We start from the raw sequence: 56,135 nt of genomic DNA on the forward strand, positions 1-56,135 counted from the left end.
TCCTCAATATGCCAGCTCTGGCGCAATAGGGAATAGTCTCAAAAAAAGGGCTACTATAATTGGTAGTAATATTTGCGTAAAGTTTAAAAAAACCGTTATGACGAAGAGCGTCATATCGGAATTTTTTATTATTGCCTGATTGTTTCTTCTTTCAAAAAATTTTAACCACCCCTTCCAATAGTTAGATATAAACATGAGCTAGCAGCGTAGATTAAATTATCCGTTGCATTCATCGTGTTGCAAATTCTGATGACACCTGATAACTCAGTGCTGAATATGGAGGCATGGGTGATAACTTCGTTGAAGCGATCAAACAACAGCATGACGATACCTGGATGGAAAAGGATAGGCTGGTAAAAAAATAGACAGAGGAGGATAACATCAAGAAAATCTGGAGCGGGCGAAGGGAATCGAACCCTCGTATAGAGCTTGGGAAGCTCTCGTTCTACCATTGAACTACGCCCGCTTTGAGGTGCGTAAGGCATTATAGACCTTACGCACCTTCATACAAGCCTCTTCACAACTAACCGGCGATTAAATAATCACTTAGCACTTCGGTTTGCTGCCGGGCGCAGGAAGATAGCGCTGCGGATCGATGGCCGTCGCCTTATAGCGAATCTGGAAGTGCAGCTTCACTGAATCCGTACCGGTACTGCCCATGGTGGCAATCTTCTGCCCGGCTTTGACATTCTGCCCGTTGTTGACCAGCATCGTATCGTTGTGCGCATAGGCCGTGATGTAGTCTTCGCCATGCTTAATCATGATCAGGTTACCGTAGCCGCGCAGCTGGTTACCCACGTAAACCACCTTCCCGGCTCCGGAGGCATAAACCGGCGTACCGCGCGCAGCGGCGATATCAATACCCTTGTTGCCACCTTCAGAGAGTGAGTAAGGGGCGACCACTTTACCGCTGGCAGGCCAAATCCAGCAGCGCTGTCCAACCGGCGGCCATGACGATTGTGGCACCTGATAGGACGGCGTCACTTTGGCGGTTTTGCCTTTCGAAGAGAACTTTTTACCCGAGGACGATCCGCCGCTAACCTTCAGCTGCTGCCCCACCTCGATGGTGTAGGGCGGAGAAAGGTTATTCAGCCGCGCCAGATCCTTCACGCTGGTCCCCGTTGCGCGCGAAATCCGGTACAGGGTGTCCCCGCGTTTGACGGTGTAGACCGAACCGGAATAGCTTCCCGTATCCGAAGATTTGCTCCCTGAACAACCCGCCAGTAATAGCGTCAGCGTCAGGCAAAAAATAGCGGTAAGGGGTTTTCTCGTCAGGCTTCCTGCAAACAAAACAGATCCTCGGTCAGCGTGAATGGCGCACTATGATAACAGCCAAAACGAACAGGGGTCATGCCCTTTTCCGCTCTACGAGCCAAACCGTTCGTATAAGAATGCAGTATAATGCTTCGGCTGATGGTGCTGAACCACTCGGCAATTTGGCACTGGAGCATCAATGAGTATTCAAGAACACGTTATTTTGGTAAACGACCAGGGAATGGTGATTGGCACTCAGGAAAAATATGCCGCGCACACGTTACATACCCCGCTGCATCTGGCGTTCTCTTCCTGGCTTTTTAACGCAAAAGGCGAATGTCTGATCACCCGACGCGCCTTAAGCAAAAAAGCCTGGCCCGGCGTCTGGACCAACTCCGTCTGCGGCCACCCGCAGTCGGGCGAAGAGACAGTCCAGGCGATAATCCGCCGCTGCCGCTTCGAAGTGGGCGCAGAACTGACCGATATCACCGCCGTCGCCCCTGAATTTCGCTATCGGGAAACCGACCCGTCCGGGATCGTGGAAAATGAAATTTGCCCGGTATTCGCCGCCCGCATCACCAATGACGTGACGATAAACGAAGATGAAGTGATGGACTATCAGTGGGTTGAGCTGGACGCGCTATTCCGCGCGCTGGACGCGACGCCCTGGGCCTTTAGCCCGTGGATGGTCATGGAAGCGACGACCGCCCGCGAAAAACTCATAGCCTTCGCGGCGCAATAAAAAAGCCCCTTTCGGGGCTTTTTTTACATCTTAACGTCTTACTTGACCGGGCGCATCGCCGGGAACAGGATCACGTCACGGATGGTGTGGCTGTTGGTAAACAGCATCACCATACGGTCGATACCAATTCCCAGACCCGCCGTTGGTGGCAGACCGTGCTCCAGCGCGGTCACGTAGTCTTCGTCGAAGAACATCGCTTCGTCGTCGCCTGCCGCCTTCGCGTCAACCTGATCCTGGAAGCGCTGAGCCTGGTCTTCCGCATCGTTCAGCTCGCTAAAGCCGTTGCCGATTTCACGGCCGCCGATGAAGAATTCGAAGCGGTCAGTGATTTCAGGGTTCTGGTCATTACGACGCGCCAGCGGAGAGACTTCAGCCGGGTACTCGGTAATGAAGGTCGGCTGAATCAGGTGCGCTTCGGCCACTTCTTCGAAGATCTCGGTCACGATACGGCCCAGACCCCAGCTCTTCTCAACCTTGATACCGATGCTTTCGGCGATCGCTTTCGCAGAATCGAAGTTATCCAGATCGGCCATATTGGTTTCCGGACGGTACTTCTTGATCGCTTCGCGCATGGTCAGTTTTTCGAACGGCTTGCCGAAGTCGAAGACTTCTTCACCGTAAGGGACCTGCGTGGTGCCCAGAATATCCTGCGCCAGCGTACGGAACAGGGATTCGGTCAGCTCGATCAGATCTTTGTAATCCGCATACGCCATATAGAGTTCCATCATGGTGAACTCTGGGTTATGACGAACGGAGATCCCTTCGTTACGGAAGTTACGGTTGATCTCGAACACGCGGTCAAAACCACCAACCACCAGACGCTTCAGGTACAGTTCCGGCGCGATACGCAGGTACATGTCCAGGTCCAGCGCGTTGTGATGGGTGATGAACGGACGCGCAGACGCGCCGCCAGGGATCACCTGCATCATTGGGGTTTCCACTTCCATAAAGTCGCGGTTCACCATGAACTGGCGGATACCGGCCATGATCTGGGAGCGAATTTTGAAGGTCTTGCGGGATTCATCGTTAGAGATGAGATCCAGATAACGCTGACGATAGCGCGCTTCCTGATCCTGCAGGCCGTGGAATTTGTCCGGCAGCGGGCGCAGGGCTTTGGTCAGCAGACGCAGCTCGGTGCAGTGGATAGACAGTTCACCGGTTTTGGTTTTGAACAGTTTACCTTTCGCGCCCAGAATATCGCCCAGGTCCCACTTCTTGAACTGCTCGTTGTAGATGCCTTCCGGCAGATCGTCACGGGACACGTACAGCTGAATGCGGCCGCCAACGTCCTGCAGGGTCACGAAGGAGGCTTTACCCATGATACGACGGGTCATCATGCGGCCCGCAACGGCCACTTCAACGTTCAGCGCTTCCAGCTCTTCGTTCTCTTTCGCGTCGAAGTCAGCGTGCAGTTGGTCTGAGGTGTGGTCACGACGAAAATCGTTCGGGAACGGCACGCCCTGCTCGCGCAGCGCTGCCAGCTTCTCGCGGCGGGTTTTCAGTTCGTTGTTAAGATCGACTACCGCGTCAGCGCCCTGTGCTTGTTGTTCAGACATGTTGGTTCCTCATAACCCTGCTTTCAAACTTGCTTCGATAAATTGGTCCAGGCTGCCGTCCAGCACCGCCTGCGTGTTGCGGGTTTCAACCCCGGTACGCAGGTCTTTGATGCGGGAGTCATCAAGGACGTAAGAACGGATCTGGCTGCCCCAGCCGATGTCAGACTTGTTGTCTTCCATCGCCTGTTTCTCAGCATTTTTCTTCTGCATCTCCAGCTCATAAAGCTTCGCTTTCATCTGCTTCATGGCCTGGTCTTTGTTCTTATGCTGGGAACGGTCGTTCTGGCACTGTGTTACCAGCCCGGTTGGAATGTGGGTAATACGCACCGCCGATTCCGTACGGTTAACGTGCTGGCCGCCCGCGCCGGATGCGCGATAAACGTCGATACGCAGGTCCGCCGGGTTAATTTCGATATCGATATCTTCGTCAACTTCCGGGTACACGAACGCGGAGCTGAAGGAAGTATGACGACGGCCGCCGGAGTCGAACGGGCTCTTACGCACCAGGCGGTGAACGCCGGTTTCAGTGCGCAGCCAGCCGTAGGCATAATCACCGATGATCTTGATGGTGACGGATTTAATACCGGCCACTTCACCTTCAGACTCTTCGATAATTTCGGTTTTGAAGCCGCGCGCTTCTGCCCAACGCAGGTACATGCGCATCAGCATGCTGGCCCAGTCCTGCGCTTCGGTACCGCCAGAACCTGCCTGAATATCGAGATAGCAGTCAGCGCTGTCGTATTCGCCGGAGAACATGCGACGGAATTCAAGCTGCGCCAGCTTCTCTTCCAGCACGTCGAGTTCTGCTACGGCTTCGTTAAAGGTTTCTTCGTCGTCGGCTTCGACGGCCAGCTCCAGCAAACCGGAAACATCTTCCAGCCCCTGGGCCATTTGATCCAGCGTATCTACGATAGCTTCGAGAGAGGAACGCTCTTTACCCAGCGCCTGTGCGCGTTCAGGTTCGTTCCAGACGTCCGGCTGTTCCAGCTCGGCGTTTACTTCTTCAAGACGCTCTTTCTTGGCATCGTAGTCAAAGATACCCCCTAAGAACGTCAGAGCGCTCCGTGAGGTCCTGAATACGGTTTTTTACCGGATTAATTTCAAACATGGTCTGTTTTCTTTTATGGACTTGTCAAAATGCGGTGATAAGAGCGGGATTGTACCGAATCCACGCCCTTTTTTATAGAGATTACTGCCGCTAAATTGGCCAGATATTGTCGATGATGATCTGAAGGGTGCGGTTACCGCGAAACTCGTTGATGTCCAGTTTGTACGCCAGCTCGACCTCACGTACGCCGTTGTCCGGCCATACCGCTGTGTCAACGTTAAAGGCAATACCGTCCAGCAGCGGGCCGCCGCCGACCGGTTCAACCATCACCTTCAGATGACGTTCGCCGACGATGCGCTGCTGCAGCAGGCGGAAACGGCCGTCGAACAGCGGCTCCGGGAACATCTGCCCCCATGGACCGGCATCGCGGAGCATTTGCGCCACGTCCATCGTCATCTCAAGCGGTGAAAGCTCGCCATCGGACACCACTTCACCCTGCAGCAGGGCCGGGTCAATCCAGTCGGTGACCAGCTCGCCGAACAGGCGCTGAAACTCGTCGAATTTCGCCTCTTCCAGCGACAGGCCAGCCGCCATCGCATGGCCGCCGAACTTGATCATCAGGCCCGGATACAGCGTATCGAGCCGTTCCAGCGCGTCGCGCATATGTAGGCCCTGAATCGAGCGGCCAGAGCCTTTCAGCGTGCCGTCGCCCGCGGGGGCGAACGCAATCACCGGGCGGTGGAAGCGCTCTTTAATGCGCGACGCCAGAATGCCGACCACGCCCTGATGCCACTCGGGATGGTACATCGCCAGGCCACCCGGCAGCGTGTCGCCGCTGCGCTCCAGTTTTTCGCACAGGGTCAGCGCTTCGGCCTGCATTCCCTGCTCAATCTCTTTACGGGTCTGGTTCAGGGCGTCCAGCTCGTTGGCCAGCACGCGCGCCTCACCGATGTTGTCGCACAGCAGCAGCGCGACGCCAACGGACATATCGTCCAGTCTTCCGGCCGCGTTCAGGCGCGGCCCGAGCGCAAAGCCCAAATCGCTTGCCGCCAGCTTGAGCGGGTCGCGGTTGGCAATTTCCAGCAGCGCCTTGATCCCCGGACGGCACTTGCCCGCCCGGATACGGCTCAAGCCCTGCCAGGTCAAAATACGGTTATTGGTATCGAGCGGCACCACGTCCGCGACGGTACCCAGCGCCACCAGATCGAGATATTCGGCCAGGTTTGGTACGGCAATACCGCGGGATTCGAACCAGCCCTTGTCGCGTAACAGGGTACGCAGCGCCAGCATCAGATAAAACGCCACGCCTACGCCCGCGAGGGATTTCGACGGAAAATCACAGTCGCGCAGGTTGGGGTTAATAATCGCGTCGGCGGCAGGCAGCGTTTCACCGGGGAGATGGTGATCGGTAACCAGCACCGGGATCCCCAGCGCGTGGGCATGATCGACCCCCGCATGGGAAGAGATCCCGTTATCGACGGTCATGATCATCTGCGCACCGCGGGCGTGGGCCTGATCGACCACTTCCGGGCTGAGTCCGTAGCCGTCTTCAAAACGGTTCGGCACCAGATACGTGACGTTATCGCAGCCCAGCGCGCGCAGGCTGAGCACGCTCAGCGCGGTGCTTGTTGCGCCGTCGGCATCGAAATCCCCTACTACCACAATACGCATGTTCTCACGCAGGGCGTTGTAGAGCATTTCAGTGGCTTTTTCGATGCCGTTCAGCTGCTGCCAGGGCAGCATCCCTTTTACGCTGCGTTCAAGATCCTCAGCACGACGCACGCCGCGGCTGGCGTAGAGGCGCTTCAGCAGCGGCGGGAGATCGTCCGGCAAATCAATCGGTTCAACCGCCTCGCGGCGGCGCAATTTTATCGGGGCTTTCACGCGGATTATTTACCACTAACCTGTTTCTGGTGCGCGTCGAGGAACTCTTTCATCTCTTTTGGTCCCTGATAGCCCGGAACGACGTACCCGTTGCTCAGGACAATCGCTGGCGTACCGCTCACGCCAAACTGCACGCCCAGCGCGTAGTGGTTAGCGATATCAATGTCGCAGGAGGCCGGCTTAACGCCTTTGCCGTTCATCGCGTCGTCAAACGCTTTATTGCGGTCTTTTGCACACCAGATGGCCTTCATGTCCTGCTCCGGCTGGCTCTGCACGCCCGCGCGCGGGAAGGCCAGGTAACGCACGGTAATACCCAGCGCGTTGTAGTCTTTCATCTCTTCATGCAGCTTGTGGCAGTAGCCGCAGGTGATATCGGTGAAGACGGTAATAACGTGTTTTTCCTGCGCCGCCTTATAGACGATCATCTCTTTTTCGAGCGCGTTCAGGTTTTTCATCAGCAGCTGGTTGGTCACGTTGACCGGCTGCGCGCCGCTCACGTCGTACATTGGCCCCTGAATAATGTGTTTGCCGTCTTCGGTGACGTACAGCACGCCGCTGTTGGTCAGTACCGTTTTCATCCCGGCGACCGGTGCTGGCTGAATATCGCTGCCGGTGACGCCAAGCTTAGCGAGCGACTGTTTGATAGCGGCGTCGTCAGCATGGGCGAAACCGGTAAAGGAGGCTGCCAGCAGGGTGAACAGCGCGAAACTCTTTTTCATAGTTGATCCTGTTACAATTCGTCGGCACTCACGCACGAGGGTGGTGCTGTTGGTGTAGCTGCCGCAGGCGTTCCGTCGCGACATGGGTGTAAATTTGCGTCGTGGAAAGATCGCTATGTCCCAGCAGCATCTGCACCACGCGTAAATCCGCGCCGTGGTTGAGCAGATGCGTCGCGAAGGCATGACGCAATACGTGCGGCGATAGCTTTTCACTGTCGATACCGGCCAGTGTGGCGTAATGCTTGATGCGATGCCAGAACGTTTGCCGCGTCATCTGCTGTGCGCGCTGGCTCGGAAACAGAACGTCGATAGACGCGCCGTTGAGCAGCCACGGGCGACCGTGCTCCAGATACGTTTCCAGCCAGTAAACCGCCTCTTCGCCCAGCGGAACCAGCCTTTCCTTGTTTCCTTTACCGATGACGCGCACCACGCCCTGACGCAGGCTGATGTCGCTCATCGTCAAGCCAACCAGCTCCGAAACGCGCAGGCCGGTAGCATACAATAGCTCAAGCATCGCTTTATCGCGTAACTCCAGCGGCAGGTCAACAGCCGGTGACTGTAATAATCTCTCAACTTGTGCTTCGCTGAGATCTTTCGGCAGCCGCTGCGGGAGCTTAGGGGATGCCAGCAGCGCGCTGGGATCGTCTTCGCGGATCTTCTCACGGTAGAGATGCTGGAACAGCCGACGCATGGCGCTGAGCAAGCGTGCAGAGCTGGTGGCTTTGTATCCCCCTTCTACACGTTCACCGAGCAGCGCCTGCAGGTCGTCGCTTTGCGCACTCGCCAGCGAGAGCTGCCGACGGGCCAGCCACTCCACCAGCATGGTAAGATCGCGCCGGTAGGCGCTGAGCGTATTCTCGGCCAGATTTTTTTCCAGCCACAGCGCGTCGAGAAACTGTTCAACGAGTGCGAGATCCTTTTCCACATCAGCCCCTTTGATTCTGCAGTCAGGCCATTATGCCTGATTGTGACCGGTTTCTGGTACACTACGCGCAAAGTCAAAGCATGAATTGAGATAGTTACGCGATGAATATTGGTCTGTTCTATGGTTCCAGCACCTGCTACACCGAAATGGCGGCAGAGAAAATTCGCGACATCATTGGCCCGGAACTGGTGACGTTGCATAACCTGAAAGATGACGCGGTCGCGCTGATGGAACAGTACGATGTACTGATCCTGGGCATCCCAACCTGGGATTTTGGTGAGATACAGGAAGACTGGGAAGCCATCTGGGATCAACTCGACTCAGTCAATCTCGACGGCAAGATCATTGCCATGTACGGCATGGGAGATCAGCTGGGTTACGGGGAATGGTTCCTGGACGCACTCGGCATGCTGCACGACAAGCTGGCGCCGAAAGGGGTGTCGTTCATCGGCTACTGGCCAACCGAAGGTTACGAGTTCACCAGTAAAAAGCCGATTATTGCCGACGGCGAGCTGTTTGTTGGGCTCGCGCTGGATGAAACCAATCAGTACGATCTCAGCGATGAGCGCCTGCAAAGCTGGTGCGAGCAGATCCTGGGTGAAATGGCAGAAAAGTTTAGCTAACGCGCGCTACCCCTGCGTCGTCTGTTGCAACAGCATCCGGCGCAGGTCTCGCCATTCGGCAGCATCCATACTGTCAGCCGCCAGCCACAGATGCTGGCAACGCCCGCCGTCCGCCTTGCGTAACCGTAACATCATGCCGCAGTTGAGCATCCAGGGCATACCGAGAATATCCCACTCTTTACCCTGCCAGCGCAGGCGGGAATCCATCAGTAATTTAATCTCTCCCTGACGGGCATTAATGCGACGCTGGCTGCGTACGCTGTCAAAAACGACAAACGAAAGTAGCAGCAGCCACAGCGGCGTATAGCTCAGCGGCCACGGCATCAGTAACACAAAGGCCGCAACCAGGCCGTGGAGCAATAAAGACATCCACTGCGAGCGCCACGAGACGCGAAGATCAGATTGCCACAGGACCACGTTCCCGATTCCGTGTTTGAATTAATTGCACCATCCGTTGCAACTCGGTGTCGGCGGGTTTGCCGTGGTTCATCAGCCAGTTGAATAAATCCGGATCGTCAGACTCAAGCAGGCGGACAAACAGACGCTTATCGTCGTCGCTTAAGGTGTCATACTCATATTCGAAGAAAGGCATGATGGAAATATCAAGTTCACGCATGCCGCGACGGCACGCCCAGTGAATACGGGCCTTGTTGTTAATATCCATGTTCAGTTTCCTGCATTACGTTTGGCACAGTCGGTACCCCATTCGGTGTTCTTTATTTCTCTACGGGGACACCAGCTAGTGTAACGTGTTTTTGACCGTTTCATTACTGGAATATTGCGATCAACGAGCAGGCTTCCAGAATAATCCCTACAAACACAGCGGATTACACTATTTTGCGTGGCGCTACGCAGAACCGGTTTATGGCACAAATGGCCTGTTGAAAGCGCTTGCATTGCCTGCAGGCTCTTTTACCATTAGGCATTATCGAAGCGTTAAGCAATTCAGGATATCGTTATGGCCTTTACACCATTTTCTCCTCGCCAGCCCGCCGCCTCTGCGCGTCTGCCGCTGACGCTTATTTCTCTTGATGACTGGGCGCTGGCAACGCTCACCGGTGCCGACGCCGAAAAATATCTGCAGGGCCAGGTGACCGCCGACGTCAGCCAGATGACCGAACACCAGCACCTGCTGGCCGCCCATTGCGACCCAAAAGGCAAAATGTGGAGCAACCTGCGTCTGTTCCGCCGTCAGGACGGCTTTGCCTTTATTGAGCGCCGCAGCCTGCGAGACGCCCAGCTCAAAGAGCTGAAAAAATACGCGGTCTTTTCCAAAGTCACCATTGCCGCAGACGACGAACATGTCCTGCTGGGTGTGGCCGGCTTCCAGGCGCGTGCGGCGCTGAAAAACCTGTTCAGCGAACTGCCGGATGCCGAAAAGCAGCTCGTCAGCGAAGGCGCCACCTCAATCCTGTGGTTTGAACACCCGGCGGAGCGTTTCCTGTTAGTCACGGATGCGGCAACTGCCGAACGCGTGACCGAAGCGCTGCGCGGCGAAGCGCAGCTTAACAACAGCCAGCAGTGGCTGGCGCTGAACATCGAAGCGGGTCAGCCGATCATTGACGCTGCAAACAGCGCGCAGTTTATTCCTCAGGCAACGAACTTACAGGCGCTGGGCGGCATCAGCTTTAAAAAAGGCTGCTACACCGGTCAGGAGATGGTCGCGCGTGCGAAATTCCGCGGGGCAAACAAACGCGCGCTGTGGACGCTGGCGGGACATGCCAGCCGCGTCCCTGAAGCGGGTGAAGATTTAGAGCTGAAGATGGGTGAAAACTGGCGCCGTACCGGCACCGTATTAGCCGCCGTACAGCTGGATGATGGACGTCTTCTGGTGCAGGCCGTTATGAATAACGACATGGAAGCTGACAGCGTGTTCCGCGTGCGTGACGATGCGAACACGCTGAGCATCGAGCCGCTGCCGTATTCTCTGGAAGAGTGATGCTGTATCGCCCGGTGGCGCTGCGCTTACCGGGCCTACTTATCCCGTAGGTCGGGTAAGGCGAAGCCGCCACCCGACGAAAAACTACACCTGCCCCACGTACAAATAAATCGCCAAAAAGTGGCACACGCTGCCGCCCAGCACGAAGCCGTGCCAGATAGCATGGTTGTACGGAATGCGCTTGCAGACGTAGAAAATGACGCCGAGCGAATACACCACGCCGCCTAAGGCCAGAAGCGTTACGCCCCCTATCGACAGTTTGATTGCCAGCTGGTACACCACGATCAGCGACAGCCAGCCCATGGTCAGATAGGTGACCAGCGACAGCACCTTAAACCGGTGCGCAATGGTGAGCTTAAACAGGATCCCGAGCAGCGCCAGGCTCCAGATAACGATCATCAGCCCGCGCGACAGCGGTGAGTTGAGCCCCACCAGCAGAAACGGCGTATAGGTACCTGCAATGAGAAGATAGATAGCGCAGTGGTCAAACTTCTTGAGCCATATCTTGGCCCGCTGATGCGGGATCGCGTGATACAGCGTCGAGGCCAGAAACAGCAGGATCATGCTCCCGCCATAGAGGCTGTAGCTGGTAATGGCCATCGCGCTGGCATTGGCGTCTACCGCCTGCACCAGCAATAACACTAAACCGACAATCCCAAACACCAGGCCAATGCCGTGGCTGATGCTGTTGGCTATTTCCTCAGCCAGCGAATATCCCTGTGCGATTAATGGTCTGCTCACCATACAAAACTCCGGGAAAACAAAAGATGATTATTCATCGCATCACTATGCTAACTGAGAATGATTCCAGTGAACACCTGTTAGCTAAAATAATTTCACATCAGAATTTATGACTATAAATCATAGGCATAAATAAATTTTTCACCTAACATTTGTTCACATTAAAATTTAACCATTAAGAATCAAGAGCATAAAAATGGATCCTGTCGTCAGGCCCCATGTTATGATGAATACATCAGGTCTGAATAAGAGTTATGCCACTGTGAGTATGTTCACCCACTCCGCCATTGCCAGTCTCAATAACCTGGAGATGATGGTCTACAACTATGTCATTAAAAACCGTGACAAAGTCATGTACATGACCATCCGCGAGCTGGCGGATGCGGCGGGTGTCTCGACGACCACTATCCTGCGCTTTTGCCGCAAGCTTAACTGCGAAGGCTACTCGGAGTTTCGCGTTCGCTTTAAGCTTTATCTTGAACAAAACGAGCCCCAGCAGGCGAATTTCGGCGCCAGCGAAATAATCAGCTTCTTTAAAAGCGTAAATAATGAAGAGTTCGACGCGTTATTAGATAGTGCGGTCGATATTATTTTATCGTCGGAACGCATTATATTTGTCGGCGCAGGAACGTCAGGCTCGCTGGCAAAATATGGCGCACGTTTCTTTTCTAATATCGGAAAATTCAGTAACCATATTGATGACCCTTATTTCCCGGTCACCAATGACATGGCGAAAAATGCGCTGGCGATTGTGCTCTCCGTCTCGGGTGAGACCGAGGAGATCCTGCGCTTCGCCAGCCAGTTTAGCCTGCATCACTGCAAGGTGCTCTCCATTACCAGCCACGAGCACTCGCGTCTCGCAAAACTGGCGGACTTTAATCTCTCCTGGCACGTTCCCCAGACGCGTATTGCAGGCGTCTACGATATCACCACGCAAATTCCCGTCATCTATATTCTGGAATCTCTCGGCCGTAAGCTGGCGAAGAAACTTGCAGAATAAAACATCCTGTTTTTTTGATGTGACAAATCACATTATGCCCAATTTGTTATATCGTGACATTTAATTTCGCTTTGCTAGACTCGATGCCAATAAGCCATTTATTGAGAATAGCAGCGATGAAAAAATTGACCTTACCAAAAGATTTTTTATGGGGTGGCGCGGTTGCCGCTCACCAGGTTGAAGGCGGCTGGAACAAAGGCGGCAAAGGGCCAAGCATTTGCGACGTATTGACGGGCGGCGCACACGGCGTGCCGCGCGAAATCACGCAGGACGTGGTGCCGGGAAAATACTATCCCAACCATGAGGCGATTGATTTCCACGGCCATTACAAAGAAGACATCAAGCTGTTTGCCGAGATGGGCTTCAAGTGTTTCCGCACCTCGATTGCCTGGACGCGTATCTTCCCGAACGGTGACGAAACGCAGCCAAACGAAGAAGGGCTGAAGTTTTACGACGACATGTTCGATGAGCTGCTGAAATACAACATCGAACCGGTGATCACCCTCTCCCACTTCGAAATGCCGCTGCACCTGGTGAAGGAGTACGGCAGCTGGACCAACCGTAAAGTGGTCGATTTCTTTGTGCGCTTCGCGGAAGTGGTCTTCGAACGCTACAAAAACAAGGTCAAATACTGGATGACCTTCAACGAAATCAACAACCAGCGCAACTGGCGCGCCCCGCTGTTCGGCTACTGCTGCTCGGGCGTGGTCTATACGGAACATGAAAATCCGGAAGAGACCATGTACCAGGTCCTGCACCACCAGTTTGTGGCCAGCGCCCTGGCGGTGAAAGCCGCGCGCCGCATCAACCCGGAGATGAAAGTCGGCTGCATGCTGGCGATGGTGGCGCTCTATCCGTTCTCCTGCAAACCGAAAGACGTGATGTTCGCCCAGGAATCGATGCGCGAGCGCTACGTCTTTACCGACGTCCAGCTGCGCGGCTACTACCCGTCCTACGTGCTGAACGAATGGGAGCGTCGTGGCTTCTCCATCAAAATGGAAGCGGGTGACGAGCAGATCCTGCGCGAAGGCACCTGCGACTACCTGGGCTTCAGCTACTACATGACCAACGCGGTGAAGGCGGAAGGCGGTACCGGCGATGCCATTTCCGGTTTCGAAGGCAGCGTGCCGAACCCGCACGTGAAGGCCTCCGACTGGGGCTGGCAGATTGACCCGGTGGGCCTGCGCTATTCTCTGTGCGAACTGTACGAGCGTTACCAGAAGCCGCTGTTTATCGTTGAAAACGGCTTCGGTGCCTACGACAAGGTGGAAGAAGACGGCAGCATCAACGATGACTATCGCATCGACTACCTGCGTGCCCACGTGGAGGAGATGATCAAAGCCGTCACCCACGATGGCGTCGATCTGATGGGCTATACGCCATGGGGCTGTATCGACTGCGTGTCGTTCACCACCGGCCAGTACAGCAAGCGCTACGGCTTTATCTACGTGAACAAGCACGACGACGGCACGGGCGACATGTCGCGTTCCCGCAAGAAGAGCTTCGAGTGGTATAAAGGCGTGATTGCCAGCAACGGCGAGGCGCTGTGATTTTTTGCCCGGTGGCACTGCGCTTACCGGGCCTACACGAATAGGAGGCCGGGCCGCCACCCGGCTTATTTCCCGCCCGCTAACTCAATAAAACTCCCCGTCACGTACGACGCCTTTTCGCTCAGCAGCCAGACAATCGCCTGGGCGACCTCTTCCGGCTGGCCGCCGCGCTGCATCGGCAGTAACGCTTTCACGCGGTCCACTCGCCCCGGTTCTCCGCCCGAAGCATGAATATCGGTATAGATCAGGCCCGGACGGACGCAGTTGACGCGAATGCCCTGCGCCGCCACCTCCAGCGACAGCCCCGTTGTCAGCGAATCCACCGCCCCCTTGGACGCGGCGTAATCCACATATTCACCCGGTGCGCCCAGGCGGGACGCCGCGGAAGAGACATTCACTATCGCCCCGCCCTTGCCGCCATGTTTGAAGGACATGCGTTTTACCGCTTCCCGGCAGCAGAGGAAGTAGCCCGTAACGTTGGTCGCCAGGACGCGGTTAATACGCTCAGCGGAGAGATTCTCAATGGTGGATTGCTCAAACAGAATCCCCGCATTATTGACCAGCGCGGTCAGCGGCTCGCCTTCACGATCGATGCTTTCAAACATCGCCAGCACCTGAGCTTCATCACTGATGTCTGCCCGAACGGCAAAGGCTTTACCGCCCGCCTCAACAATCTGGTTGATCACGTCCGTTGCGGCCTTAATGTTGTGATGATAGTTCACCGCCACGGTGTAGCCTTCGCGGGCCAGCTGCAGCGCAGTGGCCTTCCCTATGCCCCGGCTGGCGCCGGTCACAAGTGCAATGCCCATTTTCTTCTCCCAATAAAAAAGCCGGGTGGCGGCTTCGCCTTACCCGGCCTACGTTACTACATCAGCAATGTTACTGGTATTCGCTCATCGGCACGCAGGAGCAGAACAGGTTACGGTCGCCGTAGACATCATCAAGACGCTTCACGGTCGGCCAGTATTTGTTCGCCACGCCTGCCGGGAAGACGGCCAGCTCGCGGGAATAGCCGTGGTTCCACTCGGCCACCAGCTCGTGCTGGGTGTGCGGAGCGTTGACCAGCGGGTTATCTTCCAGCGTCCACTCGCCGTCCTGCACGCGGTCAATTTCCATGCGGATGGCCAGCATCGCGTCGATAAAGCGGTCCAGCTCGGCTTTACTTTCGGACTCCGTTGGCTCCACCATCAGCGTGCCCGCAACCGGGAACGACATGGTAGGCGCGTGGAAGCCGTAGTCGATCAGACGCTTAGCAATGTCCAGCTCGCTAATGCCGGTCTGCTCTTTCAGCGGACGGATATCGAGGATGCACTCGTGCGCCACGCGACCGTCGCGGCCGGTATAGAGCACCGGGAAGGCAGACTTCAGGCGCGTCGCAATGTAGTTGGCGTTCAGAATGGCCACCTGGCTCGCCTGCTTCAGCCCTTCCGCGCCCATCATGCGGATGTACATCCAGCTGATTGGCAGGATAGAGGCGCTACCGAACGGTGCCGCAGAGACCGCGCCCTGACGGGTCAGCATGCCTTCGATCTGCACCACGCTGTGGCCTGGGACAAACGGTGCCAGGTGCGCCTTCACGCCGATTGGGCCCATGCCCGGGCCGCCACCGCCGTGCGGGATGCAGAAGGTTTTGTGCAGGTTAAGGTGCGACACGTCCGCACCGATAAAGCCCGGAGAGGTAATGCCCACCTGCGCGTTCATGTTCGCGCCGTCGAGGTATACCTGACCGCCGAACTGGTGCACCACTTCGCACACTTCACGGATGGTCTCTTCATACACGCCGTGGGTGGACGGATAGGTCACCATGATGCAGGAGAGCTTGTCGCCCGCCTGTTCGGCTTTCGCGCGCAGGTCAGCCAGGTCGATGTTGCCGTTCTTATCGCACGCGACCACCACGACTTCCATGCCCGCCATCTGGGCTGAGGCCGGGTTGGTGCCGTGGGCGGAGCTTGGAATCAGGCAGATATCGCGATGGCCTTCGTTACGGCTTTCGTGATAGTGACGGATCGCCAGCAGGCCGGCATATTCACCCTGCGCGCCGGAGTTCGGCTGCATGCAGAGCGCGTCGTAACCGGTCAGCTTCACCAGCCAGTCGGAAAGCTGGTTAATCATCACGTGATAACCTTCCGCCTGCTCCGGCGGGCAGAACGGGTGCAGCTCGGAGAATTCAGGCCAGGTGATCGGGATCATCTCTGCCGCGGCGTTCAGCTTCATGGTGCAGGATCCCAGCGGGATCATCGCCTGGTTCAGCGCCAGATCCTTGCGCTCCAGAGAGTGCATGTAACGCATCATCTCGGTCTCGCTGTGGTAGCGATTGAAGACCGGGTGCGTCAGGATGGCGTCGTTACGCAGCATGCTGTCCTGAATGGAGCGGCTGTCGAGCGCAACGTCTTTGTCGAGCGCATCAATGTCCAGACCGTGCGCGTCACCCAGCAGCACGCTGAACAGGTTCAGGATATCGTCGCGGGTGGTGCTTTCATCCAGCGTAATGCCGACGGCGTTGTGGATGTCGCTGCGCAGGTTGATCTTTGCCGCGTCCGCGCGGGCCAGCACGGCGGCTTTGTCCGCCACGTCCACGCACAGGGTATCGAAGTAGTGGGCATGGCGCAGCTTAAGACCTTTTTGCTGCAGGCCGCAGGCCAGGATATCGGCCAGGCGGTGAATGCGGCTGGCAATGCGTTTCAGACCAGCCGGACCGTGGAACACGGCGTACAGGCTGGCGATGTTAGCCAGCAGCACCTGTGAGGTACAGATGTTGGAGTTCGCTTTCTCGCGGCGGATATGCTGCTCGCGGGTCTGCATCGCCATGCGCAGCGCGGTATTACCGGCAGCGTCTTTGGAGACGCCGATAATACGGCCAGGCATGGAACGTTTGAATTCATCTTTCGCGCCGAAGAACGCCGCGTGCGGGCCGCCGTAGCCCATCGGTACGCCGAAGCGCTGCGCAGAGCCGAATACGATATCCGCGCCCTGTTTGCCCGGCGCCGTCAGCAGCACCAGCGCCATAAAATCGGCGGCAACGCTCACAACCACCTTGCGGGATTTCAGCTCGGCAATCAGCGCGCCGTAGTCGTGAACTTCACCGGTGGTGCCCACCTGCTGCAGCAGCACGCCGAAGACGTCCTGGTGATCCAGCACTTTGTCAGCGTCATCGACGATCACGTCAAAGCCGAAGGTTTCCGCACGTGTGCGCACCACGTCCAGCGTCTGCGGATGCACGTCCGCCGCCACGAAGAAGCGGTTGGCATTTTTCAGCTTGCTCACGCGCTTCGCCATCGCCATCGCTTCGGCGGCGGCGGTCGCTTCATCGAGCAGAGACGCGGAGGCGATATCCATACCGGTCAGATCCAGCGTTACCTGCTGGAAGTTCAGCAGCGCTTCCAGACGACCCTGGGACACTTCTGGCTGATACGGCGTATAGGCGGTGTACCAGCCCGGGTTTTCCAGCATGTTGCGCAGGATCACCGGCGGCAACTGCACGTTGGTGTAGCCCATGCCAATGTAAGACTTATAGCGCTTGTTCAGGCCGGCGATAGCCTTCAGCTCCGCCAGCGCGGCGAACTCCGTGGTGGCTTCCCCCACCTGAGGCGGCGTGGCAAGCTGGATGTCTTTTGGCACAATCTGGCCGATCAGTGCGTTTAATGAATCCGCGCCAACCGTCTTCAGCATCTCCTGCTGTTGCTGAGCATCCGGCCCAATGTGACGTTCAATGAAGGCGCCACGGTTTTCAAGCTGGCTTAAAGTCTGTGTCATGAGCGATGGTTCCTGAAACGTGCAGTGAATCGTAGTTATCTGTAACGCTGTTGCCCGGTGGCGCTAACGCTTACCGGGCCTACGTTGATCTCCAGGCCGGATAAGCGCAGCGCCATCCGGCACAACGTTATTCGTCTTCCAGTAGTGCTTCGTATGCGGTCGCATCCAGCAGCGCGGCAACCTGGGATTCGTCGCTGGCTTTGATCTTGAAGATCCAGCCGCCTTCATAAGGCTCGCTGTTGACCAGCTCAGGGGAGTCGCTCAGCGCGTCGTTGACCGCAACAATCTCACCGCTTACCGGTGCGTAGATGTCTGATGCCGCTTTTACGGACTCCGCCACGGCGCAGTCGTCGCCCGCGCTCACGGTCGTGCCCACGTCAGGCAGGTCAACAAACACCATGTCGCCCAGCAGCTCCTGCGCGTGCTCGGTGATCCCGACGGTGTAAGTGCCGTCCGCCTCTTTACGCAGCCACTCGTGTTCTTTGCTGTATTTCAGTTCTGCTGGCACATTGCTCATTGAAGTTCTCCTGATAAAAATAGTTAGGCGACCGGCTTACCGGCGCGAACAAAAATCGGTTTGGTCACGTTGACCGGCATTTCGCGGTTGCGGATTTGCACCACCGCCGTTTCGCCAATGCCCGCCGGCACGCGTGCCAGTGCAATACTGTAGCCCAGCGTCGGTGAGAAGGTTCCGCTGGTGATCACGCCTTCGCGAGGATTGCCGTCAGCATCGGTAAAACGTACAGGCAGCTCGCCGCGCAGTACGCCTTTTTCCTTCATCACCAGGCCAACCAGCTGTTCAGTGCCCTTCTCACGCTGCATCTCCAGCGCTTCACGGCCAATAAAGTCACGGTCAGCCGGTTCCCACGCGATGGTCCAGCCCATGTTGGCGGCCAGCGGAGAGACGCCTTCGTCCATCTCCTGACCGTAGAGGTTCATGCCCGCTTCCAGACGCAGCGTATCGCGCGCGCCCAGGCCCGCAGGCTTCACGCCCGCCTCCACCAGCGCACGCCAGAAATCAGCGGCCTTTTCGTTCGGCATCGCAATTTCGTAGCCCGCTTCACCGGTGTAGCCGGTGGTGGCGATAAACAGATCCCCCGCCTGCACGCCGAAGAACGGCTTCATGCCTTCGGTGGCTTTACGTTGCTCATCGTTGAACAGAGACGCGGCTTTCGCCTGCGCGTTAGGCCCCTGCACGGCGATCAGCGACAGGTCATCACGGACGGTGATGTCGATGGCATACGGTTCGGCGTGTTGGGTGATCCAGGAGAGGTCTTTTTCGCGGGTGGCGGAGTTTACAACGAGGCGGAAGAAATCTTCGGTGAAGTAGTAGACGATAAGGTCATCAATCACGCCGCCCGAGGCATTCAGCATGCCGGTATAGAGCGCTTTACCCGGCGTCTTCAGTTTGGCGACGTCGTTTGCCAGCAGATAACGCAAAAACTCCCGGGTGCGGCTACCGCGCAGATCGACAATCGTCATATGGGACACGTCGAACATACCGGCATCGGTGCGCACCGCGTGGTGCTCATCAATCTGCGAGCCGTAGTGCAGCGGCATCATCCAGCCGTGGAAGTCCACCATGCGGGCGCCGCACAACACGTGTTGTTCGTACAAAGGAGTCTGTTGAGCCATCTTGTCCTCGTTGAAAAATTCACCGTGAAACCCGGTATCGGCCCCGCGTTCGGGCACCGACGCAAACGTTCTCTTTTACCTGAACTTACCACCGAAACCGGCGGTTAACCATAAGGCAAAACAGGTCATCACATTAGCTTATGACCAAAAAACGCTGAAAAGCCTACAGAGTTATCCACTGGAAAAATGCGATTAACCCCGCACAAAATTAACAATGGTCTAACAGGATTTAGCACATGGTGATATTTCGTGCGGAAAAACGGGCCGAATTTCCGTAACGAGAAAAACACGACATTAGATTATCTAATGCGAAAAATGACGTGAAATTAGAATATTTCAAACGAGGGAATTTCCCCGGCGCAGAGGCCGGGAAAAGAAAGTGTGACAGGGGTCTACATTAACGCAGCCAGTCCGGGAGGTCGTTCAGACCCATCGCCTGACGGAGGAGTTGAGGTTTAACACCCGGAAGGGTGTCAGCAAGCTTAAGGCCGATGTCGCGCAGCAATTTCTTCGCCGGATTTGACCCGGCAAACAGCTCGCGGAAGCCCTGCATGCCCGCCAGCATCATCGCCGCGCTGTGCTTGCGGCTGCGCTCGTAGCGACGCAGGTAGAGATGCTGGCCGATATCTTTGCCTTCACGATGCAGGCGACGCAGCTCTTCTACCAGCTCCGCCGCGTCCATAAAGCCAAGGTTGACGCCCTGCCCGGCCAGCGGATGGATGGTATGCGCCGCATCCCCCACCAGCGCCAGACGGTGCGCCGCAAACTGGCGCGCGTAGCGGCCGGTTAACGGGAATACCTGACGCTCGCTTTCAAGCGTGCACAGGCCAAGGCGGTTATCAAAGGCCACGCACAGCGCCTGGTTAAAGGCCTCCGGCGTCGCCTCATGCATCTGCTGGGCTTTTTCCGGCACCAGGGACCAGACAATTGAGCACAGGTGCGGATCGGCAAGCGGCAGGAACGCCAGTATGCCATCGTTGTGGAAAATCTGGCGCGCCACGCCTCCGTGCGCCTCTTCGGTACGGATCGTCGCGACCAGAGCATGATGGCGGTAATCCCAGTACGTCAGCGGGATATCGGCTTTATTACGCAGCCAGGAGTTGGCACCGTCAGCACCGACCACCAGACGCGCGGTCAGCATGTCGCCACTCTGCAGGGTGATAAACGCCTCGTTTTCGCCCCACGCCACCTGCTGGATCTGCGCAGGCGCAATCAGCGTCACGTCGCCGCACTGCTGTGCTTTCTGCCAGAGCGCGTGGTGGATCACCGCGTTTTCAACGATGTGCCCCAGATGGCTATAGCCCATGCTTTCATCGTCAAAAGCAATATGACCAAAGCTGTCTTTATCCCACACTTCCATGCCGTGATAGCAGCTGGCGCGGTGCGCCACAATATCTGCCCAGACGCCAAGGTGCGTCAGCAGCTTTTCGCTGGCCGCATTGATCGCCGAGACGCGGAGTTCCGGCGGCGCATCCGGTGCAACGGGCTGAGGCTGCTTTTGCTCCAGCACCGCCACGCGCAGGCCGCTGCCCTGTAATCCGCAGGCCAATGCCAGTCCAACCATTCCGCCGCCAACGATGGCGACATCAACATTTTGCACGGTGATAACTCCTTAACGCGCGACCCAACCCAGGGTCCGCTGCGCCAGCACGTCACGTGCCGGAATGAATAATTCCATCGCCATCAGCCCAAGGTTGCGACCCGCAACCAGCGGTGCCCAGCGATTGGCAAAAAGATGGACCAGACCATCGGTCACACCGATGGTGGCCTCTTTATCCGCCTGTCGGCGCTTCTGGTAATGACTCAGCACCGAATACGCCCCACAGTCTTTTTGCTCGCCCCACGCCTGCGCCAGAGATTCGGCCAGGCTCATGACATCGCGTAAGCCAAGGTTGAAACCTTGCCCCGCGATAGGGTGCAGCGTCTGCGCGGCATTACCGACGAGCGCCAGACGATGGGAGATGGACTGAGACGCCGTAGTAAGCGAAAGCGGGTAGACCGTCCGCTTGCCGGCATGGGTAATACGCCCCAGCCGCCAGCCAAAGGCTTTCTGCAGCTCGGTACAAAAACGTTCGTCGGACCAGGCCTTCACCTCTTCAGCCTTATCCTGCGGATGGCACCAGACCAGGGAACAACGCCCGTCCGACATCGGCAGCATCGCCAGTGGGCCATGCTGCGTAAAGCGCTCAAACGCCCTGCCGTTGTGTTCTGCAGCCGTTGAGACGTTGGCGATAACCGCCACCTGCCCGTAAGGCTGCTGGCGCCACTCCACGCCACACTGGGTGCCGAGCGCCGAGCGCGAACCGTCTGCGGCGACCAGAAGTTGGCCATCCAGCACAGTGCCGTTTTCCAGCGTCACGCTAACCGACGCTTCACTGCGGCTTACGCTTGCCACGCGTGCCGGACAATGCAGCGTCACGCCCGGCGCATCCTGAAGCAGGCGGAACAGACGTAAACCCACATCGTGTAGTTCAACGACCTGACCCAGGGCATCAATCCGGTAATCCTGCGCGTCCAGCGTGACAAAGCCTGCATGTCCGCGATCGCTGACGTGAACGGTCCCGATCGCCGTAGCACGGTCGGCAATCGCCTGCCAGATCCCAATGCGGGAAAGCTGCTGGCAGGTGCCCTGCGCCAGCGCAATGGCGCGGGCATCAAAACCGGGGTGGTTCGACGCCTCTGGCGCAACGGCTTCTACCAGGTGCACCGGAAGCTGGCCCTGCGTCATATGCGAGATGGCCAGCGCCAGCGTGGCCCCGGTCATGCCGCCGCCCACGATAATCACGCTCATGCGCGTGCCGCTGCCATCAGCGCCTCGATATCGTCAGCGTTTTTCACGACGCTGGCGGTCAGGTTTTCGTTACCGGTTTCGGTAATCACGATGTCGTCTTCAATACGAATGCCAATCCCACGATACTCTTCAGGCACGTCGGCATCCGGCGCGATGTACAGGCCCGGCTCGACGGTCAGCACCATGCCCGGTTCAAGCACGCGCGAGCGTTCAGGGCCGTACGCGCCCACGTCGTGCACGTCCAGCCCCAGCCAGTGGCTCAGGCCGTGCATAAAGTACGGGCGGTGAGCATTCTCGGTAATCAGGGTGTCGACATCCCCTTTGAGGATCCCAAGCTTAACCAGCCCGTTAATCATGATGCGCACCACCTCACCGGTCACCTCCTGAATGGAGGTGCCTGGGCGATACAGCGTCAGCGCCGTCTCGAGAGATTCGAGAACGATGTCATAAATCGCCCGCTGCGCTGGCGAAAACTTGCCGTTCACCGGGAAGGTACGGGTGATGTCCCCCGCATAGCCCTGATATTCGCAACCGGCGTCAATCAGCACCAGATCGCCGTCGCGCAGCGCACTTTCGTTTTCGGTGTAGTGCAGAATGCAGCCGTTTTCCCCGCCGCCGACAATGGTGTTGTAGGAGGGATAGCGCGCGCCGTGGCGGTTAAATTCGTGGTGAATTTCGCCTTCCAGCTGGTATTCGAACATCCCGGGACGGCATTTCTCCATGGCGCGGGTGTGTGCCAGCGCGCTGATTTCGCCCGCGCGGCGCATCACATTTAGCTCTTCCTCAGACTTGAACAGGCGCATCTCATGCACCACCGGACGCCAGTCCGTCAGCGTGGCCGGTGCGGACAGGTTCTGGCGCGAGCCTTTGCGCAGCTTATCCAGCGCGGTGAAGACAATCTCATCGGCGTAGGCATATTCGCCCTGCGCGTGATAGAGCACGTCGAGGCCGTTAAGCAGCTGGTAGAGTTGCTGGTTGATTTCGCTAAACGCCAGCGCCCGGTCAACGCCCAGCTTCGCCGGCGCGGCCTCCTGGCCCAGGCGGCGGCCAAACCAGATTTCGGCCGTCAGGTCGCGCACGCGGTTGAAAATCACGCTGTGGTTGTGGGTGTCATTGCTTTTAATCAGCACCAGTACCGCTTCCGGCTCGTTAAAGCCGGTGAAGTACCAGAAATCGCTGCTCTGGCGATAGGGATATTCGCTGTCAGCGCTGCGCGTCACTTCAGGCGCAGCAAAAATTAGCGCGGCGCTGCCTGGCTGCATTTTCGCCAGCAGCGCCTGACGGCGGCGCGAATACTCTTGACTCGAGATAACCATGACACCCTCCTGTGCGTTATTTTTCTTAATGTAAGGTTGGCTTACGAACTTCCGGTGCGGTCGGCTGTGAGCGCGTAAAGTTGTCATGACACAGCAGTGCCGCCACGCGCACGTACTCGATGATCTCTTCGAGAGACATTTCCAGCTCTTCCTGGTCTTCGTCTTCATCGTAGCCAAGCTGGGCAATGTTGCGCAGGTCGTCGATCGCCTCACCCGCTTCGCCGGTTACTTTGTCCAGTTTAGGCTGCGTGACGCCCAGCCCCAGCAGATAGTGGTTTACCCAGCCGGCCAGCGCATCGGCGCGATCGAACACGCTGACGTCGTCGCCGTCAGGCAGATAAAGCTGAAAAAGGAAGCCATCGTCTTCCAGCGAATCGCTGATGGCGGCGTGCATTTTACGCAGCGCTTCCGCCAGCTCGTGACCAAACGCCAGCCCTTCATTCGTGAGGTCGTGGATCAGCGGCTGCCAGGAGCTGTCGCTGTTTCCGCCGCACAGCATGCCACTGATCAGACCGTGCATTTCGGCAGGGGTTAAACCGACTCCCTGCTGGTTCAGTAACTGGTTTAAATCCTTGTAACCAGGCATTTCGTTCTGTATAGACATGCGCATTCGTCATCATTGGGGGGAAGTTTCATGATATGCTACCACTTTGGACCCTGGTGATACCAGAAAAGGGCTTGTATCTTCACATCAGGGTAGCTATAGTGTCGCCCCTTCGCAGCCCCCGGGGCAGTAAGCGAAGGCAGCGCAGTCAATCAGCAGGAAGGTGGCATGTCTGCACAACCCGTCGATCTCCAGATTTTTGGCCGTTCACTGCGAGTGAATTGTCCGCCTGAACAAAGGGATGCTTTGAATCAGGCTGCGGACGATTTGAATCAGCGGTTGCAAGATCTAAAAGAACGCACTAGAGTCACAAATACTGAGCAGCTGGTTTTCATCGCCGCGTTGAACATCAGCTATGAACTGACTCAGGAAAAAGCGAAGACCCGCGACTACGCGGCAAGCATGGAGCAGCGCATTAAAATGCTCCAGCAGACCATAGAACAAGCATTGCTTGATCAAGGTCGCAATCCCGAAAGACCGGGACCCAAGTTTGAATAACACTTCTCAGTTGACTATGGTAGAGTAACTGTGAAGACAAAATTTCTCTGAGATGTTCGCAAGCGGGCCAGTCCCCTGAGCCGATATTTCATACCACAAGAATGTGGCGCTCCATGGTTGGTGAGCATGCTCGGTCCGTCCGAGAAGCCTTAAAACTATGACGACACATTCACCTTGAACCAAGGGTTCAAGGGTTACAGCCTGCGGCGGCATCTCGGAGATTCCCTCTCTTTTCTTCTACCGACTACCATGACTCAATTCCCTGAAGTTTCAGCTTCACGCCAGGACATTCGTCAGCTCATTCGTCAACGCCGTCGTGCGTTAACCCCAGAACAGCAAGCGCATTTTGCCCAGCAGGCCGCCGCCCGTATGATGGCGTATCCCCCTGTCGTGATGGCGCGCACGGTTGCCCTGTTTCTGTCGTTTGACGGCGAACTGGACACCCAACCGCTGATAGAGCAGCTCTGGCGCGCCGGGAAGAAGGTATACCTGCCGGTGCTGCACCCGTTCAGCGAAGGCAATCTGCTTTTTTTGCACTATCACCCGCACAGCGAGCTGGTGGTGAATCGTCTGAAAATCACCGAGCCGAAACTCGACGTGCGCGACGTGCTTCCGCTGTCACAGCTGGATGTGCTGATTACGCCGCTGGTGGCGTTTGATGAGCAGGGACAGCGCTTAGGTATGGGCGGCGGTTTTTACGACCGGACGCTGCAAAACTGGCAGCAGTATGGGTTGCAGCCGGTAGGCTACGCGCATGATTGCCAGGGCGTGGAGGCGTTGCCGGTGGAGAAATGGGATGTGCCGTTGCCGGCGGTAGTGACGCCCAGCAAAATCTGGGTCTGGTAGGATAAAGCCGGGTGGCGGCTGCGCCTTACCCGGCCTACATAAATCCTCAAACATTGTAGGTCGGGTAAGCGTCAGCGCCCCCCGACACCACAGACCGCACCATCAGTAAAGCAGACGCGCGCGAATCGTCCCTGGAATGGCCTTCATGCTCAGCAGCGCTTTCTCGGCCACATCGTCATCCGCTTCGATATCAATGACCACATAGCCCATCTGCGAGTTGGTCTGCAGATACTGCGCGGCAATGTTGACGCCCTGCTCGGCAAAGATCTGGTTGATCGCGGTGAGCACGCCTGGACGGTTTTCGTGGATGTGCAGCAGACGACGACCACCGTGCAGCGGCAGCGACACTTCCGGGAAGTTCACCGCAGAAAGCGTAGAACCGTTGTCGGAGTATTTACTCAGCTTACCCGCCACTTCAAGACCGATATTCTCCTGCGCTTCCTGAGTTGAACCGCCGATGTGTGGCGTCAGGATCACGTTGTCGAACTCGCACAGCGGAGAGGTGAACGGATCGCTGTTGGTGGCGGGCTCCGTTGGGAAAACGTCGATGGCCGCCCCTGCCAGATGCTTACGCTTCAGCGCATCGCACAGCGCAGGGATATCGACCACCGTGCCGCGCGCGGCGTTAATCAGCAGTGAGCCCGGCTTCATCAGCGCCAGCTCTTCTGCGCCCATCATGTTTTTGGTGGAGGCATTTTCCGGCACGTGCAGGCTTACCACGTCACTCATGTTCAGCAGGTCAGACAGGTGTTGAACCTGGGTGGCATTGCCTAAAGGCAGCTTGCTTTCGATATCGTAAAAATAGACATGCATACCGAGAGATTCCGCCAGAATCCCCAGTTGGGTACCGATGTGGCCATAGCCGATGATACCCAGTTTTTTCCCACGGGCTTCGTAGGAGCCCGCAGCCAGTTTGTTCCAGACGCCGCGGTGTGCTTTGGCGTTAGCCTCCGGAATGCCGCGCAGGAGCAGCAGCAGTTCGCCAATCACCAGCTCCGCCACGGAACGGGTGTTAGAGAACGGGGCGTTGAAGACAGGAATACCGCGTTTCGCAGCAGCATTCAGGTCAACCTGGTTGGTACCGATGCAGAAGCAGCCGATAGCCACCAGCTTTTCCGCCGCGGCAATCACATCTTCAGTCAGGTGAGTACGGGATCGCAGGCCAATGAAGTGGGCATCACGGATGGACGCTTTCAGCTCTTCGGTATCAAGCGCGCCTTTGTGAAATTCGATGTTGGTGTAACCTGCCGCACGAAGGCTATCGATTGCTTTTTGATGCACGCCCTCGACCAGCAGGAATTTAATCTTGTCTTTCTCCAGTGATACCTTTGCCATTTACCCGACCCTGTTTTTGTCTGAACTGATGTTGTGCTGGATATAAATCCGCTGTAGCCAACATATCAAAAAAAACTATTGCAGCAATATGAACGTTTGCGTCAGTACGCTGAAGGAAAGTCATACAGCGCAAAATGGCAGAGGAAAATGCTATGGAAATTTACAAACGCGGAAGGATCGGCAAAAGAGGCATAAAAACGTGACACAAGTCACCGAATTTAGCGTTTCAAAAATTTTTTAGCGGGGGGAGGACTCCCCCCGTCAGATCATTTTACGATGGTTTTCACGCCCTCAGCGGTGCCGATCAGCGCCACATCCGCGCCACGGTTGGCGAATAGCCCTACGGTCACTACGCCTGGAATGCCGTTGATGGCGTTTTCCAGCGCAATCGCGTCAAGAATTTCCAGACCGTGAACGTCGAGGATCACGTTGCCGTTGTCGGTCACTACGCCCTGACGATATTCCGGACGACCGCCCAGCTTGACCAGCTGACGGGCAACCGCGCTGCGGGCCATCGGGATCACTTCAACCGGCAGCGGGAAATTCCCCAGAATGTCCACCTGCTTGGAGGCGTCGGCGATGCAGATAAACTTGTCCGCAACGGAGGCGATGATTTTTTCACGGGTCAGCGCCGCGCCGCCGCCTTTGATCATCTGCATGTGGCCGTTGATTTCATCCGCACCATCAACGTAAATCCCCAGACGATCCACTTCGTTAAGATCGAAAACGGTAATGCCGAGGCTTTTCAGCTTTTCCGTGGAAGCATCAGAGCTGGAAACCGCGCCCTCGATCTGCCCCTTCATCGTGCCCAGCGCATCGATAAAGTGTGCCGCGGTTGATCCCGTACCGACACCGACAATGGTACCCGGCTGTACGTACTGGAGAGCGGCCCATCCTACTGCTTTTTTCAGTTCATCCTGCGTCATGATCGTTTTGCCTGTGGTGTGAAAACTCAGGGCGCATTATAGAACACGTCGAATGGAATTCGTCTGCCACAAAGGGAAAATTGTGTCATAGTGCAGAATAAGCAAAATTAAGGAGCCAGCCAGAGCAATGAAACGTCCGGACTACAGAACACTACAGGCACTTGATGCAGTTATTCGTGAACGAGGTTTTGAGCGCGCGGCGCAAAAGCTTTGCATCACGCAGTCCGCCGTCTCTCAGCGTATCAAACAGCTTGAAAATATGTTCGGCCAGCCGCTGCTAGTGCGTACCGTGCCGCCACGTCCAACCGAGCAAGGACAAAAGCTCCTCGCCCTGCTGCGCCAGGTTGAACTGCTGGAAGACGAGTGGCTGGGTGACGAGCAAACGGGCTCTACGCCGCTGCTGCTCTCTCTGGCGGTCAACGCCGACAGTCTGGCAACCTGGCTGCTGCCGGCCCTTGCGCCGGTCCTCGCGGACTCCCCTATCCGCCTGAATTTGCAGGTTGAAGACGAAACCCGTACTCAGGAGCGCCTGCGTCGTGGTGAGGTGGTTGGGGCCGTCAGTATCCAGCCTCAGGCGCTGCCAAGCTGTCTTGTCGATCAGTTAGGCGCCCTGGACTATCTGTTTGTGGGTTCAAAAGCCTTTGCGGAACGCTACTTCCCCAACGGCGTCACCCGCGCGGCGCTGCTGAAAGCCCCTGCCGTGGCCTTCGACCATCTGGACGATATGCATCAGGCGTTCCTGCAGCAAAACTTCGACCTGCCGCCGGGCAGCGTGCCGTGCCATATCGTGAACTCGTCTGAAGCCTTCGTGCAGCTTGCGCGCCAGGGCACGACCTGCTGCATGATCCCGCACCTGCAGATTGAAAAAGAGTTGAAAAGCGGTGAGCTGATTGACCTGACGCCGGGGCTGTATCAGCGCCGGATGCTCTACTGGCACCGTTTTGCGCCGGAAAGCCGGATGATGCGCAACGTCACCGACGCGCTGCTGGCGTACGGGCATAAGGTATTGAGACAGGATTAAAAAGAAAAGCCGGGTGGCGGCTACGCCTTACCCGGCCTACAGATTACTGAGCCGGTTTCGGCTGTGCTGCAACAGGTTCAAGCTGGAACACCACATCCACCTGATCGTCGAACTGGATTGTCGGCTGCTCGTAAGTTTCCTGAGCGGATACCGGCGCTGCGTCAGCCTTCATCATACGAACCATCGGGCTTGGCTGGTAGTTAGAGACGTGGTAACGCACGCTGTAAACCGGACCGAGCTTGCTCTTAAAGCCAGAAGCCAGCTGTTCCGCCTGGTGAATGGCATCATCAATCGCCGCTTTACGCGCTTCGTCTTTGTACTTCTCCGGTTGCGCAACGCCCAGCGACACGGAACGGATCTCGTTCAGGCCCGCCTTCAGCGCACCGTCCAGCAGCGAGTTAAGCTTATCCAGCTGACGCACGGTCACTTCAACGGTACGCACCGCACGGTAGCCTTTCAGGATGCTTTTGCCATTCTGGTAGTCGTAATCGGGTTGAGTACGCAGGTTCGCAGAGTTGATATCTTTTTTACCGACACCGTTCTGCTCGAGGAAAGAGAGGTATTGCGCAACGCGATCGTCAGCCTGCTTCTTGGCCGTCGCTGCATCTTTCGCCGCCACATTGACCTCAATTGCCAGGGTTGCAACATCGGGTACCGCGTCCACGCTTGCGGTGCCTGACGTGACGATGTGCGGGCCATCCGGCAATTCGCTTGCCTGCACCGACACCGCACCGAAACTCACTAATGCCGCCAGGGCCATCACTTTAAACTTCACTGTCATTCCTCCATGTTGCGAAGAGTGCCCCAATAACAGGGCGCATGCCAGCAAGCTTAGCGGGTCTTATTCAGTTGTCCATAAGACAAGGATTAGTTGAACAATTCCTGGACATGATGAATCCCCTCTTTCGCCAGCTGGAAAGCGATAAACCACATCACCAGGCCGACCAGGGTATTAATGATGCGCTGGGCTTTGGCCGTACGCAGGCGAGGCGCCAGCCAGGCCGCCAGAATGGCGAGACCGAAGAACCACATGAAAGAGGCGCTGACCGTACCGAGCGCAAACCAGCGTTTCGGCTCAACGTCCAGTTGACCGCCCAGGCTGCCCAGCACGACGAAGGTGTCGAGATACACATGCGGGTTAAGCCAGGTCACCGCCAGCATGGTGACGATAATCTTCCAGCGCCCCTGCTTCATGACCTCCGCGCTCGCCAGTTCGAGGTTGCTGCTCATCGCCGTTTTCAGCGCGCCGAATCCGTACCAGAGCAGAAACGCCACGCCGCCCCAGGTGACCAGCGCCAGCAGCCACGGAGACTGCATCAGCAGCGCGCTGCCGCCAAAAATCCCGGCGCAGATCAGCAGTAAATCACTTACCGCGCACAGCAGGGCAATCATCAGATGGTACTGGCGGCGGATGCCCTGATTCATCACGAACGCATTTTGCGGGCCGAGGGGAAGGATCATGGCTGCACCTAAGGCAAGCCCTTGAAAATAATAAGATAGCATGATGATTTTCTCGCAGAGTTGTTCTGGAAGCTGACTATACTGCGCGAATCACATTAGATGAAATGGATAATATTAATTGGGTATTAGCGGAGCTTATGAAGGTAAAGCCCGGTGGCGCTAGCGCTTACCGGGCCTACAACGTCGGGGGATTACTCGGCGGCTTTCTCGCGTTTAAGATTCACGTCCATCTGCGGATACGGGAAACTGATGCCGTTGGCGTCGAAGTCGCGCTTAATGCGTTCCAGCACGTCCCAGTATACGTTTTGCAGATCGCTGCTTTTGCTCCAGATACGCACCACAAAGTTAATGGAGGAAGCGCCGAGTTCATTCAGGCGAACCGTCTGCTCTTTGTCTTTCAGAATGCGATCGTCTGAAGCAATGATATTGGTAATCAGCGACTTCACCTGATCGATGTCGGAGTCGTATGCCACGCTGATAATCAGTTCATTACGACGCACCGGTTCACGGGAGAAGTTGATGATGTTGCCCGCGATAATTTTCCCGTTCGGCACGACCACGATGCGGCCATCGACGGTACGCATAGTCGTTGAGAAAATCTGCACCTGCAGCACGGTTCCGGCAATGCCGCCAAGGTCAACGTATTCGCCGGAGCGGAACGGACGGAAGGTCACCAGCAGCACGCCTGCCGCCAGGTTTGAAAGCGAGCCCTGCAGTGCCAGACCAATGGCCAGACCGGCGGCACCGAGAACGGCAATGACGGAGGCGGTTTGCACCCCCACACGGCCCAGCGCGGCAATCAGCGTGAAGGCGATAATGCCGTAGCGCACCAGTGCGGAGAGGAAGTCTGCCACCGTGGCGTCAATGTGACGGGCCAGCATTACGCGGTTAACCGTATTCGAGACAATACGCGCCACGATCATCCCGACGATGATGATGGCAATCGCCGCGACGATGTTCACGGCATAGCTCAGCAGCAGGGCCTGGTTGCGCACCAGCCAGTTACCGGCGTTATTGATGCTGTCTACAACATCGAGTTGTTCCATTTATTCTTCCTTTTGTTAAACCAAAACACAAAATCCATCCCCCATGGAGACAGGCAGGTCAGTAAAGGGTAAACAAAAAGCACCGGTTTTGCCAAACAGATCACAAAAACAGGGCTGGCAGGGTATTGAAAAAGCATAAAAAAAGGCCCGCATTTGCGGGCCTTCTGATGCTGTTAGCAGCTCAAATTACAGAACGTCGATCGCGTTCAGTTCTTTGAAAGCCTGCTCCAGACGGGTAACCATGGACGTCTGCGCTGCGCGCAGCCATACGCGTGGATCGTAGTATTTCTTGTTCGGCTGGTCTTCGCCTTTCGGGTTGCCCAGCTGACCCTGCAGGTAAGCTTCGTTCGCTTTGTAGTACTGCAGGATACCGTCCCAGGTTGCCCACTGGGTGTCGGTATCGATGTTCATTTTCACAACGCCGTAGCTTACGGAGTCTTTGATTTCCTGAGCAGAAGAACCGGAACCGCCGTGGAAGACGAAGTTCAGGCTGTTGTGCGGCAGGTTGTGTTTCTTGGAAACGTATTCCTGAGAATCACGCAGGATGGTTGGGGTCAGAACCACGTTACCTGGTTTGTAAACGCCGTGTACGTTACCGAAGGACGCTGCAATGGTGAAGCGTGGGCTGATTTTGCTCAGCTCGGTGTAAGCGTAATCAACGTCTTCTGGCTGGGTGTACAGTGCAGAAGCGTCCATGTGGCTGTTGTCAACGCCGTCTTCTTCACCGCCGGTGCAACCCAGTTCGATTTCCAGGGTCATGTCCATTTTGGCCATGCGCGCCAGGTACTTGGAGCAGATTTCGATGTTTTCGTGCAGTGACTCTTCAGACAGGTCGATCATGTGAGAAGAGAACAGTGGCTTACCGGTTGCCGCGAAGTGTTTTTCACCCGCGTCCAGCAGACCGTCGATCCACGGCAGCAGTTTCTTCGCGCAGTGGTCAGTGTGCAGGATAACTGGAACACCGTAGTGTTCAGCCATCTGGTGTACGTGGTGCGCACCAGAGATAGCGCCCAGGATTGCAGCACCCTGAGGAATGTCAGTTTTCACGCCTTTACCTGCGATGAACGCAGCGCCGCCGTTAGAGAACTGAACGATAACTGGAGCTTTAACTTTAGCAGCAGTTTCCAGTACGGCGTTGATGGAGTCGGTACCCACGCAGTTAACTGCTGGCAGAGCGAAGTTGTTTTCTTTAGCTACCTGGAACACTTTCTGTACGTCATCACCAGTGATAACGCCAGGTTTTACGAAATCAAAAATTTTAGACATGTTGCTTAGTCCTGTATCTTCGGCCGTTAGAAAAGGTGCGAGCTCTTAAAAGCGCGCTGAAAATTGGGCAGGTTTCCCTGCCCTTGAATGGCTTACTTCTTAGCGCGCTCTTCGAGCATTGCTACTGCTGGCAGTACTTTGCCTTCCACGAATTCGAGGAATGCGCCGCCACCAGTGGAGATATAGGAGATCTTGTCAGCGATACCGAACAGGTCGATTGCTGCCAGGGTGTCACCACCGCCTGCGATAGAGAACGCTTCGCTGTCTGCGATTGCGTTAGCCACGATTTCAGTCCCTTTGCGGAAGTTCGGGAATTCGAACACGCCAACAGGACCGTTCCACAGGATAGTTTTTGCGTTTTTGAGGATTTCAGCCAGTTTCTGTGCAGAAACGTCGCCCAGGTCCAGAATCTGCTCTTCGTCTTTGATGTCGTTTACAGATTTCAGGGTCGCGGTTGCGGTTTCGGAGAACTCGGTCGCGACGCGAACGTCAGTTGGAACCGGGATATCACAGGTACCCAGCAGGCGTTTGGCTTCGTCAACCAGGTCTGCTTCGTACAGGGATTTACCGACGTTGTGGCCCTGAGCGGCAACGAAGGTGTTCGCGATACCACCGCCAACGATCAGCTGGTCAGCGATTTTAGACAGAGAATCCAGAACGGTCAGTTTGGTAGAAACTTTAGAACCACCAACGATAGCGACCATCGGACGAGCAGGCTCTTTCAGTGCTTTACCCAGCGCTTCCAGTTCGTCAGCCAGCAGAGGACCGGCACACGCTACGTCTGCGAATTTACCGATACCATGGGTAGACGCCTGAGCACGGTGAGCCGTACCGAATGCATCCATCACGAATACGTCGCACAGTGCAGCGTATTTTTTGGACAGGGTTTCGTCGTCTTTCTTCTCGCCTTTGTTGAAGCGAACGTTTTCCAGCACAACCAGTTCACCGGCTGCAACGTCAACGCCGTCCAGGTAATCTTTCACCAGGCGAACCGGGTTGGACAGTTTGTCTTTCAGGTAATTAACCACTGGCAGCAGAGAGAACTCTTCGTTGTACTCGCCTTCAGTTGGACGACCCAGGTGGGAGGTGACCATCACTTTCGCGCCCTGCTTCAGAGCCAGTTCGATGGTTGGCAGAGATGCACGGATACGCGCGTCGCTGGTCACTTTGCCATCTTTAACCGGTACGTTCAGATCGGCACGGATGAAAACGCGTTTACCAGCCAGATCCAGATCGGTCATCTTAATTACAGACATGGTGAATCCTCTCGTTGATTCTTAAAGTTTTGCAGACGCACGATGCGCCTTACCTGAAACCTTGAGCAGCCATTGCTAACGTGGTGTCGAGCATTCGGTTAGCAAAGCCCCATTCGTTATCACACCAGACCAGCGTCTTGATAAGGTGTGCGCCACTGACCCTCGTTTGCGTGCCATCGACGATGGCGCTGTGCGGGTCGTGGTTAAAATCTACTGAGACCAACGGTAATTCCGTATAGTCAACTATACCATGAAATGCCCCCTGTGCCGCTTTTTGCAGCAACAGGTTGACTTCACAGGCTTTTACCGGTTTTTTCACCGTCACGCTAAGGTCGATCGCGGTGACGTTGATCGTCGGGACGCGCACGGCAATCGCCTCAAAACGATCGTTGAACTGCGGAAAAATTCGGGTAATCCCAGCAGCCAGCTTTGTATCCACCGGAATGATTGACTGGCTCGCTGCACGCGTGCGCCGTAAATCCGGGTGGTAAGCGTCAATGACCTGTTGATCGTGCATGGCGGAGTGAATCGTGGTCACGGTGCCGGACTCAATGCCATACGCATCGTCTAACAGTTTGATGACCGGAATAATGCAGTTGGTGGTACAGGAGGCGTTGGAAACAATGCGATGTTCGGCTTGCAGCTCATGCTGGTTGACGCCAAACACGACGGTCGCGTCGAGGTCGTTACTGCCGGGATGAGAAAACAGGACTTTTTTCGCACCTGCAGAGAGATGCGCTTCGCCATGTTCGCGATTGCCATACACACCGGTACAGTCAAGCACCACATCCACACCCAGTTCACGCCAGGGTAGCCCGGAGATGCTGTTCTCATGCAGCACACGAATAGCGTCATCACCCACAAAAAGCTGATCTCTTTCCTGGCGCACATCCCAGGCAAAGCGTCCGTGGCTGGTGTCATACTTCAACAAATGCGCCATGCCCGCAGCATCCGCCAGTTCATTGATTGCCACCACGGTCATTTCCGCCCGACGTCCGGATTCATACAAAGCACGAACCACATTACGCCCGATGCGACCGAAGCCGTTAATCGCTACGCGTACGGTCATAGATCTCCTGCAAAGCAATCCCTGAGTTTGAGGTGGCTGAAAGAGTAATCCAGCTACGCCCGAAGGGGAATCCTTGCTGTCACAAACTGCGATTGATTGGTCATTTGTCGAACATTTAATCGACTGAAACGCTTCAGCAAGAATAAGCGAATCGGGGAATAAAAGGAATGTCTGTCCAGATGAATAAGCGAGCTATATGACTTGCGTCACATTTTAGGTGGAATAATGCTTACAAAAAAGCCGGGTGGCGCGCTAGCGCTTACCCGGCCTACTTTCGAGCCATTTGTAGGCCCGGTAAGCATAAGCGCCACCGGGCAAAATGGTGATTACAGCAGTTCTTTCGCCTTCGCGACAACGTTCTCAACGGTGAAGCCGAACTCTTCGAACAGCAGTTCTGCCGGAGCAGATTCACCGAAGGTGGTCATACCGACGATAGCGCCGTTCAGGCCCACATATTTGAACCAGTAGTCAGCGATACCCGCTTCCACTGCCACACGGGCGGAAACCGCTTTAGGCAGTACGGATTCACGGTAAGCCGCATCCTGCTTGTCGAACGCGTCGGTAGACGGCATGGAAACCACGCGCGCCTTCACGCCTTCGGCAGTCAGTTTTTCCCATGCAGCAACGGCCAGCTCAACTTCAGAACCGGTAGCGATGAAGATCAGCTCTGGCTGGCCCGCGCAATCTTTCAGCACATAACCGCCGCGCGCGATGTTCGCCAGCTGCTCTGGGGTACGTTCCTGCTGCGCCAGGTTCTGACGGGAGAGGATCAGCGCGGTAGGACCGTCCTGACGCTCAACGCCGTATTTCCACGCTACCGCGGATTCCACCTGGTCACACGGACGCCATGTGCTCATGTTCGGGGTCACGCGCAGGGAAGCCACCTGCTCTACCGGCTGGTGAGTTGGGCCGTCTTCGCCCAGACCGATGGAGTCGTGGGTATAGACCATCACCTGACGCTGTTTCATCAGCGCCGCCATACGCACGGCGTTACGCGCATATTCAACGAACATCAGGAAGGTAGAGGTGTACGGCAGGAAACCACCGTGCAGGGAGATACCGTTGGCAATCGCAGTCATACCGAATTCACGTACACCGTAATGGATGTAGTTACCGGCAGTGTCTTCGTTGATTGGCTTAGAACCGGACCACAGGGTCAGGTTAGATGGTGCCAGGTCAGCGGAGCCGCCGAGGAATTCAGGCAGCAGAGGACCGAACGCTTCAATGGCATTCTGAGACGCTTTACGGCTCGCGATTTTAGACGGGTTCGCCTGCAGCTTAGCGATGAATTCGTTCGCTTTCGCGTCGAAGTCAGACGGCATGTCACCTTTCATACGACGGGTGAATTCAGCCGCTTCCTGTGGGAAGGCTTTCGCGTAAGCAGCGAACTTCTCGTTCCATGCCGCTTCTTTTGCCTGGCCTACTTCTTTTGCATCCCACTGAGCATAGATCTCCGATGGGATTTCGAATGCAGGGTATTTCCAGCCCAGCGCTTCGCGGGTCAGGGCGATTTCCGCATCGCCCAGCGGCGCGCCGTGGGAGTCGTGCGTACCCGCTTTGTTCGGAGAACCGAAGCCGATGATGGTTTTGCACATCAACAGGGACGGTTTGTCCGTCACTGCGCGCGCTTCTTCTACTGCACGTTTAATCGAGTCAGCATCGTGGCCATCAACGCCACGCACAACGTGCCAGCCGTAGGCTTCGAAACGTGCAGCGGTGTCGTCAGTGAACCAGCCCTCAACGTGACCGTCGATGGAGATACCGTTGTCGTCATAGAACGCAACCAGTTTACCCAGCTTCAGGGTACCTGCCAGGGAGCACACTTCGTGAGAAATGCCTTCCATCATGCAGCCATCGCCCATGAACGCGTAGGTGAAGTGGTCAACGATGTCGTGGCCAGGACGGTTGAACTGCGCCGCCAGGGTCTTCTCAGCAATCGCCATACCCACAGCGTTTGCAATACCCTGACCCAGCGGGCCGGTGGTGGTTTCTACGCCAGCGGTGTAGCCCACTTCCGGGTGACCTGGAGTTTTGGAGTGCAGCTGACGGAAGTTTTTCAGCTCTTCGATAGGCAGATCGTAGCCGGTGAGGTGCAGCAGGCTATAGATCAGCATAGAGCCGTGGCCGTTTGACAGCACGAAGCGGTCGCGGTCAGCCCATGACGGGTTCTGCGGGTTGTGGTTCAGGAAATCGCGCCACAGAACTTCGGCGATATCAGCCATACCCATAGGGGCCCCTGGGTGGCCGGATTTGGCTTTCTGTACTGCGTCCATGCTCAGCGCACGAATAGCATTAGCAAGCTCTTTACGTGAGGACATTTTAACTCCAGATCGGACTGTTAAAGGCCATGCCCTTGACGACAGCGCGTTTTGGGCTACGCCGGAAAAAAGTGCCAACAATGTAACCCAAGCCGCAAGTCATGTACATGGAGCATTCTTTTGCTTGTTAAGAAATCTCTGGATCATGCTCGCATGTTGCGCAATCTGCTCGCCCGGCCCTGTAGATATTCCTTATACTTAGCCCAACACCGGCTTCGCTGACGGTGCACTTTTCGGATTTTATTCAGATTAACGAGTACGGAAGCAACCTCATGAAAATGCGTGCAATAGTGCTGGCCCTGGGTACAACGCTCCTGCTGAGCGGCTGTCAGAATATGGACTCTAACGGTCTGATGACGTCAGGCGCAGAGGCCTTTCAGGCCTATTCCCTGAGCGATGCGCAGGTAAAAGCGCTGAGCGACCAGGCCTGTAAAGATATGGACGGAAAAGCCACGCTTGCGCCGGCTAACAGTACCTACACGCAGCGTCTGAATAAGATTGCTTCCGCGCTGGGCGATAACATCAACGGCCAGCCAGTGAACTACAAGGTGTACATGGCGAAAGACGTCAACGCCTTCGCGATGGCAAACGGCTGTATCCGCGTTTACAGCGGGCTGATGGACATGATGACCGACAACGAAGTGGAAGCGGTTATCGGCCATGAAATGGGCCACGTTGCCCTGGGCCACGTGAAGAAAGGGATGCAGGTAGCCCTGGGCACCAATGCCATCCGCGCAGCGGCAGCCTCAGCGGGCGGTATCGTTGGCAGCCTGTCGCAGTCACAGCTGGGCGACGTAGGTGAAAAGCTGGTGAACTCTCAGTTCTCCCAGCGTCAGGAGTCCGAAGCGGATGACTACTCCTACGATCTGTTGCGCAAACGCGGAATTAATCCATCCGGTTTAGCCACCAGCTTCGAAAAGCTGGCCAAGCTGGAAGCGGGACGTCAAAGCTCCATGTTTGACGATCACCCTGCCTCTGAAGAACGCGCACAGCATATTCGCGACCGTATGGCCGCAGACGGAATTAAATAATTTCAGAAGGAGGCAGTTTTGCCTCCTTTTTATTTCGCATGAATTGTTAACTTAACAGCACGTATCGATAACACCCCTGAAAGCCCCGCCAAATCTGCCCTGCCACATCGAAACACCTGGTCACATAATTATTGCAAAGGTCACTTTTTCCGGTAATTATCCCCCCTGCAGTTATTCAATTAATATATCCAGACAGAGACGTTCCCTCCGTGAAAAAAGAATTATCATTAATTGCTTTAAGTTTATTTGCCGCATTACCTGCCGCTGCAAGTCAGCAATCCGACAGCCAGGGTTTTATTGACGACAGCCATCTGGACCTGTTTTTACGCAATGCGTATATCAGCCGTGATTATCATCAGGGCCAGCAGGACAAAGCCGAATGGGGTCAGGGGATCATCGCCACGTTTGCATCCGGCTATACTGAAGGACCGGTTGGCTTTGGTGTGGACGGTATTGCTCAATACGGCGTGCGCCTGGACGGCGGCCGCGGCAAGAGCGGCGCGGGCGGCATCGACTTCTTTAAGCAGGAAGACGACGGCCGGGCAAAATCCGATCTGGCAAAGTTTGGCGCAACCGCCAAAATGCGCATCTCGAATACCGTACTGAGCTACGGGAATCAGCGACCAGAATTGCCTATCGTGAATGCCGACAGCTCCCGCCTGCTGTTTGAAAGCTATACCGGCACCATGCTGACCTCAAAAGAGATCGATGGTCTGGAAATCAACGCCGGTTATTTCACGGACGAGCAGCGTAAAAGTGACGACCGCCACGACAGCGGGCTGAAGAGCCTCTCCTTCGGCGGCGCGAGCTACCAGTTCAACGACCAGTTCAGCGGCGCGTTTTACGCCTCTCACAATGAAGAGGTAATGAACAAGCAATATCTGGGCCTGAACTTCAAACAGCCGTTCAGCACCGGGCAGCAGCTGGTGCTCGACTTCAACGGTTATAACTCCCGTCTGGACCAGAGTTATGCGGACAGCCTCGACACGGGCCGCAGCAACGCTATCTGGAGCCTGGCGGCGAGCTACATCTGGGATATTCACACGTTCAAAGTGGCGTACCAGCAGAGCAGCGGCAGCACCGGCTACAACTACGGCGGCTACCGCGACCAGGGCGGCGTGGGTGATGGCGGTAACACCATCTGGCTGGCAAACTCCTACTGGTCTGATTTTAACGGCGAAGATGAACGTTCCTGGCAGGCATCCTACGGTCTGGACTTTGGTGGCCTTGGCCTGCCGGGTCTGAGCTGGACCACCGCCTACGTGCGCGGGGACAACATCAAAACCGCAGAAACCAGCAACGGCAAAGAGCACGAGTGGTTTAATCAGATCCAGTACCAGGTGCAGGATGGTCCGGCGAAGGATCTGAAACTGAAACTGCGCTATTCCGTACTGCGCGTCTCCAGCAACGCCAGCGATTATAACGTGGGCGGGGACGAGATCCGCGCTTACGTGGAATACCCGTTTAACGTGTTTTAAAGGCAATAAAAAACCTCTCCAGGGAGAGGTTTTTTTTACGCCAGAAGAGGCTTATTCGCCTTTTTTGGCTGCCTGGATGTAGAGCATTTCCAGTGCCAGGGTCGCTGCGGCCAGCGCAGTGATCTCGGACTGGTCATACGCAGGCGCCACTTCCACCACGTCCATCCCGACAATGTTGAGATCCTTCAGGCCGCGCACCAGCTTGATGGCACGGTCTGAGGTCAGGCCGCCGATCACCGGCGTACCGGTACCCGGTGCAAATGCCGGATCCAGGCAGTCGATGTCGAAGGTCAGATACACAGGCATATCACCCACGATCTGCTTCACCTGCGCGAGGATGTCATCAACACCGCGATCGTTAACCTGACCCGCATCCAGCACGGTGAAGCCGTTGTCTTTGTCGAATTCAGTGCGAATACCGATCTGCACGGAGTGGTTCGGGTCGATCAGACCTTCGTTCGGCGCGGTGAAGAACATGGTGCCGTGGTCAAACTCACAGCCGTTGGCGTAGGTGTCGGTGTGGGCATCGAAGTGCACCAGCGCCATTTTACCAAAGTGCTTCGCGTGGGCGCGCAGCAGCGGCAGGGTCACGAAGTGGTCGCCGCCGAAGGAGAGCATGCGCTTACCGGCAGCCAGCAGCTTCTCGGCGTGGGCCTGCAGCTTTTCGCTCATCTCACGCGCGTCGCCAAAGGCGTACACCAGGTCACCGCAGTCCACCACGTTCAGACGCTCGCGCATGTCGAAGTTCCACGGGAAGCGGTTGTGCTCCCAGGCCAGGTTAGTGGAAACCTGACGGATCGCCGCCGGGCCATGACGCCCACCCGCACGGCCTGACGTTGCCATGTCGAACGGCACGCCGGTGATCACCCAGTCCGCGTCACTGTCGTACGGCTGGAAGTTCATCGGAAGGCGTAAAAAACCAAACGCGTTAGATACCAGAGAGTTATCGTACTGATGACCTAAAGTGCTCATGTCCTGACCTCTTTTAAAGTCGATACATTAAAAACAGATGAAAAAAATCCCCTCCGCGTCGTTAAACCCGACGAGGAAGGGATTGATTCGTAAATCGCTAATTGGGGCGAATTATCGCCGGTAATGCACACGGGTTCAAGAGAGTATAGCATTATGCCGGAAGGCGGCTTCGCCTTATCCGGCCTACATTCGTAGGCCCGGTAAGCGCAGCGCCACCGGGCATCAGCGACTATTCGTCTTCCAGGTACGTATAACCGTACAGACCCGCTTCAAACTCTTCCAGGAACTGCTGCTGCAGCGCATCGTCCAGCCCGGTGTTTTTCACCTGGTCGCGGAACTGCGTGAGCAGGGTTTTCGGATCCAGCTGAACGTATTCCAGCATGTCCGCCACGGTATCCCCTTCGTCAGACAGCTCAACTTCCACGCTGCCGTCAGGGAAGACAAACACGTCAACCGCCTCGGTATCGCCGAACAGGTTGTGCATGTTGCCGAGGATCTCCTGATACGCGCCGACCATAAAGAAGCCCAGCATTGGCGGGTTCTCCGGGTCGTATTCCGGCATTGGCATCGTCGTGGCGATACCGTCGCCGTCCACGTAGTGGTCGATGGCGCCGTCAGAGTCGCAGGTGATGTCCAGCAGTACCGCGCGACGTTCCGGGGCGTGATTCAATCCTTCCAGCGGCAGAACCGGGAACAGCTGATCGATACCCCAGGCATCCGGCATCGACTGGAACAGCGAGAAGTTGACGTAAATCTTATCCGCCATACGCTCCTGCAGCTCGTCGATTATCGGACGGTGGGCGCGGTTGCTCGGGTCGAGCTGCTTCTGCACTTCATGGCACATATTCAGATAGAGCTGCTCTGCCCACGCGCGCTCCTGCAGGCTGAAGGTGCCTGAAGAGTAGCCGACGTGAATATCGTGCAGATCCATCTGGCTGTCGTGAAGCCATTCGCGCAGGGAACGACGCGTGCCGGGCTCGTGCATCTCCTGCCAGGTTTCCCACATGCTTTGCAGGGAACGCGGGGCATCGTCTGCCGGCGGCGTCGCTTCGGTGGTTTCGCTGCGCTCAACGCCGATAATGTTAGAGACCAGCACCGTATGGTGCGCGGTCACCGCGCGACCGGATTCGGTAATCACCGTCGGGTGCGGCAGGCCGTTCTCTTCACAGGCGTCGCCGATCGCCCAGATGATGTTGTTCGCGTATTCGTTCAGGCCGTAGTTCACGGAACAATCAGATTGTGAGCGGGTCCCTTCATAGTCCACGCCCAGGCCGCCGCCCACGTCGAAGCACTGAATATTCACGCCAAGCTTGTGCAGCTCAACGTAGAAACGCGCCGACTCTCGCACGCCGGTGGCGATATCACGAATGTTGGCCATCTGCGAGCCGAGGTGGAAGTGCAGCAGCTGAATGCTGTCCAGACGACCACGCTCGCGCAGAATTTCTACCAGCTGCAGCACCTGGTTGGCCGCCAGGCCGAACTTGGATTTTTCACCGCCGGAGGACTGCCATTTTCCGGAACCCTGCGACGCCAGACGCGCACGCACGCCAAGGCGCGGCACCACGTTCAGACGCTCGGCTTCTTCCAGCACGATGGCGATTTCAGTCATCTTCTCGATAACCAGATAGACCTTGTGGCCCATCTTCTCGCCAATCAGCGCCAGACGAATGTATTCACGGTCTTTATAGCCGTTACAGACGATCACTGAACGGGTCATCCCCGCATGCGCCAGCACGGCCATCAGTTCGGCTTTGGAACCCGCCTCCAGCCCCAGCGGCTCGCCGGAGTGGATCAGCGATTCAATCACGCGGCGGTGCTGGTTTACCTTGATCGGGTAAACCAGGAAGTAGTCGCCTTTATAGCCGTAGGATTCACGCGCGCGTTTGAACGCGGCGTTAATCGAACGCAGGCGATGTTGCAGGATCTGCGGGAAGCAGAACAGTGCAGGCAAACGCTGGCCCTGAGCCTCACGGGCTTTCACCAGTTTGGCGAGATCCACGCGCGCTTCAGGGACGTCGGGATCCGGGCAGACGCTGATGTGGCCCAGTTCGTTGACGTCGTAGTAGTTATTGCCCCACCAGGCAATATTGTAAGTGCGCAGCATCTTGCTGGCTTCCTCGGAGCTCATCGCAACCTCCTGCATAGAACGTAGTACACCCTGTTCGCCCGCTGACGAAGGCGAAAAAGAAGACATGTCGTCAGACATAGCGAACCTCAACTCTTTGTATTAAGTGTAAAACAGTTGACTACTATCGCAGCGTTATACGGCGATAACAACCCATAAACGGCTCCGTTTCCCAGCAGAGTATGCTGAAATCCAGACCGTGCGACCGGTTTCTTATTCATATCATTGTAAAACACGTATCCGAACTCTGTATGACAAGGTTCGGCGAAACCACGAGAAAACTCTTGTATTAACAAGAGCGCCCTTGTTCAGTTTTCACAAAGCGTGACCGGCCCTGGAATCCTGAGAAGCGCCGAGATGGGTATAACATCGGCAGGTTTGCAGACTAGAAATGCGGGTTGCGGGAATCAAATGCGCGCCAGAACGGCTGCGCTGAATTAGCGGAAAACGATGGTTCATTATCTCGTATCACCTCCACGGCCGCCTCTGCTGAAACGGACCCCAAGCCAAAGCTAAAAGTTCACTGCTTTACCCGGCTGGAAGTGGCGACACGATGAGTTCATCGAGCGCTTATTTTATATGAGCCGCGCGCCGCGTTTTATACCGAGAAGGGGGCTAAAAAGCAAAACAAAAATGCGCGTGTTGCCAGCACCGTCAGGAATTTTTGCCAGCAGCAATTTCAACTGAGTGAGAGATGAGTCAAAAAAAACTGGAAATCGGGTGAAGAAGTGACCTAAAATAGCCATCCAGATGTTAATCCATCTATACTGATTAACACTCATACTGCCAGTGTCAAAAACCTGCAGGCCTTGGTAGAATTATCTCCTTTGGCTATTCCACACAGCAGCTTGAGCTAACCAAATTCCTCTTAGGTGAAATAAAACATGGCAAAACACCTGTTTACGTCCGAGTCCGTATCAGAAGGACATCCTGATAAAATTGCTGACCAAATCTCCGATGCGGTGCTGGATGCGATCCTCGCGCAGGATCCAAAAGCACGCGTCGCGTGTGAAACCTATGTCAAAACCGGCATGGTTCTGGTTGGCGGTGAGATCACCACCAGCGCATGGGTTGATATCGAAGAGATCACCCGTAACACGGTGCGTGAGATCGGTTATGTGCATTCTGATATGGGCTTTGATGCCAACTCCTGCGCGGTACTGAGCGCGATTGGCAAACAGTCTCCGGACATCAACCAGGGCGTTGACCGTGCCGATCCGCTGGAACAGGGCGCGGGCGACCAGGGCCTGATGTTCGGCTATGCAACCAACGAAACCGACGTGCTGATGCCAGCGCCGGTCACCTACGCACACCGTCTGGTGCAGCGTCAGGCTGAAGTGCGTAAAAACGGCACCCTGCCGTGGCTGCGCCCGGATGCGAAGAGCCAGGTCACCTTCCAGTACGACGACGGTAAAATTGTCGGTATTGACGCGGTGGTTCTGTCTACCCAGCATGCCGAAGATATCGATCAGAAATCCCTGCAGGAAGCGGTGATGGAAGAGATCATCAAGCCGGTTCTGCCAACCGAATGGCTGAGCAGCGCCACCAAATTCTTCATCAACCCGACCGGACGCTTTGTTATCGGCGGGCCAATGGGTGACTGCGGCCTGACCGGTCGTAAAATCATCGTTGATACCTACGGCGGCATGGCGCGTCACGGTGGCGGTGCCTTCTCCGGTAAAGATCCATCAAAAGTGGACCGTTCTGCAGCGTACGCGGCACGTTATGTGGCGAAAAACATCGTTGCTGCCGGCCTGGCTGACCGCTGTGAAATTCAGGTTTCCTACGCTATCGGCGTGGCTGAACCCACCTCCATCATGGTGGAAACCTTTGGTACCGAGAAAGTGCCTTCAGAACAGCTGACCCTGCTGGTGCGCGAGTTCTTCGACCTGCGCCCATACGGCCTGATTCAGATGCTGGATCTGCTGCACCCAATCTACAAAGAAACCGCTGCATACGGTCACTTTGGTCGTGAACATTTCCCATGGGAAAAAACCGACAAAGCCGCCCTGCTGCGTGAAGCTGCCGGTCTGAAGTAATCGACTGTCATCGCTTTTAAAAGGCCAGCCTTCGGGCTGGCCTTTTGCATTTGTGCGATCATCCTTGCCCGGCGGCGCTTCGCTTGCACGGGCCTACGAGTTTTGGGCATTTGTAGGCCGGGTAAGGCGCAGCCGCCACCCGGCAGAAAGGTGTACTCTTTGGAACCGATTACACCGCACCGGCGCCCCTCCGCTTTCAGAATATTCTCTTTGCATGATCGCCATTCTTCTGCTGTTACATCCCCTTTCAGTTAAGTCTGAAATATCTCCTTTCGCGATGCACCTCACTTCATTTACCTCTATATTTTCAAGGCTTTAATTTTATTTACGGTTGCACACGAGTGTAACCGATTACACCTATGTGATTAATCTCACATATTTTTACGGGTCGCTCACCTACCCTTACCATCAATAAAACTGATAACCCAACTGGAGGGCATAATGCCTGACAATAAAAAACAGGGGCGTACGTCCAACAAGGCGATGACATTCTTCGTCTGTTTCCTCGCCGCCCTGGCAGGATTACTTTTTGGCCTGGATATCGGCGTGATTGCCGGTGCATTACCTTTCATCACTGACGAGTTCCAGATTAGCGCTCACACCCAGGAATGGGTGGTCAGCTCCATGATGTTCGGTGCGGCCGTTGGGGCCGTCGGCAGCGGCTGGCTCTCCTTCAAGCTCGGACGTAAAAAGAGCCTGATGATTGGCGCGATCCTGTTCGTGGCCGGCTCACTCTTCTCTGCCGCAGCGCCTAACGTTGAGGTTCTGCTGGTTTCCCGCGTGCTGCTCGGTCTGGCCGTGGGCGTGGCGTCCTATACCGCCCCACTCTACCTGTCTGAAATCGCCCCGGAGAAAATCCGCGGCAGTATGATTTCGATGTACCAGCTCATGATCACCATCGGTATTCTCGGTGCATATCTTTCCGATACCGCGTTTAGCTACAGCGGCGCATGGCGCTGGATGCTCGGCGTGATCATCATCCCTGCGGTTCTGCTGCTGATTGGCGTCTTCTTCCTGCCGGACAGCCCGCGCTGGTTTGCCGCAAAACGTCGCTTCCACGATGCCGAACGCGTGCTGATGCGCCTGCGCGATACCAGCGCGGAAGCGAAAAACGAGCTGGAAGAGATCCGCGAAAGCCTGAAGGTCAAACAGTCCGGCTGGGCGCTGTTTAAAGAGAACAGCAACTTCCGTCGCGCCGTTTTCCTCGGCGTGCTGCTCCAGGTGATGCAGCAGTTCACCGGGATGAACGTCATCATGTACTACGCGCCAAAAATCTTTGAACTGGCGGGTTTTACCAACACCACCGAGCAGATGTGGGGGACCGTCATCGTGGGTCTGACCAACGTGCTGGCGACCTTTATCGCCATCGGTCTGGTGGACCGCTGGGGACGTAAGCCAACCCTGACGCTGGGCTTCCTGGTGATGGCGGCCGGTATGGGCGTCCTCGGTACCATGATGCATGTGGGCATTCACTCCCCAACCGCCCAGTACTTTGCGGTAGGCATGCTGCTGATGTTTATCGTCGGGTTTGCGATGAGCGCCGGTCCGCTGATCTGGGTGCTGTGCTCTGAGATCCAGCCGCTGAAGGGGCGTGATTTTGGTATCACCTGCTCTACCGCAACGAACTGGATTGCCAACATGATCGTCGGCGCAACGTTCCTGACCATGCTCAACACTCTGGGTAATGCCAATACCTTCTGGGTCTACGCCGGTCTGAACATCTTCTTCATTGTGCTGACTATCTGGCTGGTTCCGGAAACCAAACACGTTTCGCTGGAACATATTGAACGTAACCTGATGAAAGGTCGTCCTCTGCGCGAAATTGGCGCTCACGACTGATCCTCTTGCGGGAGGCGCCTCTTGCGGGAGGCGCCTCTTGCGCCTCCCCGCTTCCCGCTTTATGCTCTGCCCCTATGAAAGCTCCCCGTCTCCCCATCGCCATTCAGCAAGCCGTTATGCGCAGCCTGCGGGAAAAACTCGCCCAGGCGAACCTGAAGCTTGGTCGCAATTACCCTGAACCCAAACTCGTCTACCAGCAGCGTGGCACCTCGGCCGGTACCGCCTGGCTGGAATCCTATGAGATCCGCCTGAACCCGGTGCTGATGATGGAAAACCAGCAGGCGTTTATTGATGAGGTGGTACCGCACGAGCTGGCGCACCTGCTGGTGTGGAAACACTTTGGCCGCGTCGCGCCGCATGGAAAAGAGTGGAAGTGGATGATGGAGGCGGTGCTCGGCGTTCCGGCCCGCCGCACGCATCAGTTCGAGCTGGAATCGGTACGCCGCAATACCTTCCCCTACCGCTGTCAGTGCCAGCAGCACCAGCTTACCGTACGTCGCCATAATCGCGTGGTGCGCGGCGAGGCGACCTACCGCTGCGTCAAATGCGGCGAGCCGCTGGTGGCGGAATAATTATCTGAACTTTCAGGAACTTTCCTGATCTGACTGATTGCATACAGGAACAACATTCGTTACGTTGCGGGCTCGTTTTGACACGGAGTGTAAGATGTCCCGTAATTTTTCTCTTGCGGTCGCCTTTTTGACGACAGCGCTCTCAGGCCACGCCCTGGCCGACGGTATCAACAGTTTCTCTCAGGCCAAAGCGGCCGGTGTTAAGGTCAACGCCGACGTGCCGGGCGATTTCTACTGCGGCTGTAAAATTAACTGGCAGGGTAAAAAAGGGGTCGTTGACCTTGAGTCCTGCGGCTACAAGGTGCGTAAAAACGAAAACCGCGCCAGCCGTATTGAATGGGAACATGTCGTTCCGGCATGGCAGTTTGGCCACCAGCGCCAGTGCTGGCAGGATGGCGGACGTAAAAACTGTGCCAAAGACCCGGTTTACCGCCAGATGGAAAGCGATATGCATAACCTGCAGCCTGCGGTGGGCGAAGTGAACGGCGACCGGGGTAACTTCATGTACAGCCAGTGGAACGGTGGCGAAGGCCAGTATGGCCAGTGCGGTATGAAGATTGATTTTAAAGAGAAAGTCGCCGAGCCCCCTGCCCGCGCGCGCGGCAGCATTGCCCGCACCTATTTCTATATGCGTGACCGTTACGATCTCAACCTTTCCCGCCAGCAGACGCAGCTGTTCAACGCCTGGGACAAGCAGTACCCGGTGACGGAGTGGGAATGCCAGCGCGACGAACGTATCGCCAGAGTCCAGGGGAATCACAACCCTTATGTCCAGCGGGCTTGCCAGGCGCAAAAGAGCTAACCTACACTAGCGGCAATTCGCTTACATCGTATGAGACACGGAATTTCTGACTATGCGCATTCCCCGCATTTACCATCCTGAACTGATTACCGCAGGCCGCGAAATCGCCCTGTCTGATGACGCCGCCAACCACGTTGGCCGCGTGCTGCGCATGGGCGCCGGTCAGGCAATACAGCTGTTCGACGGCTCGAACCAGGTTTTCGACGCCGAAATTACGCGGGCAGATAAAAAAAGCGTACACGTGAACGTCCTGCGCGGTGAAGTGGATGACCGGGAATCACCGCTGCACATCCATCTGGGCCAGGTGATGTCGCGCGGCGAGAAAATGGAGTTCACGATCCAGAAATCCATTGAACTGGGTGTAAGCCTCATTACGCCACTTTTTTCTGAGCGCTGTGGCGTTAAACTGGATGCGGAACGTCTGAACAAAAAGATCCAGCAGTGGCAGAAAATTGCCATCGCGGCTTGCGAACAGAGTGGCCGCAACCGGATTCCGGAGATCCGCCCGGCGATGGACCTGGAAGAGTGGTGTGCTGAAGAGGACAGTGGGCTGAAGCTCAATCTTCATCCGCGCGCCAGCGCCAGCATCAATACGCTGCCGCTGCCCGTTGAGCGCGTTCGCTTGCTGATTGGCCCCGAAGGCGGCCTGTCGGCGGACGAAATTGCGATGACGGCACGTTACCAGTTTACTGATATTCTGTTGGGACCACGCGTTCTGCGCACTGAGACAACGGCACTCACGGCCATTACCGCGCTACAGGTACGGTTTGGCGATCTGGGTTGACGCATTATTGGAGAGAAAGATGATCAAGCTCGGCATCGTGATGGACCCCATCGCAAACATCAACATCAAGAAAGATTCCAGCTTCGCCATGCTGCTGGAAGCGCAGCGTCGCGGCTATGAACTCCACTATATGGAGATGAACGATCTTTACCTGATCAACGGTGAAGCCCGCGCCCGCACCCGCATCGTTAACGTCGAGCAGAACTACGACAAATGGTATGAGTTCGGCACCGAGCAGGACATTGCGCTGGCCGATCTCAACGTCATTCTGATGCGTAAAGATCCGCCGTTCGACACCGAGTACATCTACTGCACCTATATTCTCGAACGTGCAGAAGAGAAAGGCACGCTGATCGTCAACAAGCCGCAGAGCCTGCGCGACTGTAACGAGAAGCTCTATACCGCCTGGTTCTCTGACCTGACGCCGGAAACACTGGTGACCCGCAGCAAAACGCAGCTGAAGGAATTCTGGCAGAAGCACGGCGACATCATCATGAAGCCGCTGGACGGCATGGGCGGCGCGTCGATTTTCCGCGTGAAGGAAAGCGATCCGAACATTGGCGTGATTGCCGAAACGCTGACCGAACTGGGGACGCGTTACTGCATGGCGCAGAACTATATTCCGGCGATCAAAGACGGCGACAAACGCGTTCTGGTGGTGGATGGCGAACCGGTCCCTTACTGCCTGGCGCGTATCCCGCAGGGTGGCGAAACCCGTGGTAACCTGGCGGCCGGTGGCCGTGGTGAGCCGCGTCCGTTGACCGAAAGCGACTGGGAAATTGCCCGCCGCGTTGGCCCTACGCTGAAAGCCAAAGGCCTGATCTTCGTCGGACTGGATATCATCGGCGATCGTCTGACCGAAGTGAACGTCACCAGCCCGACCTGCATTCGTGAAATTGAGGCGGAATTCCCTGTCTCAATCACCGGCATGCTGATGGACGCTATCGAAAAACGTTTACAAAAATAACCTAACAATACTATTAGTGACAGCGCCTGAGTTTGTCCCCATACTGGGCGCTGTCGCTTTTTAAACCAGGAAACAGTACCTCTGACAATGAATTTACAGCATCACTTTCTTATTGCCATGCCTGCTCTCCAGGACCCGATTTTTCGCCGCGCCGTGGTTTATATTTGTGAATACAATGAAGACGGCGCGATGGGCATTATCATTAATAAACCGCTGGAAAATCTTCAGGTTGAAGGGATTCTGGACAAGCTGAAAATCCCGGCTGAAGCGCGACTGCCGGAAATCCGGCTTGATAAGCCCGTGATGCTGGGTGGACCTCTCGCAGAAGATCGCGGTTTTATCCTGCATACGCCGCCGGTATTCTCTTCCAGCATTCGCATCTCCGACAACACCGTTATCACGACCTCGCGTGACGTGCTCGAAACGCTGGGCACCGCAGAGCAGCCTTCTGAAGTGCTGGTGGCGCTGGGCTATTCGTCGTGGGAGAAAGGCCAGCTTGAGCAGGAGATCCTCGATAACGCCTGGCTCACCGCGCCTGCGGACATGAATATCCTGTTTAAAACGCCGATAGCCGATCGCTGGCGCGACGCGGCGAAACTGATTGGTATTGATATTCTGACCATGCCTGGCGTAGCGGGGCACGCCTGATGAGCGGAACGCTTCTGGCCTTCGATTTTGGTACCAAAAGCATCGGCGTCGCCGTGGGACAGCGCATCACCGGTACCGCGCGCCCGCTTACGGCCCTGAAGGCCAACGACGGTACGCCGGACTGGAACCTCATTGAGCGCCTGCTCAAGGAGTGGCAGCCGGATGACGTGATTGTTGGGCTGCCGCTCAACATGGACGGTACCGAACAGCCGCTGACCGCCCGGGCGCGTAAGTTTGCCAATAAAATCCATGGCCGCTTTGGCGTCTCCGTGAAGCTGCACGACGAGCGTCTGAGCACCGTCGAAGCGCGCGCGGGTCTGTTTGAGCACGGTGGCTTCCGGGCGCTGAACAAAGGCAGCGTCGACTCCGCTTCTGCCGTCATCATCCTCGAAAGCTATTTCGAGCAGGGCTTTTAAGCACAGGGGCCTACAGCCGCCCCTGCGCCCGTCTCTCCGCCAGGCTCTGGTCAAAATTCTGCATGCCTGCCTGCTGACCGGTTTGAATGATGCCGGGAAGTTGCCACGTTTTCCCTTCACGAATGAGATTCGCCGCCGCGGCGGTATTCACCAGCAGTTCATACAGCGCGACGCGCCCGCCCTGAAGATCGGGAAGCAGTTTCTGCGCCAGCACCGCCCGCAGGCTGCCGGCCAGCTGGTTACGCACCGGATCTTTCTCCTGCGCCGGGAACGTATCGACCAGCCGCTCGATCGCCTGCGATGCCCCGCGCGTATGCAGGGTCGCCAGCACCAGATGCCCGGTCTCTGCTGCCGTCAGCGCCAGGCGGATCGTTTCGCTGTCGCGCAGCTCCCCGAGCAGAATCACGTCAGGATCCTGGCGTAAGGCGCTGCGCAGCGCGTCGGCAACTGACGGGCTGTGCTGACCAATCTCCCGCTGCTGGATCAGGCAACGCTCGCTCTGGTAGATAAATTCCACCGGATCTTCGAGCGTGAGGATATGGCCGTCAGTATGGTGGTTGAGAAAATCGACCATCGCCGCCAGCGTCGTGGATTTACCGCTGCCGGTCGCCCCCGTCACCAGAATCAACCCGGACTCATTGGCTAACAGTTCCGGGATAACCCTCGGTGCGCCCAGCGAAGCGAGCTGCGGACAGGTACGCGGCAACAGCCGTAGCGTCACAGAGACTCCGCGCATCTGCTTAAAGGCACTGCCGCGCAGGCGCTGGCCTCCCGCCACCGTAGCGGCAAAATCCACCTGCCCGTTGGCCCACCATATCCCCTGCTGCTCATCGTTGAGCCACGCTTTTAACAACGCCCCGAGGTCCGGAGAAGGAAACGGTGCCGGTTCAAGGCGGCCCGTTCTGCGCCAGCGAGGTGGCGAATCACTGCACAGGTGTAGATCGGAGACGTTATGCTTTACACTAAGGGCCACAATTTCTTCCACATCCATAGACTACTCCTCGGAAAATGAACGACATTGCGCATAACCTGGCACAGGTCCGGGACAAAATCTCATCCGCCGCAACGCGTTGCGGCCGGGCTTCAGAAGAAATTACGCTACTTGCAGTCAGCAAAACCAAGCCTGCGAGCGCCATCGCAGAAGCCATTGACGCAGGCCAGCGGGCGTTTGGTGAAAACTACGTCCAGGAAGGCGTGGATAAAATTCGCTACTTCCAGGAACAGGGGAAGACGGATCTGCAGTGGCACTTTATCGGCCCACTGCAGTCGAACAAAAGCCGTCTGGTGGCGGAGCACTTCGACTGGTGCCATACCGTTGACCGTCTGCGCATTGCGACACGCCTGAACGACCAGCGTCCGGCAGAGATGCCAGCGCTTAACGTGCTGATTCAAATCAACATCAGCGATGAAAACAGCAAGTCCGGTATTGCGCTGAGCGAGCTGGATGCGCTGGCAGCCGAGGTGGCCGAACTCCCGCGCTTAAGCCTGCGTGGTTTGATGGCAATCCCGGCGCCTGAGTCAAGTTATGAAAGGCAGTTTGCCGTGGCACAGCAAATGGCTGTAGCATTTGAGGCGCTTAAAGCGCGCTATAACACGGTAGACACGCTTTCTCTGGGCATGTCGGATGATATGGAAGCCGCCATTGCGGCAGGCAGCACGATGGTGCGCATCGGCACGGCAATTTTCGGTGCGCGCGACTATTCAAAATAATAAGGAAACCTGAGGAACGCCATGAAGACGTTGACTTTCCTGCTCTCAACGGTCATTGAGCTGTACACGATGGCGCTTTTGCTGCGCGTCTGGATGCAGTGGGCCCGCTGTGATTTTTACAATCCGTTCTCGCAGTTTGTCGTGAAAATCACGCAGCCTGTTGTCGGACCGCTGCGCCGTATTCTCCCGGCCATGGGGCCCATCGACAGTTCGTCTCTGCTGGTGGCGTTTATTCTGAGCGTTATCAAAGCGATTGTGCTGTTTATGGTCTTCACCTTCCAGCCGATTATCTGGATTGTCGCCGTCCTGATTTTGATCAAAACCATCGGTCTGCTGATCTTCTGGGTGCTGCTGGTCATGGCGATCATGAGCTGGGTGAGCCAGGGCCGTAGCCCGGTGGAGTACGCCTTGATTCAGCTGACCGAGCCGCTGCTGCGCCCGATCCGTAACCTGCTTCCGTCTATGGGCGGCATCGATTTTTCGCCGATGATCCTGGTTCTGCTGCTCTATGTGATCAACATGGGGGTCGCTGAACTGCTGCAGTCCACGGGCGATATGCTGCTGCCGGGGCTGTGGATGGCGCTATGAGTGCCGTAAGCACCTGCGCTGACGGGCTGGTTTTACGGCTGTATATTCAGCCGAAAGCCAGCCGTGACGGTATTGTTGGACTGCATGGCGACGAGTTAAAAGTCGCCATCACTGCCCCGCCGGTTGACGGCCAGGCGAACGCGCATCTGACCAAATATCTGGCAAAACAGTTTCGCGTCGCCAAAAGCCAGGTCATCATTGAAAAAGGCGAACTGGGGCGACATAAACAGGTAAAAATCCTTAATCCGCAATCTATCCCGACGGAAGTCGCGGCTCTGACAGAACAGGACTAAACCATGCAGAAAGTTGTTCTCGCGACCGGCAACGCCGGTAAAGTGCGCGAGCTGGCCTCGCTATTAAATGATTTTGGTCTGGACGTGGTCGCCCAGACCGATCTTGGCGTGGATTCCGCCGAAGAGACGGGGCTGACGTTTATCGAAAACGCGATCATTAAAGCGCGCCACGCTGCGCAGGTAACTGGCCTCCCCGCGATTGCCGACGACTCCGGCCTGGCCGTAGACGCCCTCGGCGGCGCGCCGGGGATCTACTCTGCCCGCTATTCCGGCGTTGACGCTACCGACCAGCAGAATCTGGAAAAGCTGCTTGTCGCCCTGAAAGACGTCCCGGACGAACAGCGCACCGCGCAGTTCCACTGCGTGCTGGTCTATCTGCGTCACGCGGAAGACCCGACGCCGATCGTCTGCCACGGCAGCTGGCCGGGCGTGATTACCCGTGAAGCGGCTGGCAACGGCGGCTTTGGTTACGACCCGATTTTCTTTGTCCCCTCCGAGGGCAAAACCGCTGCGGAACTGACCCGCGAAGAAAAAAGCGCGATATCCCACCGCGGACGCGCGCTGAAACTGTTACTGGAAGCACTGCGTAATGGCTAATTTGCCACCTCTGAGTCTTTATATTCACATCCCGTGGTGCGTGCAAAAATGCCCGTACTGTGATTTCAACTCGCACGCGCTGAAGGGCGAAGTGCCGCACGATGACTACGTTGCGCATCTGCTGGCCGACCTGGATGCCGATGTACCTTACGCACAGGGACGTGAAGTTAAGACCATTTTCATTGGTGGCGGTACGCCGAGCCTGCTGTCAGGCCCGGCGATGCAAACGCTGCTGGACGGCGTGCGTGCGCGCCTGAACCTGGCAGCGGATGCTGAAATTACGATGGAAGCCAACCCCGGCACCGTTGAGGCCGACCGTTTTGTCGACTATCAGCGCGCGGGCGTGAACCGCATCTCCATCGGCGTGCAGAGCTTTAGCGAGCCGAAGCTGAAGCGCCTGGGGCGTATTCACGGCCCGGAAGAGGCGAAGCGCGCGGCAAACCTGGCGACCGGCCTGGGCCTGCGCAGCTTTAACCTGGATCTGATGCACGGCCTGCCGGATCAGTCTCTGGAAGAGGCGCTGGACGATTTGCGCCAGGCCATTGCGCTGAATCCCCCTCATCTGTCGTGGTACCAACTCACCATCGAGCCCAACACCCTGTTTGGCTCGCGTCCGCCGGTGCTGCCGGATGACGACGCGCTGTGGGATATCTTCGAGCAGGGTCACCAGCTGTTAACCGCGGCGGGCTATCAGCAGTACGAAACGTCGGCATATGCAAAGCCGGGCTATCAGTGTCAGCACAACCTGAACTACTGGCGCTTTGGCGACTATCTGGGCATTGGCTGCGGCGCGCACGGCAAGGTGACCTTCCCGGACGGGCGTATTCTGCGTACTGCCAAAACCCGCCACCCTCGCGGGTATATGGAAGGCCGCTACCTGGAGCGTCAGCACGACGTCGAGGCGGCGGATAAGCCGTTTGAGTTCTTTATGAACCGCTTCCGTCTGCTGGAAGCCGCGCCGCGCGCTGAGTTTGCGCTGTACACCGGGCTGCCGGAGTCGGTGATTCGCCCGCAGATCGACGAAGCGCTGGCGCAGGGGTATCTCACGGAATGTGCGGAATACTGGCAGATCACCGAGCACGGCAAACTGTTCCTCAATTCCATTCTTGAGCTGTTCCTCGCCGAAGAAGCTGAAGGCTGATTCAGGATTTTGCATCCCGTTCTGCCGGCTGAGGGAAAGGCTGGCAGAGTGTGGAGATGATCGACCTGAAGAAACAGTCGATCATCATGGGTAAAGGATGTTAAAAAGTGTTCACCATGTCTCCGAACACCTGTCTACCATGTCCCCGGACCGTACACCCTAAAAGGGAGAGGGTTAGGGTTAGGGGACCTTACTTCAGCGTCCCCACCAGCGCCTTCCGGCTATCTTCCAGCGACACCACGCGCTTACACACGTCTTTGCCGAACTGCTGGAAATCATCTTCCTGGTTTTTCCACTCGTTCTGAATGGAAGTTTGCAGGCCGCCCAGACTGCCCAGCACGCCCTGCAGCGGGTTACCGCCGCCTTTCAGCACCGCTTTGGCGCCCATCTCGTTGATGCTGTCCTGCAGGATGCCGCCCATCGCCTGGTTCACCAGCTGCTGCCCGTCGGCACGGACCTGATCAATCGCCTTGTAGTGGAACGTCAGGCCGTCGGAGCGCGTCTCGATAATCCGGTTCATCTGTTCTTTAAGCTGCTTGTCCAGCTTCGTCAGGCGGGTGCGCATGTTACTGCTCTCACCCACCTCTTTGGTGATGATCTTATCCAGCGCCACGCGGCTCTTTTCGACGCGCGTCAGGGCACCTTCATTAATCCACGGCAGCGCGGTACGCAATTCGGACTGGTAGTCTTTCGCCTGCTCGCGCTGTGCGGCAGTCAGGTTGTACTGCTTGCCGTTATAGGTGACGTTCCCTTCTGGCGTAATCACCAGATTGCCGTTCTCGCCTTTGACCTGCACGGTTTGCGGGCTTAACACCACGTCATCACGCGGGGTGACGCTACATTGATAATCCGCATGGGCGGTGAATACGGTTGCCATCAAAGCAACGGCCAGCAACGTTTTGCGCATCTTAAACACTCCCTCAGACAAAACGGGCCAGCTAATGCTGGCCCTTGACTGCTTAATTAGTCCCACCAAACGTCGAAAAGTTCGCTGACGCGGACATCTTCGAG

General features: G+C 56.5%; 57 protein-coding genes, 1 tRNA gene and 1 other RNA gene (1 of these 59 cut by a window edge). 24 read left to right on the forward strand and 35 right to left on the reverse strand.

Annotated elements, in window-relative coordinates:
• Positions 1-392 precede the first annotated feature (392 nt).
• Both ACEPLT_RS18500 and actS read right to left on the reverse strand, forming a co-directional pair.
• A tRNA-Gly gene (locus ACEPLT_RS18500) sits at positions 393-466 on the reverse strand.
• 80 nt (positions 467-546) lie between these two features.
• On the reverse strand, positions 547-1,290 hold the full coding sequence (actS, locus tag ACEPLT_RS18505) for an amidase activator ActS (protein ID WP_032675460.1): 744 nt from the start codon (positions 1,288-1,290) through the stop codon (positions 547-549).
• Between the two features lie 163 nt (positions 1,291-1,453).
• Here actS and idi point away from each other — a divergent pair, with 163 nt between their 5' ends.
• Positions 1,454-1,996 (forward strand): isopentenyl-diphosphate Delta-isomerase, encoded by a 543-nt coding sequence (gene idi, locus ACEPLT_RS18510; RefSeq protein ID WP_008499704.1) that lies wholly within the window; start codon positions 1,454-1,456, stop codon positions 1,994-1,996.
• Between the two features lie 38 nt (positions 1,997-2,034).
• On the opposite strand, the gene lysS is transcribed toward idi, so the two are convergent.
• The 5 genes from lysS to xerD form a co-directional block, all read right to left on the reverse strand.
• Positions 2,035-3,552, reverse strand: coding sequence for a lysine--tRNA ligase (lysS, locus tag ACEPLT_RS18515; RefSeq protein WP_021242046.1), 1,518 nt, complete (start codon positions 3,550-3,552; stop codon positions 2,035-2,037).
• 9 nt (positions 3,553-3,561) lie between these two features.
• A protein-coding gene (prfB, locus tag ACEPLT_RS18520; protein WP_095908218.1) for a peptide chain release factor 2 occupies positions 3,562-4,660 on the reverse strand; the annotation gives its coding sequence in 2 pieces (ribosomal slippage) (positions 3,562-4,584 and positions 4,586-4,660; 1,098 coding nt in all).
• Positions 4,661-4,750: 90 nt separating this feature from the next.
• Entirely contained in the window at positions 4,751-6,484 is a 1,734-nt protein-coding gene (gene recJ, locus ACEPLT_RS18525; RefSeq protein WP_063616450.1) for a single-stranded-DNA-specific exonuclease RecJ, read from the reverse strand.
• Positions 6,485-6,489: 5 nt separating this feature from the next.
• Complete coding sequence (gene dsbC / locus ACEPLT_RS18530) at positions 6,490-7,203, reverse strand: bifunctional protein-disulfide isomerase/oxidoreductase DsbC (RefSeq protein ID WP_008499708.1); 714 nt, start codon at positions 7,201-7,203, stop codon at positions 6,490-6,492.
• 28 nt (positions 7,204-7,231) lie between these two features.
• Positions 7,232-8,128, reverse strand: coding sequence for a site-specific tyrosine recombinase XerD (gene xerD / locus ACEPLT_RS18535; RefSeq protein WP_008499709.1), 897 nt, complete (start codon positions 8,126-8,128; stop codon positions 7,232-7,234).
• Positions 8,129-8,229: 101 nt separating this feature from the next.
• Here xerD and fldB point away from each other — a divergent pair, with 101 nt between their 5' ends.
• Positions 8,230-8,751, forward strand: coding sequence for a flavodoxin FldB (gene fldB, locus ACEPLT_RS18540; RefSeq protein ID WP_023309099.1), 522 nt, complete (start codon positions 8,230-8,232; stop codon positions 8,749-8,751).
• A 6-nt stretch (positions 8,752-8,757) separates the two neighbouring features.
• Here fldB and ACEPLT_RS18545 read toward each other — a convergent pair whose 3' ends face one another.
• Both ACEPLT_RS18545 and sdhE read right to left on the reverse strand, forming a co-directional pair.
• Positions 8,758-9,168 carry a protein YgfX gene (locus ACEPLT_RS18545; protein ID WP_032653292.1) on the reverse strand — a complete coding sequence of 137 codons (411 nt, stop codon included), beginning with the start codon at positions 9,166-9,168 and terminating at the stop codon, positions 8,758-8,760.
• Positions 9,149-9,415, reverse strand: a complete 267-nt coding sequence (gene sdhE / locus ACEPLT_RS18550) for an FAD assembly factor SdhE (RefSeq protein ID WP_006178375.1) — start codon at positions 9,413-9,415, stop codon at positions 9,149-9,151. Before sdhE ends, ACEPLT_RS18545 begins: the two co-directional genes overlap by 20 nt.
• A 294-nt stretch (positions 9,416-9,709) precedes the next feature.
• On the opposite strand from sdhE, the gene ygfZ reads away from it, so the two are divergent.
• Positions 9,710-10,690 (forward strand): tRNA-modifying protein YgfZ, encoded by a 981-nt coding sequence (gene ygfZ / locus ACEPLT_RS18555; protein WP_032653295.1) that lies wholly within the window; start codon positions 9,710-9,712, stop codon positions 10,688-10,690.
• Between the two features lie 84 nt (positions 10,691-10,774).
• Here the strand turns inward: ygfZ and trhA are convergent, their stop codons facing one another.
• Positions 10,775-11,434, reverse strand: a complete 660-nt coding sequence (trhA, locus tag ACEPLT_RS18560) for a PAQR family membrane homeostasis protein TrhA (RefSeq protein WP_032653297.1) — start codon at positions 11,432-11,434, stop codon at positions 10,775-10,777.
• Positions 11,435-11,699: 265 nt separating this feature from the next.
• Here trhA and ACEPLT_RS18565 point away from each other — a divergent pair, with 265 nt between their 5' ends.
• Together ACEPLT_RS18565 and bglA are read left to right on the forward strand one after the other, a co-directional pair.
• The gene (locus ACEPLT_RS18565) at positions 11,700-12,431 is read left to right on the forward strand and encodes a MurR/RpiR family transcriptional regulator (RefSeq protein WP_021242053.1); all 732 of its coding nucleotides are present in this window, start codon (positions 11,700-11,702) and stop codon (positions 12,429-12,431) included.
• Positions 12,432-12,547: 116 nt separating this feature from the next.
• Positions 12,548-13,981, forward strand: a complete 1,434-nt coding sequence (gene bglA, locus ACEPLT_RS18570) for a 6-phospho-beta-glucosidase BglA (RefSeq protein ID WP_232927425.1) — start codon at positions 12,548-12,550, stop codon at positions 13,979-13,981.
• 65 nt (positions 13,982-14,046) lie between these two features.
• On the opposite strand, the gene ACEPLT_RS18575 is transcribed toward bglA, so the two are convergent.
• The 8 genes from ACEPLT_RS18575 to ACEPLT_RS18610 all read right to left on the reverse strand — a co-directional run bounded on the left by ACEPLT_RS18575 (position 14,047) and on the right by ACEPLT_RS18610 (position 24,080).
• Positions 14,047-14,790, reverse strand: a complete 744-nt coding sequence (locus ACEPLT_RS18575; protein WP_032653301.1) for an SDR family oxidoreductase — start codon at positions 14,788-14,790, stop codon at positions 14,047-14,049.
• 70 nt (positions 14,791-14,860) lie between these two features.
• A complete protein-coding gene (gene gcvP, locus ACEPLT_RS18580) occupies positions 14,861-17,734 on the reverse strand; it encodes an aminomethyl-transferring glycine dehydrogenase (RefSeq protein ID WP_023294511.1) in 2,874 nt (957 codons plus the stop codon).
• Positions 17,735-17,861: 127 nt separating this feature from the next.
• Entirely contained in the window at positions 17,862-18,251 is a 390-nt protein-coding gene (gene gcvH, locus ACEPLT_RS18585) for a glycine cleavage system protein GcvH (RefSeq protein WP_008499718.1), read from the reverse strand.
• A gap of 23 nt (positions 18,252-18,274) precedes the next feature.
• A complete protein-coding gene (gene gcvT / locus ACEPLT_RS18590) occupies positions 18,275-19,369 on the reverse strand; it encodes a glycine cleavage system aminomethyltransferase GcvT (RefSeq protein WP_008499719.1) in 1,095 nt (364 codons plus the stop codon).
• Positions 19,370-19,766: 397 nt separating this feature from the next.
• Positions 19,767-20,969, reverse strand: a complete 1,203-nt coding sequence (ubiI, locus tag ACEPLT_RS18595) for an FAD-dependent 2-octaprenylphenol hydroxylase (RefSeq protein WP_232927426.1) — start codon at positions 20,967-20,969, stop codon at positions 19,767-19,769.
• A gap of 12 nt (positions 20,970-20,981) precedes the next feature.
• Positions 20,982-22,160 carry a 2-octaprenyl-6-methoxyphenyl hydroxylase gene (gene ubiH / locus ACEPLT_RS18600; protein WP_163341436.1) on the reverse strand — a complete coding sequence of 393 codons (1,179 nt, stop codon included), beginning with the start codon at positions 22,158-22,160 and terminating at the stop codon, positions 20,982-20,984.
• Positions 22,157-23,470, reverse strand: a complete 1,314-nt coding sequence (pepP, locus tag ACEPLT_RS18605; protein ID WP_232927493.1) for a Xaa-Pro aminopeptidase — start codon at positions 23,468-23,470, stop codon at positions 22,157-22,159. Before pepP ends, ubiH begins: the two co-directional genes overlap by 4 nt.
• Positions 23,471-23,501: 31 nt before the next feature.
• Positions 23,502-24,080, reverse strand: coding sequence for a YecA/YgfB family protein (locus tag ACEPLT_RS18610; RefSeq protein ID WP_025912457.1), 579 nt, complete (start codon positions 24,078-24,080; stop codon positions 23,502-23,504).
• Positions 24,081-24,248: 168 nt separating this feature from the next.
• Here ACEPLT_RS18610 and zapA point away from each other — a divergent pair, with 168 nt between their 5' ends.
• The 3 genes from zapA (at position 24,249) to ACEPLT_RS18625 (ending at position 25,424) form a co-directional block, all read left to right on the forward strand.
• Positions 24,249-24,578, forward strand: coding sequence for a cell division protein ZapA (gene zapA / locus ACEPLT_RS18615; protein ID WP_006811891.1), 330 nt, complete (start codon positions 24,249-24,251; stop codon positions 24,576-24,578).
• Positions 24,579-24,619: 41 nt separating this feature from the next.
• Positions 24,620-24,803, forward strand: a non-coding RNA gene (gene ssrS / locus ACEPLT_RS18620) — 6S RNA.
• 24 nt (positions 24,804-24,827) lie between these two features.
• On the forward strand, positions 24,828-25,424 hold the full coding sequence (locus tag ACEPLT_RS18625; RefSeq protein WP_025912458.1) for a 5-formyltetrahydrofolate cyclo-ligase: 597 nt from the start codon (positions 24,828-24,830) through the stop codon (positions 25,422-25,424).
• 102 nt (positions 25,425-25,526) lie between these two features.
• On the opposite strand, the gene serA is transcribed toward ACEPLT_RS18625, so the two are convergent.
• On the reverse strand, positions 25,527-26,759 hold the full coding sequence (gene serA / locus ACEPLT_RS18630) for a phosphoglycerate dehydrogenase (RefSeq protein WP_021242062.1): 1,233 nt from the start codon (positions 26,757-26,759) through the stop codon (positions 25,527-25,529).
• Positions 26,760-27,025: 266 nt separating this feature from the next.
• Positions 27,026-27,685 carry a ribose-5-phosphate isomerase RpiA gene (gene rpiA, locus ACEPLT_RS18635; RefSeq protein WP_045351717.1) on the reverse strand — a complete coding sequence of 220 codons (660 nt, stop codon included), beginning with the start codon at positions 27,683-27,685 and terminating at the stop codon, positions 27,026-27,028.
• 127 nt (positions 27,686-27,812) lie between these two features.
• Between rpiA and argP the strand changes: the two genes are divergently transcribed.
• Positions 27,813-28,706: a DNA-binding transcriptional regulator ArgP gene (gene argP, locus ACEPLT_RS18640; RefSeq protein WP_008499727.1), complete on the forward strand. Its 894-nt coding sequence runs from the start codon at positions 27,813-27,815 to the stop codon at positions 28,704-28,706.
• 43 nt (positions 28,707-28,749) lie between these two features.
• Here argP and ACEPLT_RS18645 read toward each other — a convergent pair whose 3' ends face one another.
• From ACEPLT_RS18645 to tkt, 7 genes are all read right to left on the reverse strand, one after another.
• Entirely contained in the window at positions 28,750-29,481 is a 732-nt protein-coding gene (locus tag ACEPLT_RS18645) for an oxidative stress defense protein (protein ID WP_008499728.1), read from the reverse strand.
• A 92-nt stretch (positions 29,482-29,573) separates the two neighbouring features.
• The gene (gene argO / locus ACEPLT_RS18650; RefSeq protein WP_032675469.1) at positions 29,574-30,209 is read right to left on the reverse strand and encodes an arginine exporter ArgO; all 636 of its coding nucleotides are present in this window, start codon (positions 30,207-30,209) and stop codon (positions 29,574-29,576) included.
• Positions 30,210-30,358: 149 nt separating this feature from the next.
• Positions 30,359-31,213, reverse strand: coding sequence for a small-conductance mechanosensitive channel MscS (gene mscS / locus ACEPLT_RS18655; RefSeq protein ID WP_008499730.1), 855 nt, complete (start codon positions 31,211-31,213; stop codon positions 30,359-30,361).
• Between the two features lie 186 nt (positions 31,214-31,399).
• Positions 31,400-32,479, reverse strand: coding sequence for a class II fructose-bisphosphate aldolase (fbaA, locus tag ACEPLT_RS18660; RefSeq protein ID WP_008499731.1), 1,080 nt, complete (start codon positions 32,477-32,479; stop codon positions 31,400-31,402).
• A 92-nt stretch (positions 32,480-32,571) separates the two neighbouring features.
• Positions 32,572-33,735 (reverse strand): phosphoglycerate kinase, encoded by a 1,164-nt coding sequence (gene pgk, locus ACEPLT_RS18665; protein WP_008499732.1) that lies wholly within the window; start codon positions 33,733-33,735, stop codon positions 32,572-32,574.
• Between the two features lie 49 nt (positions 33,736-33,784).
• Positions 33,785-34,804 carry an erythrose-4-phosphate dehydrogenase gene (epd, locus tag ACEPLT_RS18670; protein ID WP_032675470.1) on the reverse strand — a complete coding sequence of 340 codons (1,020 nt, stop codon included), beginning with the start codon at positions 34,802-34,804 and terminating at the stop codon, positions 33,785-33,787.
• Between the two features lie 326 nt (positions 34,805-35,130).
• Complete coding sequence (tkt, locus tag ACEPLT_RS18675; RefSeq protein WP_021242065.1) at positions 35,131-37,122, reverse strand: transketolase; 1,992 nt, start codon at positions 37,120-37,122, stop codon at positions 35,131-35,133.
• 272 nt (positions 37,123-37,394) lie between these two features.
• On the opposite strand from tkt, the gene loiP reads away from it, so the two are divergent.
• Positions 37,395-38,153 (forward strand): metalloprotease LoiP, encoded by a 759-nt coding sequence (gene loiP, locus ACEPLT_RS18680; RefSeq protein WP_021242066.1) that lies wholly within the window; start codon positions 37,395-37,397, stop codon positions 38,151-38,153.
• Between the two features lie 209 nt (positions 38,154-38,362).
• Positions 38,363-39,631: an OprD family outer membrane porin gene (locus tag ACEPLT_RS18685; RefSeq protein ID WP_008499736.1), complete on the forward strand. Its 1,269-nt coding sequence runs from the start codon at positions 38,363-38,365 to the stop codon at positions 39,629-39,631.
• Positions 39,632-39,682: 51 nt separating this feature from the next.
• Here the strand turns inward: ACEPLT_RS18685 and speB are convergent, their stop codons facing one another.
• The 5 genes from speB to ACEPLT_RS18710 form a co-directional block, all read right to left on the reverse strand.
• Positions 39,683-40,603, reverse strand: a complete 921-nt coding sequence (speB, locus tag ACEPLT_RS18690) for an agmatinase (protein ID WP_008499737.1) — start codon at positions 40,601-40,603, stop codon at positions 39,683-39,685.
• Between the two features lie 229 nt (positions 40,604-40,832).
• The gene (gene speA / locus ACEPLT_RS18695; RefSeq protein WP_008499744.1) at positions 40,833-42,809 is read right to left on the reverse strand and encodes a biosynthetic arginine decarboxylase; all 1,977 of its coding nucleotides are present in this window, start codon (positions 42,807-42,809) and stop codon (positions 40,833-40,835) included.
• An 8-nt stretch (positions 42,810-42,817) separates the two neighbouring features.
• Positions 42,818-42,949 (reverse strand): acid stress response protein YqgB, encoded by a 132-nt coding sequence (gene yqgB / locus ACEPLT_RS18700; protein WP_127312443.1) that lies wholly within the window; start codon positions 42,947-42,949, stop codon positions 42,818-42,820.
• Between the two features lie 94 nt (positions 42,950-43,043).
• Complete coding sequence (locus tag ACEPLT_RS18705) at positions 43,044-43,187, reverse strand: hypothetical protein (protein WP_418250466.1); 144 nt, start codon at positions 43,185-43,187, stop codon at positions 43,044-43,046.
• 116 nt (positions 43,188-43,303) lie between these two features.
• Positions 43,304-43,474: a hypothetical protein gene (locus ACEPLT_RS18710; protein WP_045335271.1), complete on the reverse strand. Its 171-nt coding sequence runs from the start codon at positions 43,472-43,474 to the stop codon at positions 43,304-43,306.
• Between the two features lie 138 nt (positions 43,475-43,612).
• On the opposite strand from ACEPLT_RS18710, the gene metK reads away from it, so the two are divergent.
• From metK to ruvX, 8 genes are all read left to right on the forward strand, one after another.
• On the forward strand, positions 43,613-44,767 hold the full coding sequence (metK, locus tag ACEPLT_RS18715) for a methionine adenosyltransferase (protein WP_008499745.1): 1,155 nt from the start codon (positions 43,613-43,615) through the stop codon (positions 44,765-44,767).
• Between the two features lie 441 nt (positions 44,768-45,208).
• A complete protein-coding gene (galP, locus tag ACEPLT_RS18720) occupies positions 45,209-46,606 on the forward strand; it encodes a galactose/proton symporter (RefSeq protein WP_232927427.1) in 1,398 nt (465 codons plus the stop codon).
• Between the two features lie 74 nt (positions 46,607-46,680).
• Positions 46,681-47,178 (forward strand): SprT family zinc-dependent metalloprotease, encoded by a 498-nt coding sequence (locus ACEPLT_RS18725; protein ID WP_021242073.1) that lies wholly within the window; start codon positions 46,681-46,683, stop codon positions 47,176-47,178.
• Between the two features lie 94 nt (positions 47,179-47,272).
• Positions 47,273-47,980, forward strand: coding sequence for a deoxyribonuclease I (gene endA / locus ACEPLT_RS18730; RefSeq protein WP_021242074.1), 708 nt, complete (start codon positions 47,273-47,275; stop codon positions 47,978-47,980).
• Between the two features lie 52 nt (positions 47,981-48,032).
• Positions 48,033-48,764: a 16S rRNA (uracil(1498)-N(3))-methyltransferase gene (gene rsmE / locus ACEPLT_RS18735; RefSeq protein ID WP_021242075.1), complete on the forward strand. Its 732-nt coding sequence runs from the start codon at positions 48,033-48,035 to the stop codon at positions 48,762-48,764.
• Positions 48,765-48,783: 19 nt separating this feature from the next.
• On the forward strand, positions 48,784-49,731 hold the full coding sequence (gene gshB, locus ACEPLT_RS18740) for a glutathione synthase (RefSeq protein ID WP_032675473.1): 948 nt from the start codon (positions 48,784-48,786) through the stop codon (positions 49,729-49,731).
• A gap of 87 nt (positions 49,732-49,818) precedes the next feature.
• The gene (locus ACEPLT_RS18745; protein WP_008499752.1) at positions 49,819-50,379 is read left to right on the forward strand and encodes a YqgE/AlgH family protein; all 561 of its coding nucleotides are present in this window, start codon (positions 49,819-49,821) and stop codon (positions 50,377-50,379) included.
• Entirely contained in the window at positions 50,379-50,795 is a 417-nt protein-coding gene (gene ruvX / locus ACEPLT_RS18750; protein ID WP_021242076.1) for a Holliday junction resolvase RuvX, read from the forward strand. Before ACEPLT_RS18745 ends, ruvX begins: the two co-directional genes overlap by 1 nt.
• A gap of 10 nt (positions 50,796-50,805) precedes the next feature.
• Here the strand turns inward: ruvX and ACEPLT_RS18755 are convergent, their stop codons facing one another.
• Entirely contained in the window at positions 50,806-51,786 is a 981-nt protein-coding gene (locus ACEPLT_RS18755; RefSeq protein WP_447088304.1) for a type IV pilus twitching motility protein PilT, read from the reverse strand.
• Between the two features lie 17 nt (positions 51,787-51,803).
• Here ACEPLT_RS18755 and ACEPLT_RS18760 point away from each other — a divergent pair, with 17 nt between their 5' ends.
• The 5 genes from ACEPLT_RS18760 to hemW are packed head-to-tail and all read left to right on the forward strand — an operon-like array spanning position 51,804 to position 55,124.
• Positions 51,804-52,505, forward strand: coding sequence for a YggS family pyridoxal phosphate-dependent enzyme (locus tag ACEPLT_RS18760; RefSeq protein ID WP_032675475.1), 702 nt, complete (start codon positions 51,804-51,806; stop codon positions 52,503-52,505).
• Between the two features lie 21 nt (positions 52,506-52,526).
• Positions 52,527-53,093 carry a YggT family protein gene (locus ACEPLT_RS18765; RefSeq protein WP_232927428.1) on the forward strand — a complete coding sequence of 189 codons (567 nt, stop codon included), beginning with the start codon at positions 52,527-52,529 and terminating at the stop codon, positions 53,091-53,093.
• Positions 53,090-53,386: a DUF167 family protein YggU gene (gene yggU / locus ACEPLT_RS18770; protein ID WP_008499758.1), complete on the forward strand. Its 297-nt coding sequence runs from the start codon at positions 53,090-53,092 to the stop codon at positions 53,384-53,386. The genes ACEPLT_RS18765 and yggU overlap by 4 nt, the downstream gene beginning before the upstream one ends.
• A gap of 3 nt (positions 53,387-53,389) precedes the next feature.
• A complete protein-coding gene (locus tag ACEPLT_RS18775; protein ID WP_023294524.1) occupies positions 53,390-53,983 on the forward strand; it encodes an XTP/dITP diphosphatase in 594 nt (197 codons plus the stop codon).
• The gene (gene hemW, locus ACEPLT_RS18780; RefSeq protein WP_232927429.1) at positions 53,976-55,124 is read left to right on the forward strand and encodes a radical SAM family heme chaperone HemW; all 1,149 of its coding nucleotides are present in this window, start codon (positions 53,976-53,978) and stop codon (positions 55,122-55,124) included. Before ACEPLT_RS18775 ends, hemW begins: the two co-directional genes overlap by 8 nt.
• 190 nt (positions 55,125-55,314) lie before the next feature.
• Here hemW and ACEPLT_RS18785 read toward each other — a convergent pair whose 3' ends face one another.
• Both ACEPLT_RS18785 and ACEPLT_RS18790 read right to left on the reverse strand, forming a co-directional pair.
• Positions 55,315-56,031 (reverse strand): YggN family protein, encoded by a 717-nt coding sequence (locus ACEPLT_RS18785; protein WP_045407162.1) that lies wholly within the window; start codon positions 56,029-56,031, stop codon positions 55,315-55,317.
• Between the two features lie 56 nt (positions 56,032-56,087).
• Positions 56,088-56,135, reverse strand: partial view of a YggL family protein gene (locus ACEPLT_RS18790; RefSeq protein ID WP_003862421.1) — the 3' portion only. The gene runs 279 nt beyond the window's last position; the window shows 48 of its 327 coding nt (coding positions 280-327); the start codon falls outside the window, past its right edge; the stop codon is at positions 56,088-56,090.

It is taken from the genome of Enterobacter sp. fkY84-1 (genome assembly GCF_052974705.1).

What these genes read in the sequence shown, in the direction of transcription:
- idi (WP_008499704.1), top strand. Translation starts at nt 1,454, where the DNA reads ATGAGTATTCAAGAACACGTTATTTTGGTAAACGACCAGGGAATGGTG.
- lysS (WP_021242046.1), bottom strand. Translation starts at nt 3,552, where the DNA reads ATGTCTGAACAACAAGCACAGGGCGCTGACGCGGTAGTCGATCTTAAC.
- dsbC (WP_008499708.1), bottom strand. Translation starts at nt 7,203, where the DNA reads ATGAAAAAGAGTTTCGCGCTGTTCACCCTGCTGGCAGCCTCCTTTACC.
- fldB (WP_023309099.1), top strand. Translation starts at nt 8,230, where the DNA reads ATGAATATTGGTCTGTTCTATGGTTCCAGCACCTGCTACACCGAAATG.
- sdhE (WP_006178375.1), bottom strand. Translation starts at nt 9,415, where the DNA reads ATGGATATTAACAACAAGGCCCGTATTCACTGGGCGTGCCGTCGCGGC.
- ygfZ (WP_032653295.1), top strand. Translation starts at nt 9,710, where the DNA reads ATGGCCTTTACACCATTTTCTCCTCGCCAGCCCGCCGCCTCTGCGCGT.
- trhA (WP_032653297.1), bottom strand. Translation starts at nt 11,434, where the DNA reads ATGGTGAGCAGACCATTAATCGCACAGGGATATTCGCTGGCTGAGGAA.
- ACEPLT_RS18565 (WP_021242053.1), top strand. Translation starts at nt 11,700, where the DNA reads ATGTTCACCCACTCCGCCATTGCCAGTCTCAATAACCTGGAGATGATG.
- bglA (WP_232927425.1), top strand. Translation starts at nt 12,548, where the DNA reads ATGAAAAAATTGACCTTACCAAAAGATTTTTTATGGGGTGGCGCGGTT.
- ACEPLT_RS18575 (WP_032653301.1), bottom strand. Translation starts at nt 14,790, where the DNA reads ATGGGCATTGCACTTGTGACCGGCGCCAGCCGGGGCATAGGGAAGGCC.
- gcvP (WP_023294511.1), bottom strand. Translation starts at nt 17,734, where the DNA reads ATGACACAGACTTTAAGCCAGCTTGAAAACCGTGGCGCCTTCATTGAA.
- gcvH (WP_008499718.1), bottom strand. Translation starts at nt 18,251, where the DNA reads ATGAGCAATGTGCCAGCAGAACTGAAATACAGCAAAGAACACGAGTGG.
- gcvT (WP_008499719.1), bottom strand. Translation starts at nt 19,369, where the DNA reads ATGGCTCAACAGACTCCTTTGTACGAACAACACGTGTTGTGCGGCGCC.
- ubiH (WP_163341436.1), bottom strand. Translation starts at nt 22,160, where the DNA reads ATGAGCGTGATTATCGTGGGCGGCGGCATGACCGGGGCCACGCTGGCG.
- ACEPLT_RS18610 (WP_025912457.1), bottom strand. Translation starts at nt 24,080, where the DNA reads ATGTCTATACAGAACGAAATGCCTGGTTACAAGGATTTAAACCAGTTA.
- zapA (WP_006811891.1), top strand. Translation starts at nt 24,249, where the DNA reads ATGTCTGCACAACCCGTCGATCTCCAGATTTTTGGCCGTTCACTGCGA.
- ACEPLT_RS18625 (WP_025912458.1), top strand. Translation starts at nt 24,828, where the DNA reads ATGACTCAATTCCCTGAAGTTTCAGCTTCACGCCAGGACATTCGTCAG.
- serA (WP_021242062.1), bottom strand. Translation starts at nt 26,759, where the DNA reads ATGGCAAAGGTATCACTGGAGAAAGACAAGATTAAATTCCTGCTGGTC.
- rpiA (WP_045351717.1), bottom strand. Translation starts at nt 27,685, where the DNA reads ATGACGCAGGATGAACTGAAAAAAGCAGTAGGATGGGCCGCTCTCCAG.
- argP (WP_008499727.1), top strand. Translation starts at nt 27,813, where the DNA reads ATGAAACGTCCGGACTACAGAACACTACAGGCACTTGATGCAGTTATT.
- argO (WP_032675469.1), bottom strand. Translation starts at nt 30,209, where the DNA reads ATGCTATCTTATTATTTTCAAGGGCTTGCCTTAGGTGCAGCCATGATC.
- mscS (WP_008499730.1), bottom strand. Translation starts at nt 31,213, where the DNA reads ATGGAACAACTCGATGTTGTAGACAGCATCAATAACGCCGGTAACTGG.
- fbaA (WP_008499731.1), bottom strand. Translation starts at nt 32,479, where the DNA reads ATGTCTAAAATTTTTGATTTCGTAAAACCTGGCGTTATCACTGGTGAT.
- pgk (WP_008499732.1), bottom strand. Translation starts at nt 33,735, where the DNA reads ATGTCTGTAATTAAGATGACCGATCTGGATCTGGCTGGTAAACGCGTT.
- epd (WP_032675470.1), bottom strand. Translation starts at nt 34,804, where the DNA reads ATGACCGTACGCGTAGCGATTAACGGCTTCGGTCGCATCGGGCGTAAT.
- tkt (WP_021242065.1), bottom strand. Translation starts at nt 37,122, where the DNA reads ATGTCCTCACGTAAAGAGCTTGCTAATGCTATTCGTGCGCTGAGCATG.
- loiP (WP_021242066.1), top strand. Translation starts at nt 37,395, where the DNA reads ATGAAAATGCGTGCAATAGTGCTGGCCCTGGGTACAACGCTCCTGCTG.
- speB (WP_008499737.1), bottom strand. Translation starts at nt 40,603, where the DNA reads ATGAGCACTTTAGGTCATCAGTACGATAACTCTCTGGTATCTAACGCG.
- speA (WP_008499744.1), bottom strand. Translation starts at nt 42,809, where the DNA reads ATGTCTGACGACATGTCTTCTTTTTCGCCTTCGTCAGCGGGCGAACAG.
- yqgB (WP_127312443.1), bottom strand. Translation starts at nt 42,949, where the DNA reads ATGAATAAGAAACCGGTCGCACGGTCTGGATTTCAGCATACTCTGCTG.
- ACEPLT_RS18705 (WP_418250466.1), bottom strand. Translation starts at nt 43,187, where the DNA reads ATGAACCATCGTTTTCCGCTAATTCAGCGCAGCCGTTCTGGCGCGCAT.
- ACEPLT_RS18710 (WP_045335271.1), bottom strand. Translation starts at nt 43,474, where the DNA reads ATGGCTATTTTAGGTCACTTCTTCACCCGATTTCCAGTTTTTTTTGAC.
- metK (WP_008499745.1), top strand. Translation starts at nt 43,613, where the DNA reads ATGGCAAAACACCTGTTTACGTCCGAGTCCGTATCAGAAGGACATCCT.
- galP (WP_232927427.1), top strand. Translation starts at nt 45,209, where the DNA reads ATGCCTGACAATAAAAAACAGGGGCGTACGTCCAACAAGGCGATGACA.
- ACEPLT_RS18725 (WP_021242073.1), top strand. Translation starts at nt 46,681, where the DNA reads ATGAAAGCTCCCCGTCTCCCCATCGCCATTCAGCAAGCCGTTATGCGC.
- endA (WP_021242074.1), top strand. Translation starts at nt 47,273, where the DNA reads ATGTCCCGTAATTTTTCTCTTGCGGTCGCCTTTTTGACGACAGCGCTC.
- rsmE (WP_021242075.1), top strand. Translation starts at nt 48,033, where the DNA reads ATGCGCATTCCCCGCATTTACCATCCTGAACTGATTACCGCAGGCCGC.
- gshB (WP_032675473.1), top strand. Translation starts at nt 48,784, where the DNA reads ATGATCAAGCTCGGCATCGTGATGGACCCCATCGCAAACATCAACATC.
- ACEPLT_RS18745 (WP_008499752.1), top strand. Translation starts at nt 49,819, where the DNA reads ATGAATTTACAGCATCACTTTCTTATTGCCATGCCTGCTCTCCAGGAC.
- ruvX (WP_021242076.1), top strand. Translation starts at nt 50,379, where the DNA reads ATGAGCGGAACGCTTCTGGCCTTCGATTTTGGTACCAAAAGCATCGGC.
- ACEPLT_RS18755 (WP_447088304.1), bottom strand. Translation starts at nt 51,786, where the DNA reads ATGGATGTGGAAGAAATTGTGGCCCTTAGTGTAAAGCATAACGTCTCC.
- ACEPLT_RS18760 (WP_032675475.1), top strand. Translation starts at nt 51,804, where the DNA reads ATGAACGACATTGCGCATAACCTGGCACAGGTCCGGGACAAAATCTCA.
- ACEPLT_RS18765 (WP_232927428.1), top strand. Translation starts at nt 52,527, where the DNA reads ATGAAGACGTTGACTTTCCTGCTCTCAACGGTCATTGAGCTGTACACG.
- yggU (WP_008499758.1), top strand. Translation starts at nt 53,090, where the DNA reads ATGAGTGCCGTAAGCACCTGCGCTGACGGGCTGGTTTTACGGCTGTAT.
- ACEPLT_RS18775 (WP_023294524.1), top strand. Translation starts at nt 53,390, where the DNA reads ATGCAGAAAGTTGTTCTCGCGACCGGCAACGCCGGTAAAGTGCGCGAG.
- hemW (WP_232927429.1), top strand. Translation starts at nt 53,976, where the DNA reads ATGGCTAATTTGCCACCTCTGAGTCTTTATATTCACATCCCGTGGTGC.
- ACEPLT_RS18785 (WP_045407162.1), bottom strand. Translation starts at nt 56,031, where the DNA reads ATGCGCAAAACGTTGCTGGCCGTTGCTTTGATGGCAACCGTATTCACC.